A 56,239-nucleotide genomic window follows, 5' to 3' on the forward strand; every position below is an offset into this window, starting at 1 on the left:
AGATCGTCTACGAACTGGACGAGCTCAAGCGCTACCTGCGTGAGGCGGTACAGGTCTCCAACGACAGCCCGGTGCTGCTCGACCACTTCCTCAACTGCGCCATCGAGATGGACGTGGATGCGGTCTGCGACGGCACCGACGTGGTGATCGGCGCGATCATGCAGCACATCGAGCAGGCCGGCGTTCACTCCGGCGACTCGGCGTGCTCGCTGCCGCCTTATTCGCTGAGCCAGCAAGTGCAGGACGAAGTCCGCGTCCAGGTCAAGAAAATGGCCCTGGAGCTGGGCGTGGTCGGCCTGATGAACGTGCAGCTGGCCCTGCAGGGCGACAAGATCTACGTGATCGAGGTCAACCCGCGCGCCTCGCGTACCGTGCCGTTCGTCTCCAAGTGCATCGGCACCTCCCTGGCGATGATCGCGGCCCGCGTCATGGCCGGCAAGACCCTGAAAGAGCTGGGCTTCACCCAGGAAATCATCCCGAACTTCTACAGCGTCAAGGAAGCCGTCTTCCCGTTCGCCAAGTTCCCGGGGGTTGACCCGATCCTCGGCCCTGAGATGAAATCGACCGGTGAAGTCATGGGTGTCGGCGACAGCTTCGGCGAAGCCTTCGCCAAGGCCCAGATGGGCGCGAGCGAAGTGCTGCCGACCGGCGGTACCGCGTTCATCAGCGTGCGTGACGACGACAAGCCGCAAGTGGCTGGCGTTGCCCGCGACCTGATCGCCCTGGGCTTCGAAGTGGTCGCCACTGCCGGCACCGCCAAGGTAATCGAAGCGGCCGGCCTTAAAGTGCGTCGCGTGAACAAGGTGACCGAGGGGCGTCCGCACGTGGTCGACATGATCAAGAACGACGAAGTGTCGTTGATCATCAACACCACCGAAGGTCGCCAGTCGATCGCCGACTCCTACTCGATTCGTCGCAATGCGTTGCAGCACAAGATCTACTGCACCACCACCATTGCGGCCGGTGAAGCCATCTGCGAGGCGCTGAAATTCGGTCCGGAAAAGACCGTTCGTCGCCTGCAGGATCTGCATGCAGGACTCAAAGCATGAGCATTACCAAATACCCGATGACCGTCCAGGGCGCTCGCGCCCTGGAGGAAGAGCATCTGTTCCTGAGCAAGACCGAGCGCCCACGCCTGAGCCAGGCGATCGGCGAGGCTCGCGAGCTGGGCGATCTCAAGGAAAACGCCGAATACCACGCCGCCCGCGAGGAGCAGGGTATGGTCGAGGCGCGTATCCGCGATATCGAAGGCCGTCTGCAGAACTCGGTGGTGATCGACGTCACCACCATCGCCCACACCGGCAAGGTGATTTTCGGCACCACCGTGGTGCTGGCGAACACCGAGACCGATGAAGAGGTGACCTACCAGATCGTCGGCGAAGACGAAGCCGACGTGAAGCAGGGCAAGCTCTCCAGCGGTGCGCCGATCGCCCGCGCCATCATCGGCAAGGAAGAAGGTGATACTGTCGTCGTCAAGACGCCAAGTGGCACGGTCGAGTACGAGATTGTCGAAGTCAAGCACATCTGACCGGCGCCTGCGGGCGCCATCCCTCGAGGGGATCCTCTGGCAGCTGGCCCAGGTGTTCTGGGTCGGCGGCCTGTGGGTGTTCCACGTGGGGCTGGTGCCGGCGCTCAAGGTCAGTGGCCTGGCGCCTTTGCTGGTGCACGACGTGGCTGCGCAGATCGACCGCTGGTTGATTGGCGTGGCTATGCTCGGGTTGTTGACCCAGTTGGCAGTGCTGGCGAGGGTGGATGGCCTGGCGGCCTGGTGGCGGCAGTTCCGCGGCCAGATGCTGCTGCTCGGCTTCGGCGCCTGCGTCAGCTACTACACGCTGCGCTACGGGATCTCCGTGGGCGAGCGTTGGCAGATGTTCTGCTTCCTGGTGCTGGGCTTCTCCGGCATCGTGCTGGTGGCCCAGCCGGTCCCGGTCAGGGCGCGGCGGTAAGCGACTCAATATCGCTGGGGCCGCTTTGCGGCCCTTTCGCGACACAAGGCCGCTCCCACAGGGATTGCGCTGCGCCGTAGGTCGGTGCAATCCCTGTGGGAGCGGCCTTGTGTCGCGATGGGCTGCGCAGCAGCCCTGCTACCGTTACTTGTAACGGTGGATGTTGGACAGCTGCTTGTTCGGCTGTGGGTTCTTGCGGTAGATCAGCGCTTTCTTGCCGATGGTCTGCACCAGTTCGGCGCGGCCGGCCTTGCACAGTTCGGCGATGGTCTTGGCGCGTTCCTCGCGATCTTCCGAGCGAATCTCGACCTTGATCAGCTCATGGTCGACCAGGGCGCGCTCCAGTTCGGCGATCACGCCTTCATTCAAGCCGTTGCCAGCAACGATCAGGACCGGCTTCAGGTCGTGACCAATGGACTTGTATTGCTTCTTCTGCTCGTTATTGAGCGGCATAATCTGACCCTTTTCGTCTGATTCTGTAAAATTGACGGGCATTTTACCCGAGGGCCTGTGGCTCCGCCCAGTCAAACACGACGCATATCATCGAGGTGCCCCGTGGTACAACGTTCCAAAAGCAGCGCAAACTGGCTGCGTGAACATTTCAACGATCCTTTCGTCAAGCAGGCGCAGAAGGATGGCTACCGCTCGCGCGCGAGCTACAAGCTGCTGGAGATCCAGGAGAAAGACCGCCTGATCCGTCCCGGCATGAGCGTGATCGACCTCGGTGCGGCTCCCGGTGGCTGGTCGCAGGTGACCAGTCGTCTGATTGGCGGGCAGGGCCGTCTGATCGCCTCGGACATCCTGGAAATGGACTCGATCCCCGACGTTACCTTTATCCAAGGCGACTTCACCCAGGATGAAGTGTTGCAGCAGATCCTGCAGGCGGTCGGCGATTCGCACGTGGACCTTGTGATTTCCGATATGGCCCCCAATATGAGTGGTACGCCTGCGGTGGACATGCCGCGCGCCATGTTCCTCTGCGAACTGGCCCTGGATCTTGCGACCCGCGTGCTCAAGCCCGGCGGAGATTTCCTGATCAAGATCTTCCAGGGCGAAGGCTTCGACATGTACCTCAAGGACGTGCGTAGCAAGTTCGACAAGGTGCAGATGCGCAAACCGTCCTCCTCGCGAGACCGTTCCCGTGAACAGTACCTGCTGGGCAAGGGTTTCAAGGGCGCATGAAAGGCGTGTCGCGGGGTTGCCGATAGTTATTTCCAATCGGTCGCCCCGACTGGATCGTCCGAACTTCGTGTAGTCTAGCTTTCACAAAGGGTTACAGACGGTGCCTGCGGATGCGTGGGTAATGTAGTAAGTTAGGGCGATGAATATCATGCGAGGCACGGCTGCGTCGTGCGCCGGCCTCAGAGGGTAGCGAATTGAACGACATGGCAAAGAATCTGATCCTGTGGTTGATCATCGCCGCCGTCCTGGTGACGGTGATGAACAACTTCTCCAGCCCTAACGAGCCGCAGACCCTCAACTATTCCGACTTCATCCAGCAGGTCAAGGATGGCAAGGTCGAGCGCGTGACCGTCGACGGCTATATCATTACCGGCAAGCGCACTGACGGCGACAACTTCAAGACCGTACGCCCGGCGATTACCGACAACGGCTTGATCGGAGACCTGGTCGACAACCACGTCACCGTCGAAGGCAAGCAACCTGAACAGCAGAGCATCTGGACCCAGTTGCTGGTTGCCAGCTTCCCGATCCTGGTGATCATCGCCGTGTTCATGTTCTTCATGCGCCAGATGCAGGGCGGTGCCGGTGGCAAGGGCGGGCCAATGAGCTTCGGCAAGAGCAAGGCGCGCCTGCTGTCCGAAGACCAGGTGAAAACCACCCTGGCTGACGTCGCAGGCTGTGACGAGGCCAAGGAAGAGGTTGGCGAACTGGTCGAATTCCTGCGCGATCCGGGCAAGTTCCAGCGCCTGGGTGGCCGTATCCCTCGCGGCGTGCTGATGGTCGGCCCGCCGGGTACCGGTAAAACCCTGCTGGCCAAGGCCATTGCCGGTGAAGCCAAGGTGCCGTTCTTCACCATTTCCGGTTCCGACTTCGTCGAGATGTTCGTCGGCGTGGGCGCCAGCCGTGTTCGCGATATGTTCGAACAGGCCAAGAAGCACGCGCCGTGCATCATCTTCATCGACGAGATCGACGCCGTCGGTCGTCATCGTGGCGCCGGCATGGGGGGCGGTCACGATGAGCGCGAGCAGACCCTGAACCAGTTGCTGGTCGAGATGGACGGCTTCGAGATGAACGATGGCATCATCGTCATTGCCGCCACCAACCGTCCCGACGTGCTCGACCCGGCGCTGCTGCGCCCCGGTCGCTTCGACCGCCAGGTGGTGGTCGGCCTGCCGGACATCCGCGGTCGTGAACAGATCCTCAAGGTGCATATGCGCAAGGTCCCGGTTGGCGAGAACGTCAACGCGGCGGTCATCGCCCGTGGTACGCCGGGCTTCTCCGGTGCCGACCTGGCCAACCTGGTCAACGAGGCGTCGCTGTTCGCCGCCCGTGCCAGCAAGCGCCTGGTCGAGATGAAGGAATTCGAACTGGCCAAAGACAAGATCATGATGGGCGCCGAGCGCAAGACCATGGTCATGTCCGAGAAAGAGAAGCAGAACACCGCGTACCACGAGGCGGGCCACGCCATCGTCGGTCGCGTCGTTCCCGAGCACGACCCGGTCTACAAGGTGTCGATCATTCCTCGTGGTCGCGCGCTGGGCGTGACCATGTTCCTGCCGGAAGAAGACCGCTACAGCCTGTCCAAGCGTGCGCTGATCAGCCAGATCTGCTCGCTGTACGGTGGCCGTATCGCCGAAGAGATGACCCTTGGTTTCGACGGTGTTACCACCGGGGCCTCCAACGACATCATGCGCGCCAGCCAGATTGCCCGGAACATGGTCACCAAGTGGGGCTTGTCCGAGAAACTCGGCCCGCTGATGTACGCCGAAGAGGAGGGCGAGGTGTTCCTGGGTCGCAGCGCGGCGAGCCAGCATGCCAGCGTCTCGGGCGAAACCGCCAAGATGATCGACTCCGAGGTGCGCAGCATCATCGATCAGTGCTATGCCACGGCCAAGCAGATCCTTACCGACAACCGCGACAAGCTCGACGCCATGGCCGAGGCCTTGATGAAGTACGAAACCATCGATGCCGACCAGATCGACGACATCATGGCTGGCCGTACCCCGCGCGAGCCGCGTGACTGGGACAATGATTCCGGTACCTCCGGCAACCAGGCTTCCCAGGACGATCGTCCGGAGTCGCCGATCGGCGGTCCCGCGGCTCAACACTAAGGGTATCTATGAGCTTGACGCAGTACCCCACCCGGTTGCCTTGCGGCAACCGGGTTCTTGATTTGTCCCGTACCCATGTCATGGGTATCCTCAATGTCACCCCAGACTCGTTCTCCGATGGTGGGCGCTTCAGCCAGCGCGATGCGGCCTTGCGCCATGCCGAGGAAATGGTAGCGGCCGGTGCGACCCTGATCGACGTGGGGGGCGAATCTACCCGTCCTGGGGCTCGCGCCGTCTCGCCTATCGAGGAACTGGAGCGCGTGGCGCCAATTGTCGAGGTGATCAGCAGTCGGCTCGACGTGATCATCTCGGTCGATACCTCGACGCCCTCGGTCATGCGCGAGACGGCCCGCCTTGGTGCAGGGCTGATCAACGATGTGCGCGCCCTGGAGCGTGACGGCGCGCTCGATGCGGCGGCCGATACCGGTCTGCCGGTGTGCTTGATGCACATGCGTGGCGAGCCGGGCAACATGCAGGACAATCCGCAGTACGAGGATGTGACAGCCGATGTAACGCGCTATCTTGAGCAGCGTATGGCCGCCTGCGCGGCGGCCGGCATCGGGGCTGAGCGCATCATCCTCGACCCAGGGTTCGGCTTTGCCAAGACCCTTGAGCACAACCTGAGCCTTTTCAAACACATGGAAGCGCTCTATCGCCTGGGGCGCCCGCTGCTGGTGGGCGTTTCGCGCAAGAGCATGATCGGTCTCGCGCTGGGCCGTCCGGTCGGTGAGCGGCTCTATGGCAGTCTGGCCCTGGCCGCCCTGGCCATGACCAAGGGCGCGAGCATCCTGCGGGTACATGACGTCGCCGAAACCGTCGATGTCGTGCGCATGATCGCCGCGGTCCAGAGCGCCGAATAAGAACATTGGAGTCACTATGAGCAGAAAATACTTTGGTACCGATGGTATCCGCGGTCGCGTCGGCCAATTCCCCATCACCCCTGATTTCATGCTGAAACTCGGCTGGGCCGCCGGCATGGCCTTCCGCAAGCAGGGCAACTGCCGGGTACTGGTGGGCAAGGATACGCGGATCTCCGGCTACATGTTCGAATCCGCGCTCGAGGCGGGCCTGTCCGCCGCCGGTGCCGATGTGATGCTGCTCGGCCCGATGCCGACGCCGGCCATCGCCTACCTGACTCGCACTTTTCACGCCGAAGCCGGCATCGTCATCAGTGCTTCGCACAACCCCCATGACGACAACGGTATCAAGTTCTTCTCCGGTGCCGGCACCAAGTTGCCGGACGAAGTCGAACTGATGATCGAGGAGTTGCTCGACCAGCCGATGAATGTCGTCGAGTCCGGCAAGCTGGGCAAGGTCTCGCGCATCAACGACGCGGCGGGACGCTACATCGAGTTCTGCAAGAGCAGCGTGCCCAGCAGCACCAGCTTCGAAGGCTTGAAGATCGTCGTGGACTGCGCCCATGGCGCCACCTACAAGGTCGCGCCGAGCGTGTTCCGTGAGCTGGGGGCTGACGTCACCGTGCTGCACGCCGCCCCGGATGGCCTGAACATCAACGAGAACTGCGGTTCGACCCATATCGAGTCGCTGCAGGCGGCGGTCCTGGTTGGTCATGCGGATATCGGCATCGCCTTCGATGGCGACGGCGACCGCGTGCTGATGGTCGATCACACCGGCGCCATCGTCGACGGTGACGAACTGCTGTTCATCATCGGTCGCGACATGCAGGAGCGCGGCAAGCTTCAAGGCGGCGTGGTCGGCACCCTGATGAGCAACCTGGGCCTGGAGCTGGCGTTCAAGGAGCTGGATATCCCGTTCGTGCGGGCCAAGGTGGGCGACCGCTACGTCATGGCCGAACTGCTCGAGCGCGAGTGGTTGCTGGGTGGCGAAAACTCCGGTCATGTCGTCTGTGGCAGCCACACCACCACCGGTGATGCGATCATCGCCGCGCTGCAGGTGCTGATGGCGCTCAAGCGCCGTGGCGAAAACCTTGCCCAGGCCCGACAGGCCGTGCGCAAGTGTCCGCAGGTGCTGATCAACGTGCGCTTCGCGGCGGGCAAGAACGACCCGCTGGAAAACCCCCTGGTCAAGGAAGCCAGTGCCAAGGCCACCGAGGCCATGGCCGGTCGTGGGCGGGTGCTGCTGCGCAAGTCCGGTACCGAACCGCTGGTGCGGGTGATGGTCGAGGGCGACGATGAAAGCCAGGTACGTGGCCATGCCGAGGCCCTGGCCAAGCTGGTCGAAGAAGTTTGTGCCTGAAAGAGGCTTGCCAGCGCAGATCGGGTTGGGTAAGATCTGCGCCCACTTTGACCGACGAGGTAAAGCATGCGTCGCCCCATGGTAGCTGGTAACTGGAAGATGCACGGTACCCGCGCCAGCGTCGTAGAGCTGACCCAGGGCTTGGGCAAATTGTCCCTGCCGAGCGGAGTGGAAGTCGCGGTGTTTCCACCATCCCTGTTCATCAATCAAGTGATTGATGGCTTGGAGGGAAAAGGAATCAACGTAGGCGCACAGAATTCTGCGGTACAATCTGAGCAAGGCGCGCTGACCGGCGAAGTTGCACCGAGTCAGTTGGCTGAAGTCGGTTGCAAATATGTATTGATTGGGCATTCCGAGCGTCGCCAGATTATTGGTGAAAGCGATGAAGTGCTGAATCAGAAGTTTGCAGCCGCTCAGAAAAGTGGTTTGACGCCAGTGCTCTGTATAGGGGAAACTCTTGCAGAGCGCGAGGCAGGTGAGACGCTTGAAGTTGTAGGGCGTCAACTAAGCAGTGTTATCGACGTGTTCGGTATCAAGGCTTTCGCCAATGCAGTTATTGCCTATGAGCCTGTTTGGGCCATTGGTACTGGTTTGACGGCCTCGCCACAGCAAGCCCAGGATGTGCATGCAGCCATCCGCAAGCAGTTGGCGGCGAAGGACGCCGAAGTTGCAGAAAACGTGCAGCTTCTCTACGGCGGCAGCGTGAAGGCGGCCAATGCGGCTGAACTGTTCGGCATGCCGGATATCGATGGGGGGCTCATTGGTGGAGCTTCCCTGAACGCAGACGAATTCGGTGCAATTTGTCGCGCCGCAGGAAACTGAACAAATGCTGGAAACAGTCGTAGTTGTTTTTCATCTGTTGGCAGCGTTGGCACTGGTTGTAATGGTGCTGCTGCAACAGGGTAAAGGTGCGGAAGCAGGTGCATCTTTCGGCGCAGGTGCTTCAAATACTGTGTTCGGAAGCCAAGGTTCCGCTACCTTTTTGAGTAAAGTTACTGCTATACTTGCTGCCACTTTCTTTTTGACTGCACTTGGTTTAGGATACTTCGCCAAGCAGCAGGCTCACCAGCTGACTCAAGCTGGTCTGCCAGATCCAGCAGTGCTGGAAGTCAAAGAGCCAAAGCCGGCAGTCAATGATGATGTACCGGTGCTCCAGCAGCAGAAGAGCGAAACCACCAACTCTGGTGACGTACCTCCTCCAGCCAAAGAGCAGCAGTAACGGGTTTCAAGAAGTAGTATTGCCGAGGTGGTGGAATTGGTAGACACGCAACCTTGAGGTGGTTGTGCCCATAGGGTGTAGGGGTTCGAGTCCCCTTCTCGGTACCAATTGAAGCATGAGAGCCCGCTTTAGCGGGCTTTCTTGCAGGTGGAGGTCGGATTGACCCGGCAAAGGGTTCAGTCTTATACTTTCGCCCCAGCTTTGTCGCGGGGTGGAGCAGCTTGGTAGCTCGTCGGGCTCATAACCCGAAGGTCGTTGGTTCAAATCCAGCCCCCGCAACCAGCTTCAGCAGAGCCCCTTTTCAGGGGCTTTTTGCTAGCCGAACAGTTTTCGGCGCCGTTGTCCAACGGCGCTTTCAGGGATGGGCGCTTCGCCCATTTTTTATTTGCACAGCATGCACGAGGGGGTTCAGGTGTCGAGCAAGCTAGAACAGTTGCAGGCCTTGTTGGCCCCGGTTGTCGAGGGCCTGGGCTACCAATGCTGGGGGATCGAATACGTCTCCCAAGGCAAGCATTCGGTACTGCGTATCTACATCGACAAAGAAGACGGGATCCTGGTGGACGACTGCGAAGCCGTCAGCCGTCAGGCAAGCGCCATTCTCGATGTGGAAGATCCGATCAGCTCTGAATATACCCTCGAGGTGTCCTCTCCAGGCATGGACCGCCCGCTGTTCACTCTGGAACAGTTTGCTGCGCATGCCGGCGAGCAGGTGAAGATCAAGCTGCGTACGCCCTTCGAGGGCCGTCGTAACTTCCAGGGCCTTCTCCGCGGTGTGGAGGAGCAGGATGTGGTGGTCCAGGTGGACCAGCACGAGTTCCTGTTGCCGATCGACTCGATCGACAAGGCCAATATTATTCCCAGTTTTGACTGAGACGTGCCGGACCCGGCGAAACACCCGGGGCCAATGGCTTGCGCAAGGCGAGGCGTACGATGAGCAAAGAAGTACTGCTGGTTGTTGAATCGGTATCCAACGAAAAGGGTGTACCGCCCGGCGTCATTTTCGAAGCGCTGGAAGTGGCACTGGCCACTGCAACCAAGAAACGTTTTGAGGACGAAGTCGACCTGCGTGTGGAAATCAACCGCCACACCGGTAGCTACGAGACCTTCCGCCGCTGGACCGTGGTCGACGAGAACGATCTGGACGATCCGGCGATCGAGACCTGGCTGGAAAAGATCCAGGACACGCACCCGGACGCCAAGATCGGTGACGTGATCGAAGAGAAGATCGAGTCGATCGAATTCGGCCGCATCGCCGCCCAGACCGCCAAGCAGGTCATCGTGCAGAAGGTCCGCGAGGCCGAGCGTGCCCAGGTGGTCGACGCTTACCGCGAGCGCGTGGGCGAGATCATCTCCGGTACCGTGAAGAAGGTCACCCGCGACAACGTCATCGTCGACCTGGGCAACAACGCCGAGGCGCTGCTGGCCCGCGAAGACATCATTCCCCGTGAGACCTTCCGTGTCGGCGTGCGCCTGCGTGCGTTGCTCAAGGAAATCCGCACCGAGAACCGTGGTCCTCAGCTGATCCTGTCGCGCACTGCGCCACAGATGCTGATCGAGCTGTTCCGCATCGAAGTGCCGGAAATCGCCGAAGGCCTCATCGAAGTCATGGCCGCCTCCCGTGATCCGGGATCGCGCGCCAAGATCGCCGTCCGCTCCAAGGACAAGCGCATCGACCCGCAAGGCGCCTGCATCGGCATGCGTGGTTCGCGTGTCCAGGCCGTATCCGGCGAGCTGGGTGGCGAGCGTGTGGATATCGTCCTGTGGGACGAGAACCCGGCGCAGTTCGTCATCAACGCCATGTCGCCAGCAGAGGTTGCTGCGATCATCGTTGACGAGGACGCCCATGCGATGGATATCGCCGTGGCCGAGGACAACCTGGCTCAGGCCATCGGACGTGGCGGCCAGAACGTCCGTCTGGCCAGCCAGCTGACTGCATGGACCCTGAACGTGATGACCGAGAAGGACATCCAGGCCAAGCAACAGGCTGAGACAGGCGACATCCTGCGTAACTTCATCGAGGAACTGGAAGTCGACGAAGAGCTGGCACAGGTGCTGGTCGACGAAGGCTTCACCAGCCTCGAAGAAATTGCCTACGTACCGTTGGAAGAAATGCTCAACATCGATGGCTTTGACGAAGATATCGTCAATGAGCTGCGCGCTCGTGCCAAGGACCGTTTGTTGACCAAAGCCATCGCTACCGAAGAAAAACTGGCAGACGCCCATCCGGCCGACGACCTGCTCTCCCTTGAGGGCATGGACAAGGACCTGGCGGCGGAACTGGCGGTGCGCGGCGTGGTTAACCGCGAAGACCTGGCCGAGCAGTCGATTGACGACCTGCTCGACATCGACGGCATCGACGAAGAGCGTGCCGGCAAGTTGATCATGGCCGCCCGAGCCCACTGGTTCGAGTAATTAGGCGCGGCCTGAGGAGAGAAGTGCATGACGCAAGTCACGGTGAAAGAACTGGCCCAAGAGGTCGAGGCACCGGTAGAGCGCCTGCTGCAGCAGATGCGTGAGGCAGGTCTGCCGCACACCGACGCCGGTCAGGTAGTGACCGACAATGAGAAGCAGACCCTGCTGACTCATTTGAAGAGCAGCCACAAGAGCAAGGCGGAAGAGCCGCGCAAGATCACCTTGCAGCGCAAGACCACCAGCACTCTGCGTGTCGCCGGTAGCAAGAGCATCAGCGTAGAAGTACGCAAGAAGAAAGTATTCGTGCAGCGCAGCCCGGAGGAAATCCAGGCTGAGCAGAAGCGTGAGCAGGAAGAGCGCCGCGCCGCCGAAAACGCCGCGCGCGAAAAGGTTGAAGCCGAAGTGCGCCAGCGCAACGAGGAGCAGGCCCGCCGTCAGGCTGCCGAGGCTCCGGCCGCTGCGCCAGTGGCCAAGGCCGAGCCTGCACCTGTTGCCGCCCCGGTAATGGCCAGCGCGCCGGTGTCCGAAGACGCCGCCGCTCGTGCCGCCGAGCGCAAGAAGGACGAGACCCGTCGTAACGAAAGCCGTACCCGCGATGACGATCGTCGCGGTGGTGGCCCGGCTGCGGCCGGTCGTGGCGAAGCGCCGCGCATGTCGGTCAAGGTCAAGGTCAAGGAGAAGGAAAAGGCTCCGACTCCACGTGCAGCGCCACGCACCACCGACGAAGAGAGCGATGGTTTCCGTCGTGGTCGCGGCGGCAAGGGCAAAGGCAAGAAGCGCAACCAGCACGGCTTCCAGAACCCGACCGGTCCAGTCATTCGTGACGTGACCATCGGCGAGACCATCACCGTCTCGGAACTGGCGCAACAGATGTCGGTCAAGGCCGCTGAAGTCGTCAAGTTCATGTTCAAGCTGGGTACCCCGGTCACCATCAACCAGGTGCTCGATCAGGAGACCGCTCAGCTGGTCGCCGAAGAGCTGGGCCACAAGGTCACCCTGGTCAGCGACACGGCCCTGGAAGATTCCCTGGCCGAATCGCTGAAGTTCGAAGGCGAGACCACATCGCGTGCGCCGGTCGTGACCGTCATGGGTCACGTTGACCACGGTAAGACCTCGCTGCTCGACTATATCCGTCGTGCCAAGGTTGCCGCCGGCGAAGCCGGTGGTATTACCCAGCACATCGGTGCCTACCACGTCGAAACCGATCGTGGCATGGTCACCTTCCTCGACACCCCAGGCCACGCTGCGTTTACCCAGATGCGTGCACGGGGTGCCAAGGCGACCGACATCGTCATCCTGGTGGTGGCGGCGGACGACGGCGTGATGCCGCAGACCCGCGAAGCCGTTCAGCACGCGAAAGCGGCTGGCGTTCCGCTGGTTGTCGCCGTGAACAAGATCGACAAGCCGGGTGCCGACCTCGATCGCATCCGTAACGAGCTGTCGGTCGAAGGCGTGACCTCCGAGGACTGGGGTGGCGACACGCCGTTCGTCAAGGTTTCGGCGAAGATGGGTACCGGCGTCGACGAACTGCTCGAAGCGGTCCTGCTGCAGGCCGAGATCCTCGAACTCAAGGCTACTCCGACCGCTCCTGGTCGTGGTGTCGTGGTCGAGTCGCGTCTGGACAAGGGGCGCGGCCCGGTGGCCACCATCCTGGTTCAGGACGGTACCCTGCGTCAGGGCGACATGGTCCTGGTCGGCTCCAACTATGGCCGCGTACGTGCCATGCTCGACGAGAACGGCAAGCCTGTGAAGGAAGCCGGCCCGTCGATCCCGGTCGAGATCCTTGGCCTGGACGGCACGCCCGACGCTGGCGAAGAGATGTCGGTGGTTGCTGACGAGAAGAAAGCGCGTGAAGTTGCGCTGTTCCGTCAAGGCAAGTTCCGCGAGGTCAAGCTGGCCCGTGCTCACGCCGGCAAGCTGGAAAACATCTTCGAGACCATGGGTCAGGAAGAGAAGAAGACCCTCAACATCGTCCTCAAGACCGATGTGCGTGGTTCCCTCGAAGCGCTGCAGGGTTCGCTCGGCAGCCTGGGCAACGACGAAGTTCAGGTACGCGTCATTGGTGGCGGCGTCGGTGGTATCACCGAGAGCGACGCCAACCTGGCACTGGCCTCGAACGCGGTGCTGTTCGGCTTCAACGTGCGTGCCGATGCCGGTGCGCGCAAGATCGTCGAGCAGGAAGGTCTGGATATGCGTTACTACAACGTGATCTACGACATCATCGAAGACGTCAAGAAGGCCCTGACCGGCATGCTCGGCAGCGATGTTCGCGAGAACATCCTGGGTGTGGCCGAAGTGCGTGACGTGTTCCGTTCGCCGAAGTTCGGCGCCATCGCCGGCTGTATGGTCATCGAGGGTACCGTGTACCGCAACCGTCCGATCCGCGTACTGCGCGATGACGTGGTGATCTTCGAAGGCGAGCTGGAATCGCTGCGTCGCTTCAAGGACGATGCCTCCGAAGTGCGCAACGGCATGGAGTGTGGTATTGGCGTCAAGAGCTACAACGACGTCAAGGTCGGCGACAAGATCGAAGTCTTCGAGAAAGTCCAGGTGGCTCGCACCCTGTAAGGGTCGAGCCGGGTGCAGGCCCCGTCGCAAGGCGGCTGGCGGCGCCTCTGAAGGTAGCGCCCGGTCAGGCTTAAGCCTGACCGGGCGTTTGCCGCTTTACGTTACAGGTAGCAAGAATGGCAAAAGAATACAGCCGTACCCAACGTATCGGCGATCAGATGCAGCGTGAGCTGGCAGAGCTGATCCGCCGTGAAGTCAAAGACCCGCGTGTCGGCCTGGTGACCATCACCGCTGTCGACGTCAGCCGCGACCTGGGTCATGCCAAGGTTTTCATCACCGTCATGGGCGAAGAAACGCCCGATGCAGTGAAGCAGTCGCTCAAGGCGCTGAACAGCGCCGCCAGCTTCCTGCGCCTGCACTTGGGGCGCTCGATGCAACTGCGCAGCGTGCCACAGTTGCACTTCCACTTCGATGAAAGCGTCAGCCGTGGTGTCCACCTGTCTGCGCTGATCGAGCGTGCGGTGGCCGAAGACCGCCTGCACAAGGATGCCGACGAGCTGGACGCCAAGGAGTAAACGGTGGCCCAGGTCAAACGTATCCGCCGCAATGTCAGCGGCATCATCCTGCTCGACAAGCCGTTGGGATTCACCTCCAACGCCGCCCTGCAGAAGGTTCGTTGGTTGCTCAACGCGGAAAAGGCCGGCCACACCGGCAGCCTCGACCCGCTGGCCACCGGCGTGCTGCCACTGTGCTTTGGTGAGGCGACCAAGTTCTCCCAGTACCTGCTCGATTCCGACAAGGGCTACGAGACGGTCATGCAGCTAGGGCAGACCACCACCACCGCGGACGCCGAAGGCGAGGTCCTGCAGACCCGCGAAGTAACCGTTGGTCGCGCCGACATCGAGGCCGTGATTCCGCGTTTCAAGGGTGAAATCCTTCAGGTGCCGCCGATGTACTCGGCCCTCAAGCGCGATGGCCAGCCGCTCTACAAGCTGGCACGTGCAGGAGAGGTAGTGGAGCGCGAGGCGCGTTCTGTTACTATTGGCCGCTTGGAGTTGCTCGAGTGCGAAGGCACCCGTGCGCGCCTGTCGGTTGGATGCAGCAAAGGCACCTATATTCGCACCCTGGTGGAGGATATCGGTGAGGCGCTGGGCTGTGGTGCCTATGTCGCCGAACTGCGCCGTACGCAGGCGGGCCCCTTCGAGCTGGCACAAACGGTGACGCTCGAGGAACTCGAGCAAGCCCATGCCGAAGGCGGCAACGAAGCGCTTGATCGCTTCCTCATGCCTTCGGACAGCGGGCTGCAGGACTGGCCACTGGTGCTGCTGTCCGAGCACAGCGCGTTCTACTGGCTGCATGGCCAGGCGGTACGTGCGCCGGACGCGCCGCAGTTTGGCATGGTTCGGGTACAGGATCACAATGGTCGCTTCATCGGTATCGGTGAAGTGAGCGAAGACGGGCGCATCGCGCCGCGTCGGCTGATTCGGTCGGAATGACCGGAACCACGGGCAGAGGCTTCGGCTGAAACCGGTGGATACGAGGGTGGCTGTTATTAGGCACGGTCACACCTCTTCTTTTTAATACGGGGACTTGTCCCTGGCCTATTGGAGACCGTTCGCGGGATCCGTTTATCAGGAGAAGCCAAATGGCCCTCAGCGTCGAAGAAAAAGCTCAGATCGTTGCCGAATACCAGCAAGCCGCCGGCGATACCGGTAGCCCGGAAGTGCAGGTTGCTCTGCTGACCGCCAACATCAACAAGCTGCAAGGCCACTTCAAGGCCAACGATAAAGACCACCACTCCCGTCGTGGTCTGATCCGTATGGTCAACCAGCGTCGTAAGCTGCTGGACTACCTGAAGGGCAAAGACACCACCCGTTACAGCGCCCTGATCGGTCGCCTGGGTCTGCGTCGCTAATAGCGGCCTGGCCAGTGGTGTTGCATGGCGTGTCGCATGCATCGGCAGGGTTGCCCGGCAACCCTGGCGTTGGACACGCCACGCGATCTGCGAGGTTGGCAGCCTGGTCCGTCGTGCGGTTCATCCGCCCGGCGCCAGGCTCCCAGCCTCGTGTTGTATCTGGACGGTCAATGGGGCCGATTCCCCGTTCTGCCCAAGAATTCGCAAGAACCAGTTCCCCCAAGAGCCACTGAAAAAGGTAGGAAACCGTGAACCCGGTAATCAAGAAATTCCAGTTCGGTCAATCGACCGTAACCCTCGAAACGGGCCGCATTGCCCGTCAGGCCACCGGCGCCGTGCTGGTCACCGTCGACAACGATGTCACCGTACTGGTGACCGTGGTCGGTGCCAAGCAGGCTGATCCGGGCAAGGGCTTCTTCCCGCTGTCCGTGCACTACCAGGAAAAGACCTACGCCGCCGGCAAGATCCCAGGTGGTTTCTTCAAGCGTGAAGGCCGTCCTTCCGAGAAGGAAACCCTGACCTCGCGCCTGATCGACCGTCCGATCCGCCCGCTGTTCCCTGAAGGCTTCATGAACGAAGTCCAGGTCGTCTGCACCGTGGTTTCCACCAGCAAGAAGACCGATCCGGACATCGCCGCGATGATCGGTACCTCGGCTGCCCTGGCCATCTCCGGCATTCCGTTCGAAGGCCCGATCGGCGCCGCCCGTGTCGCCTTCCACGAAAGCACCGGCTACCTGCTGAACCCGACCTACGAGCAACTGGCTGCCTCGAGCCTGGACATGGTCGTTGCCGGTACCGAGTCCGCCGTGCTGATGGTCGAGTCCGAAGCCCAGGAGCTGACCGAAGACCAGATGCTGGGCGCCGTGCTGTTCGCCCACGACGAATTCCAGGCCGTGATCAAGGCGGTCAAGGAGCTGGCTGCCGAAGCTGCCAAGCCAACCTGGGACTGGAAACCTGCCGTTGCCAACACCGAGCTGTTCAACGCCATCCGTGCTGAATTCGGCGAAGCCGTTTCCCAGGGCTACACCATCACCGTCAAGGCCGACCGCTATGCGCGCCTGGGCGAGCTGCGTGACCAGGCGATTGCCAAGTTCTCCGGCGAAGAAGGCCAACCGTCGGCCGGCGAAGTCAAAGAGATCTTCGGCGAAATCGAATACCGCACCGTTCGCGAAAACATCGTCAACGGCAAGCCGCGTATCGACGGTCGCGACACCAAGACCGTTCGTCCGCTGAACATCGAAGTCGGCGTTCTGCCGAAGACCCACGGTTCGGCGCTGTTCACCCGCGGCGAAACCCAGGCCCTGGTCGTCGCGACCCTGGGTACTGCCCGTGACGCCCAGCTGCTGGACACCCTCGAAGGCGAGAAGAAAGACCCCTTCATGCTGCACTACAACTTCCCGCCGTTCTCGGTGGGCGAGTGTGGCCGCATGGGCGGCGCCGGTCGTCGCGAAATCGGCCACGGCCGTCTGGCCCGTCGTTCGGTGCAGGCCATGCTGCCGGCCGCCGACGTGTTCCCGTACACCATCCGCGTGGTGTCGGAAATCACCGAGTCCAACGGTTCGAGCTCCATGGCTTCGGTCTGCGGCGCCTCGCTGGCCCTGATGGACGCCGGCGTGCCGATGAAAGCACCGGTTGCCGGTATCGCCATGGGCCTGGTCAAGGAAGGTGACAAGTTCGCCGTCCTGACCGATATCCTGGGTGACGAAGACCACCTGGGCGACATGGACTTCAAGGTAGCGGGTACCGCCAAAGGCGTCACCGCGCTGCAGATGGACATCAAGATCAACGGCATCACCGAAGAGATCATGGAAATCGCCCTGGGCCAGGCCCTGGAAGCGCGCCTGAACATCCTCGGCCAGATGAACCAGATCATCGGCGAGTCGCGTACCGAGCTGTCGGCCAACGCCCCGACCATGATCGCGATGAAGATCGATACCGACAAGATCCGTGACGTCATCGGCAAGGGCGGCGCCACCATCCGCGCCATCTGCGAAGAGACCAAGGCTTCGATCGATATCGAAGACGATGGCTCGATCAAGATCTTTGGCGAGACCAAGGAAGCCGCGGACGCTGCCAAGCAGCGCATCCTGGGCATCACCGCCGAGGCCGAGATCGGCAAGATCTACGTCGGCAAGGTCGAGCGCATTGTCGACTTCGGCGCCTTCGTCAACATTCTGCCGGGCAAGGACGGCCTGGTGCACATCTCCATGCTGAGCGATGCTCGCGTCGAGAAAGTCACCGACGTGCTGAAGGAAGGCCAGGAAGTCGAAGTGCTGGTACTGGACGTGGACAACCGCGGCCGTATCAAGCTGTCGATCAAGGACGTTGCCGCTGCCAAGGCATCGGGCGTCTAAGCCTTCCCAGGCTGAAAGGAAGGACCCTTCGGGGTCCTTTTTTTATGCCTGCGGCTTTGTCTTGTGGACTTGCATCTTGCATGCAGGATTTTGCCCGGGCTTGCAAAATGCACGACCAGCTATCTATTGGTGAATTGTTAACTTATTGATTTAAAAGATAAAAAACAAAATCAAAAAGCTGGCATACGCCCTGCAACATCACTTCTACCTGACGCCAGGAATCACGGCGCAGACCTTTCGAAAAAACAGGAGTGACCCACATGAAGAAGTTCGCCATTGCTGCCGCTACTGCAACCGCTCTGACCCTGACCATGGCTAACGCGGCATTCGCCCAACAGTCCACCCAGGCCCCGATGACGCTGGCGGCTGGTGAGGTGACCAAAGCCAAGGAAGCGACCTCGGACACCTGGATCACCACCAAGGTGAAATCGGACCTGCTGACCGAGAAGGGCATTCCAGGCAGCGACATCAAGGTCGAGACCAACAAAGGTGTCGTATCCCTGTCGTCGACCACTGCCATTACCGAATCGCAGAAGAAAATGGCGATTGATATCACCAAGAAGATCAAAGGCGTGAAGGCCGTTTCCGCTGATGGCCTTAAAGCCGAATAAGGAATGTCCCGTCGGCCAAACGGACTTGGCCACCTTCACCGATAAAGCCCCGGCCTCTGCCGGGGCTTTTTCATGGGCGCTTAGTACACCGGATTGCGGGCGATCACGTCACCCTCGAAGCATTCCTGTTCGACGATCAGCGGCTCGACCAACGGGCGGCTGTCGCGAAAGTGAGCTGTTTGGGTATGCGCTTCGTACGCCTCATCGTCGCGGTAGATCTCGTACAGGTAGATAACATCAGGGTCGACCCTGTCCAGGGAGACGTCGAACACCAGGCAGCCGGGCTCGGTAGCCACGGAGGCCGCGGCATTGACCTTGATGGCGGTGAGGAAATCGTCGGCGCAACCGGGTTTGACACGGGTCTTGATGAACAGGCTATACACAGGGCGATCCTTTTGTTTTAAATTCTATTCTGAATTGTATACAAAAATGGAGTCGCGCCAATGTCCGAATTACCTGCTCGTCCCGGCCGCCTGAATGGCCTGCGCCATATTGCCCTGCTGGTGCCCAACCTGGAGGAGTGCGAGCGTTTCTATGTCGAGGTGATGGGCATGGAGGTGCTGAACCGGGCCAACGAGGACCTGGTCTACCTGACCTGCGGTAACGACAACCTGTCGCTGGGCCGTGGGGCAGGGGCGGCCAATGGCCTGCAGACCCTCGACCATTACGGGTTCATCGTAGATAGCGTGGAGGAGTTGGAGGCCTGGTACCAGTACTTCAAGGCGCGTGGCGTGACCTTGCTCGACAAACCGTTCAACCATGGGGATGGTGCGCGCAGCTTCCACCTCCTGGACCCAGCCGGGAACAAGGTGCAGCCGCTGTATCACCCGGCGGTGTCGTGGCAACGGCTGGCCTGATGGTATCGATCGCCAGCGCTACCCTCATCGCCGGCAAGCCGTCGATGAGGGCGATTGGGTCGAGATGGTTTACTCGGCATCCAGGTGCATCGGCGTCACCACGCGGCCATCGCTCTCGGCCTGGCCGAGGTTGGTGTCGATGAAGTACACCCGGTCATCTTCCAGCTGGCCCTTGTCCACGAGGTAGTCCTTGATGCTGCTGGCCCGCTCCTGGCCCAGGTTGCGCAGCAGCACGGTACTTTCCGCCCAGGACTTGATCACCGCCTCGCGCAGCTTGGCGCTACGCTCGTCACGGCTCAGGTCCTGCCATTCAGCCGGGGGCTGCTGTTTCAAGCGGGTACGGTAGATGCCTTCGAGCATCGCCGGCTTGTCGCTGTCGTCCACCACCAGCAGCGAGGCGTTGGCCGGTACCTTGTCGCCGCGGCGCTGGAGGATCTTGTACCAGGTGGCCTGGTACTCGCGCTCCAGGCGCTGCTGGGCGATCAGCGGGCCGTCGCTGCTCTGGGCGGCGGTGCCTTCGATCTCCAGGCGCAGTTCGGGGCGTGCCTTGAGGGCTGAGGCGAGCTTGTCGAGGGAGGCCTGCACATCAGGGGTCAGGTCGCTGGAGCCCGCCGCGAAAGAGACGTTGCCCAGGTCTTGGGCGCCGCCGCCGGAGACCAGCCCGCCGAGCAGCTTGAACGGCGCCTGGGCCGCGCGCAGCACCAGGTTGCGCAGGGTCTGCCAGACGATCGGCATCACGCTGAATTGCGGGTTGTTGAGGTCGCCCGACACAGGCAGCTCGATAGAGATCCTGCCTTCGGTGTCCTTGAGCAGCGCCACCGCCAGGCGGATCGGCAGGTCCACCGCGTCGGGGCTGTCGACTTTTTCACCCAGCTGCAGCTGTTCGACCACCACTTTGTTCTCGGCCTTGAGCTGGCCGTTGGTGATCAGGTAATGCAGGTCGAGGTTCAGGCGGCCCTTGCGGATCCGGAAGCCGGCGAACTTGCCGGAGTAAGGCGTCAAGGTGGTCAGTTCGACGCGCTTGAAGCTGGTGGCGATATCCAGGCTGGCCAGCGGGTTGAACGGGTTGAGCGCGCCCTTGATGGTGACCGGCGCATAGCGGTCCACCTTGCCCTTGATGTCCACTTTGGCCGGCAGCGGCTTGCGGTTGTCGATGGTGCCGATCTGGCCATTGAGCTGCTGCACGGCGGTGGCGAAGTTGGGTGTAAGGGTCAGGTCGGCGAAGTTGGCCGAACCGTCATTGATGCTGATCTGGCCGATACGAATACCCAGTTCCTTGCCGCTGCCGGACGCCGCCGGCTTGCTCGGCGCCGCAGCGGGTTTGTCCGCAGGTTGCGGGATCAGCAGGTCGTCGACGTTGGTGGTGCGGTCTTCGTTGATGATGAAGCGCGCATAGGGTTGCAGCAGGGTGACCTTGTCGATCGACAGGGCATCACCGTGCACGTAGGACAGGCCATCGACGTTGACCTGCTGCCATTTGACGAAGTCGCGGTTCTTGATGGTGTCCAGGGTGTGCAGCTGGTTGGCCTGGGCCTTGCCGGTGATGCTGAAGGCCAGTGGCTCGGTGCTCTTGAGGTCGACCTTGAGGTCGCTGGAGAGCATGCCGCTGCGCAGCTCCAGGCGGATGAACGGGCTGATGTAGGCCTGGGCGACGCGCAGGTCGATGTCGCGGGTGGCTACATCGAGTTTTGCCGTGACCGGCGCCAGGTTGACCTGGCCGGCGGCCTGCAGCTTGCCCTGCTTGCCCACGCCGGTGTCGAGCTTGAGGGTGAAGGGCGACTGGTTGAGGCTGTCGAAGTTTTGCAGGTCGAGGTTGAGTGGGCCGACATCCAGGGCCACGGGCTCCTTCTGGCTACGGTCGGCCAGGTGGACCAGGTAGTTGCGCGCCTGCACATCCTTGAGCAGGACCTGCCAGGGCTTGCTCGGTTCCTTTGCGGCCTGCTCTTCAGGGGTCGGCTCGGCGGCGGCGGGCTCGGCCTTTTCCTTCGGCGTGGCCTTGGCTGGCTGGCTGGCGAACAGCTTCTGCCAGTCGAGCTGGCCGTCCTTCTCCAGCGCCGCCCAGGTCTCCAGCTTCTCGCTGCGGATCTTGCCGACGGTGACCAGCTGTTTGACCAGGTCGATGGAGGTCTCGCTGACCTCCAGGCTGGCCAGGCGCGCCAGTGGGCGACCATCCGGGGCCTTGATGGCAAAGGGCGCGACCCGTACCGAGGCGTTGTCGAGCAGCAGCTCGGTTTCCTTGGCGAGGTTGAGCTTGTAGTGGGTGTCGAGGCTGACCATGCCGTCTTCCAGCACCAGCGGCACGGCGTCACGCACATAAGGCCAGAACAGCTTCATCTTGCCGTCGGTGACCTTGAGGGTGCCTTCGGAGGCGATCGGCGTCAGACTCAGGGTGCCGCTCCAGTCGATGCGCCCACCTGACGGGCCGTTGGCTACCAGGGTCATGTCGGCGTTGTCGTCGGGCAGGGTGCTGAGGTTCTTCAGCTCCAGGTTCATCGAGTCGTAGAGGAACTCGATCGGCTCGCTCGGGCGCAGGTCCTGGAAGTGCAGGTAACCGTCGCTGAGCTTGATACTGGCGATGCGCAGCGGGAACGGATCGCTGGGCGGCTCGTCCGGCTTGGGCTCGCTCGGCGGAATCTTGAACAGCTGGGTCAGGTTGAGGCTGCCGTCCTTGGCGAACAGCAGCTCGGTGCGCGGCTTGTCCAGCTCCACGGCGTCCAGGCGCAGGGCCTTGGTCCACAGGCTGTCGAAGGCGAGGTTGGCATAAAGGCGTTCGAAGCCGACCTGCTCCTTGCCGGGCTCGCCGATCTGCAGACCCCAGAGCGTCAGCTCAAGGCTGAACGGGTTGAGCTCGATGCGCTGCAGGTGCGCCGGCACCGTGGCGTATTGCGCCAGTTGCTGGTTGGCAATGCGCAGGGCGACACCAGGAAGAATGAAAAAGCCGAGCAGGCCGTACAGGGCCACGAGGGCCAGCAGTGCGCCGATAGCGCGGGTCAATCCTTTGGGCATGTGTCGCATCGTCTGTATCAGGCTGGAGTGCTTGGAGTATGGCACGTTAAATCGGTTCCGATGAACGGAGCAAAATACCTCATTCGAGGCCCATGCGCCGTCGTGCTCGGTGCGCCGAACCGTCGCGCATGGCCCAGCGCAGTACCGGGGCGGTGTTGTCCAGGCCCAGGCGGATCATGCGCCGTTCGACCGCGCCCAAGTGCAGGCCGAGCATGGCGCAAGCCCACTCTGGCAGCAGGTCGATGCCGGCCTTGAGCATCAGCTTGCCTACCGGTTCTGCCATCCGGCTGGGCGCCGGGGCCTTGAGCAGGATGTCCACCACCTCCAGGCTGCGTGCGTCGCACTGCAGTTGCGGGCGCATGCGTCGCAGGTACTCGTCGACCTCGGCGCAGGAGCGTGGCACGTCACGTGCGCCGAGGCGTTCGGCGATCAGTGCGATCTCGTCGTAGTAGGCGTCCTGCTCGGCGCGCGGCAGGTGGGGGTTGCGATAACGCAGGTGGGCGGCGAGGAAACTGCTGACTTCGGCCACATGCACCCAGGTCAGCAGGTCGGGGTCGCTGGCCGCATAGGGACGGCCGTCGGGCGCGGTGCCGGTGACCTTGAGGTGGATGGTGCGGACCTTGTCGATCAGCCAATCGGCGTCACGGGTCGAGCCGAAGGTGGTGCCGGAGATGAACTGGCTGGTGCGGCGCAGGCGTCCTAACAGGTCCTGACGGAAATTCGAATGATCCCACACCCCGGCCAATGCCAGCGGGTGCAGCAGTTGCAGCATCAACGCGCTGATCCCGCCCACCAGCATGCTGGGGAAGTCGCCATGTACCCGCCAGCTGATGCTCTGCGGGCCGAACAGGCCGGGATCGCCTTTGGGCGATTCCAGGTCGAGCTGGCCGAGGGCCAGCCCGGTGAGGCTCATGACCTGGGTTTCGATGCGACGACGTAGGACTTCCATGGCGACCTGTGCTGGCCGCCATGGCGGCCGTCTATGAATTGAGGCGTATGTCCATTGGCCGGGATTCTCCCGGGCCGGTGGGGGCGTGCGTCTCGAGCGCGCCTGCCTGGACATGATAAACCGTGGGCTCCTCGGAAAAATACGGCGACAGGTGGGCCATGAAGACCTGGTGGTCTTCACTGGCCTCGAAGCCAGGCGTGTGATCCTCGAGGGATTGCCACTGGACGATCAGGTGGAATTGATGGGGTGCTTCGATCCCTTGCGCGAGCAGGTGGCTGATGTGCCCTTTGGCCCGGCTGAGCAGAGGGGCGACTTCGGCGAAGGCGTGCCTGAAGCTGTCGAGATGTGCCGGTTGGATGGGAAGTATGGCGATTTCGTAGATCATGGCGGTTCTCGTTGGGTGATGGGGGCGTCAAACGCTGGCTGGGGTGTTCGCAGGCACGACCGCAATGGCGATCTTTCCTTGCAGGCCATTGTTGGGGCTTTGCAGCCGGGCATGGGCCAGCGCAACGTCGGCCAGGGGGTAGACGGCGCCCACATGTGGCCGCAGTTGGCCGCGTTCGACCAGCACGCTCAGCTCATCGAGCTTGCCGCGCTGCTGGCGGGTAAAGACAAAGTGATAGCTCGCGTTCTTGCCCCAGGCCTGGAGGAGGTTCTGTGGTTGCGCAATGTCCACGATCGACACCACGCGGCCCAACTGGGCCAGGGCGTCCGGGCTGCGAGACAGCGCATCGCCGCCGATGGTGTCGAATACCACATCGACGCCATGGCCTGCGGTTTCCTTGAGGATGACGTCGACATAGTCCTGGCGCTCGTGGTCGATGACCACATCGGCGCCCATGCGCCGCACGAACTCGGCGTTCGCTTCGCGCGCCGTGGTAAAGACCCTGGCGCCCATGGCCTTGGCCAGCTGGATCGCCACATGACCGACGCCGCCGGCACCGCCATGCACCAGGATGCTCTCGCCCACCCTGAGCGCCGCGCGGACCACCAGCGCCTCCCAGGCCGTGCCGCCGACCAGGCTCAGGCTTGCCGCCTCGAGATGGCTCAGCGACGGCGGCTTCAGGCCGACGATGCCTTCGGCGGCGACGTGGTATTCGGCATAGCTGCCGGCGCCTTCGAAGATCTGCGGGGTGTACCACACTTCGTCACCGGGGCTGAACGCCGTCACCCCAGGCCCGACGGCTTCGACGACGCCGGAGACGTCGTGCCCGGTGATGGCCGGCAGCGGTACCAGGTCGGGATAGTCGCCGCGGCGGACCTGGTAGTCCAGCGGGTTGACGGAGGTGGCATGCACCCGGACCAGCACCTGCCCGGCCTTTGGCACCGGTCTGGCGGTGTCACGATAGACGAACGCATCCGGGCCGCCGAAGGCATCCAGTATCAACGCTTTCATGGTGTTTCCTCGCTTCGATAAAAAGGGATATCGAGAAATATCGATATAATAAGGGAGATCAAACTGCCTTTCTGGTTCAGGGCGCCTGGCAGGCACCTCGGTGATTGCTCCTTGGTTTCGTTAAAACGGGATATCGGGAAATTCCGATATATTGAAATTAAAGCAAACCCTACAGTTCGCTCCCGATCAGCTCGGCGAGCGCGCTAATGGCCGCTTCGTTGCGCTTGTAGTAGGTCCACTGGCCAATGCGGCGGACCTCGACCAAGCCTGCACGCTGCAGGGTGGCCAGGTAGTCGGACACCGTTGACTGCGACAACCCCACGCCTTCCTGGATACTGCTCACACAGACACCCACGGTGTGAACGTCACCTTCGTCCTGCGGAGGAAAGTGTTTCACCGGGTCTTTCAGGCCTTTGAGGATCTCGAGGCGTGTGCGGTTCGAGAGTGCCTTGAATACGTCGAGCAGTTCCATGACGCGATAATATCGAGATTTACCGATATGTCAAATCGCCCCAGGGCGGCCGGCAGAGACCGCCCTGTGAAGCTGCTTACTGATTCAGGCGTTTGTCGATCAGCCCCTGGACCACACTCGGGTCGGCGAGGGTGGACGTGTCACCCAGGTTGTCCAGTTCGTTGCAGGCGATCTTGCGCAGGATGCGCCGCATGATCTTGCCCGAACGGGTTTTGGGCAGTGCGGGCGCCCACTGGATCAGTTCAGGCTTGGCGAAGCTGCCGATCTCCTTGCTGACCAGGGCCAGCAGTTCGGCCTTGAGCGCGTCGTCCGGCACGACGCCGTTCATGGGGGTGACGAAGGCGTATACCCCCTGGCCCTTGAGGTCATGGGGGTAACCGACCACGGCGGCCTCGGCGACGCTGTCGTGCAGCACCAGGGCGCTCTCCACCTCGGCGGTGCCGATACGGTGGCCGGAGACATTGATCACGTCGTCGATGCGCCCGGTGATCCAGTAGTCGCCATCGGCGTCGCGGCGGGCCCCGTCGCCGGTGAAGTAGTAGCCGGGCAACGGCTTGAAGTAGGTGTCGACCATGCGCTGGTGGTCGCCGTAGACACTGCGGATCTGCCCGGGCCAGCTGGCCTTGATCGCCAGCAGTCCGGCGCCGGGGCCTTCGATCAGCTTGCCTTTGTCGTCCAGCAGCACCGGTTGCACGCCGAACATCGGCTGGGTGGCGCAGCCCGGCTTGAGCCGTGGCGTGCCGGGGAGGGGGGTGAGCATGATGCCGCCGGTCTCGGTCTGCCACCAGGTGTCGACGATGGGGCAGCGTTTCTGTCCGACGGCCTCGAAGTACCATTCCCAGGCTTCCGGGTTGATCGGCTCGCCGACACTGCCGAGCAGGCGCAGGGTTTGGCGCGAGGTGCTTTGCAAGGGACCGGGGCCTTCGCGCATCAACGCGCGCAGGGCGGTGGGCGCGGTGTAGAAGATGTTCACCCGGTGCTTGTCGATCACCTGCCAGAAGCGCGAGGTGTCGGGGTAGTTGGGCACGCCTTCGAACATCAGCGAGATCGCGCCGTTGGCCAGCGGGCCGTAGACGATATAGCTGTGGCCGGTGACCCAGCCGACGTCGGCGGTGCACCAGAACACCTCGCCGTCACGGTAGTCGAACACGATCTTGAAGGTCATGGTCGCCTGCAGCAGGTAGCCGGCGGTGGTGTGCAGCACACCCTTGGGCTTGCCGGTGCTGCCAGAGGTGTAGAGGATGAACAGCGGATCCTCGGCGTTCATCGGTTCGGCGTGGCAGTCGTCACCGGCCTTTTCCGTCACCTCGTGGTACCAGAGGTCGCGGCCTTCGCTCCAGGCCACGTCAGCGCCGGTGCGCTTGATCACGAATACGCTGCTCACCGCCGGGCAACTGGCCAGGGCCTTGTCGACGTTCTGCTTGAGGGGGATGCGCTTGCCGCCACGCACGCCTTCGTCGGCGGTGATCACTGTACGGCAGTCGGCGTCGAGGATACGGTCGCGCAGTGCGTCAGGGGAGAAACCGCCGAACACCACCGAGTGGATGGCGCCGATGCGCGTGCAGGCGAGCATGGCGTAGGCGGCTTCGGGGATCATCGGCATGTAGATGCAAACCCGGTCGCCTTTTTTCACGCCACGGGCTTTCAGGGCGTTGGCCAGGCGGCAGACCTGGCGGTGCAGTTCGCGGTAGCTGATGACCTTGCTGTCCGCGGGATCGTCGCCCTCCCAGAGCAGGGCGGTCTGCTCGCCGCGCTGGGCCAGGTGGCGATCGATGCAGTTAAGGCTGACATTCAGCTGGGCGCCGTCGAACCAGCGGGCGCTGCCAGTGTTCAGGTCGCATTGCTGCACTCTCGACCAGGGCTTGATCCAGTCCAGGCGCCTGGCCTGTTCGGCCCAGAAGGTGTCGGGGGCATCCACCGACTGGCGGTATAGGCGGCGGTACTCGTCGTCGCTGAGGGTGGCGGACTGGCTCACGGCCAGGGCCTGGGGATAGTCGCGGAGATCGAACATGGCGGGTGGTCCTGCTCTTGTTAGGGGCGAGGGACTGCAACGGCTTATTCGATGGACAGTGTAGAAGGTGGGGGTGTTCCCGGGTGGAAAGCATCGCGGGGCAAGTCGCATCGGCGCACCGATGCGACTTGCCCCGCGATTGGTCTTGCTGGTCGATCAGCCGCGGTGACGGCCGCGGAAGTAGTTGATCAGGCCCTGGGTCGAACCATCCTCGGCGTTGTCCTCTTGGGCGCCGACCAGGCGCTGGTAGACACCCTTGCCCAGTTCCTTGCCCAGCTCGACGCCCCACTGGTCGAAGGCGTTGATGCCCCAGACCACGCTCTGCACGAACACCTTGTGCTCATACATCGCCACCAGCGCGCCAAGACGGCGCGGGCTGATGCGCTCGACCACCAGGGTGTTGCTCGGACGGTTGCCCGGGATCACCTTGTGCGGTGCCAGCTTGGCGATATCGGCCTCGTTCAGGCCCTTGGCGCGCAGCTCGGTCTCGGCTTCCTCGCGGGTCTTGCCGAGCATCAGCGCCTGGCTCTGCGACAGGCAGTTGGCGTACAGCCACTGATGGTGGTCCGCCACCGGGTTGAAGCTCACCACCGGAACGATGAAGTCGGCCGGGATCAGCTGGGTGCCCTGGTGCAGCAACTGGTGGTAGGCGTGCTGGCCGTTGCAGCCGACGCCGCCCCAGATCACCGGGCCAGTGTCGGTCTTCACCGGGCTGCCGTCCTGCAGAACGCTCTTGCCGTTGGATTCCATGTCCAGCTGCTGCAGGTGCTTGGTGATGTTGCGCAGGTAGTGGTCGTACGGCAGGATCGCATGGGCCTGGGCACCCCAGAAATTGCCGTACCACACGCCCAGCAGGGCCAGCAGCACCGGCATGTTCTTTTCGAACGGCGCGGTCTGGAAGTGCTGGTCCATGGTGTAGGCGCCGGACAGCAGCTCCTTGAAGTTGGCGGTGCCGATGGCCAGGGCGATTGGCAGGCCAATGGCCGACCACAGCGAGTAGCGGCCGCCGACCCAGTCCCACATCGGGAAGATGTTCTCTTCGCGGATGCCGAAGGCCACGGCCGCGGCCTTGTTGCTCGACACGGCGATGAAGTGACGGTACAGCTCTGCCTCCGAACCGCCCTGGGCGAGGTACCAGGTGCGCGCGGCCTGGGCGTTCTTCAGGGTTTCCAGGGTGTTGAACGACTTCGACGAGACGATGAACAGGGTGGTCTCGGCGCGCAGGTTGGCCGACAGCTCGTGGAACTCGCTGCCGTCGATGTTCGCCAGGTAGTGGCAGCGCACGCCGCGCTGGGCGTAGGGCAGCAGCGCCTCGGAGACCAGCTCGGGGCCGAGGAACGAGCCACCGATGCCAATATTGACCACGTCGGTGATCGGTTTTTCGCTGTAGCCGCGCCACAGGCCGTCGTGGATGCGGCCGACCAGTTCGGTGATCTGGTTCAGTACCTTGTGCACTTCCGGCATCACGTTGACGCCGTTCACGCTGAGCTTGTCGCCGACCGGGCGGCGCAGGGCGGTATGCAGCACCGGGCGGCCTTCGGAGGCATTGATGATCTCACCGCTGAACATCGACTTGATGGCCGCTTCCAGGTCGACGTCCTTGGCCAGGTTCACCAGCAGGTCACGGGTCTGCTCGGTGATCAGGTTCTTCGAGTAGTCGAGGAACAGGCCGCAGCTGCTCAAGGAGAACTGCTCGAAGCGCTTGCCGTCGGCGGCGAAGGCTTCGCGCATGCTGAAGCCCTGCATGGCGTCGCGGTGTTGCTGAAGCGCCTGCCAGGCGGGCAGCGCCGTCACATCGTGGGGGGTACGGTAATACGCCATTGCGGGTGGTTTCCTTGGTGCATGGTCAGGCTTGGACAGCGGCATTCGTTGCCGGTTGCAAGCTGGACATTATAGGCATTGGCGCCAAGGCGGGAATGGGGGGAGGCAAACGGTGTGGATTAAAAATTGTCACCGGCTGGATACCTGGCGTGCGTGGGGCGACGGTTCGCCGCGCCCACGCGCGGGCGTCAGGCGGTCTGCTCTTCCAGGTGCAGGTAGATGTTGTCGATCAGACGGGTATTACCCAGGTACGCCGCCGCGATCACCACGAGGTCACGGTCGTCGATCATCGCCGGGCGCAGCGTCAGGGCGTGGCGCACTTCCAGGTAGTCCTTGCGCAGGCCTGCCGCTTCCAGTTGCGCCTGGCCCTCGGCGATCAGCGCCGCGAAATCGCGCTGGCCATGGCGCAGGGCCTCGGCGATGCCGTTCAGGGTGCGGTACAGCACCGGGGCGGTGGCTCGCTGTTCTGGCGTCAGGTAGCCATTGCGCGACGACAGCGCCAGGCCGTCCTCGGCGCGCACGGTCGGCTCGCCGATGATCTGGATCGGCATGTTCAGGTCACGCACCATGGCGCGGATCACCGCCAGTTGCTGGAAGTCCTTTTCGCCGAACACGGCCAAGTCCGGCTGGACCATGTTGAACAGCTTGCTGACCACCGTCGCCACGCCCTCGAAGTGGCCGGGGCGGCTGGCGCCGCACAGGCCTTCGGAGAGTTGCGGCACGCTCACCCGGGTCTGCACCGCCATGCCGTCGGGATACATCTCCTCGACGGTGGGGGCGAACAGCAGGTGGCAGCCGGCCTGGAGCAGTGTTTCCTGGTCGGCGGCGAGGGTGCGGGGGTACTTGTCCAGGTCCTCGCCGGCGCCGAACTGCAGCGGGTTGACGAAGATGCTGGCGACTACGAAGTCGGCGCGCTGGGCGGCCTTGGTCACCAGGGCGGCGTGGCCGCTGTGCAGGTTGCCCATGGTCGGCACGAAGGCGATGCGCTTGCCTTCGCCACGGGCGCGGGCCACGGCGGCGCGCAGTTCACGGACGGTCTTGACGGTATTCATGCGCTGAACCCATGTTCGCTGCCTGGAAAACTGACTTCCTTGACCGCGCGGACATAGGCGGCCAGGGCACTCTGGATGTCCGGCTGGCCGACCATGAAGTTCTTCACGAACTTCGGCACGCGGCCGCTGAGCGACAGCCCGAGCATGTCATGCAGGACCAGCACCTGGCCATCGGTGGCGCTGCCGGCGCCGATGCCGATCACCGGAATGCTTACCGCCTGGGTGATCTCCGCCGCCAGTTCGCTGGGCACGCACTCGAGCAGCAGCATGGCCGCGCCGGCCTGCTCCAGGGCGATGGCGTCGGCGCGCATCTGGCGGGCCTGGGCTTCCTGGCGACCCTGGACCTTGTAGCCGCCCAGCACATTGACTGTCTGAGGAGTCAGGCCCATGTGCGCGCACACCGGCACGCCGCGCTCGGCCAGCAGGCGGATGGTCTCGGCCAGCCAGGCGGCGCCTTCGATCTTGAGCATGTGGGCGCCGGCGCGCATCAGTTCGGCGGCGTTGACAAAGGCCTGTTCGGGGGTGGCATGGGCCATGAACGGCAGGTCGGCGAGGATCAGCGCGCCATCATTGCCGCGTTTGACGCACGCCGTGTGGTAGGCCATGTCGCGGTTGGTGACGGGCAGGGTGCTGTCATGGCCCTGCAGGACCATCCCCAGGGAGTCGCCCACCAGCAGGACTTCCACGCCGGCCTGGCTGGCGACCTTGGCGAAGGTCGCGTCGTAGCAGGTCAGCATGGTGATTTTTTCGCCCTTGGCCTTCAGGCCGTGCAGGGTGGTCAGGGTTACTTCAGGCATGTAGGGGAATCCTCGTTCAGGCGCTGTGAACAACAACTGCGTACAACGCGTGTATTCATCTTCCGGAGCGGCACATCATCGTCTGTGATGTTCGGGCACAGGTCCGTCCGGGCCTAAATGGGTGATTGCGGCAGAGTGGCGCCGCGGGACGCCTATAGTCGTGAGCGAGGTGGGGGAAGTCAACCAGGCGTGTTACCGCATTGTTACGGCACCGGTGTTACTGGCGTTACCGCGGTCGGAAACGCCCGAACTACAGGCGTTCCAGGCCGACGAACGGACAATCTTCGAGCAGCTGCGCCAGTGCGCGACCGTCGGCGAGGCGGAATTCGGCGGGCACCAGCTCGGCGAGCGGGTACAGCACAAAGGGGCGGGCGTGCATGTGGTAGTGCGGCACCTGCAGGCGCGGCACGTCGATGACCTGGTCACCGAACAGCAGCACGTCGAGGTCGAGGGTGCGTGGGCCCCAGCGCTCCTGGCGCACGCGGCCCTGGTCGTTCTCGATGGCTTGCAGCGCGTCGAGCAGCTCCAGCGGCGCCAAGGCCGTGTCGATGGCCGCCACGGCATTGGTGTAGCGCGGCTGGCCGGGCAGCAGCGAGTCGCTGGTGTAGAGCGCCGAGGCCGCCGCCAGGCGGGTGTCGGCGATCAGGTCCAGCGCCTGCAGGGCGCTGCGCAGCTGCTCGGCGGGCTCATCCAGGTTGCTGCCCAAGCCGATGAACGCACGGGTGTTCATGCTCAGTCCCAGGCCTGCTCGTCGTCGCGCTTGCGTTTGCCGCCGCTGCGCTTGCGCTTGCGTGGGCCGGCAGTGCCGCCGGCACCGTCGTCGCGGCTGCCTAGCTCGCGGATCATGTCGCGGCGCTGGCTGTCGTTGGCGTCCTGGTAGTCGGTCCACCATTCGCCCAGGCCGTCGGTTTCCTCGCCGGCGCTTTCACGCAGCAGCAGGAAGTCGTAGCCGGCGCGGAAGCGCGGGTTGTCCAGTAGCATGTCGGCGCGCTTGCCGCTGCGCCGTGGCAGGCGCTCCTGCATGTCCCAGATCTCGCGGATCGGCAGGGTGAAGCGCTTGGGAATGGCAATGCGCGCGCACTGCTCGGCGATCAGGTCGTGGGCCGCGCCGTTCATGGCCGGGATCGGCGGCACGCCTTGGCTCTGCAGGTACAGCGCACGTCCCGGCAGGGCCGGCCAGAGCAGGGCGGCGAAGAGGAACGCCGGGGTCACCGGCTTGCCCTGTTTGACGCGCAGGTCGGTGTTGCTCAGGGCCTGGCTGATCAGGGTGTGGGTGTAGGTCGGGCGCTCTTCCAGGGCCTGGCTGCTGGCCGGGAACAGCGGCTCGAACAGTTGCAGGTCGACCAGCATCTCGAAGGTGATCGCGCCCTGGCCGTTGAGGAACAGCTTGAGGCTTTCCTCGAACAGGCGTGCCGGCGGAATGTCACGCAGCATGGGTGCCAGCTCGCGGATCGGCTGCACGGTGTGCTTCTCGATGCCGAAGTCCAGCTTGGCGGCAAAGCGTACGGCGCGCAGCATGCGTACCGGGTCTTCCTGGTAGCGGTGCGTGGGGTCACCGATCAGGCGCAGCAGACGGTTACGGATGTCATGGACACCGTTGGCGTAGTCGAGGATGCGCTCGCTGACCGGATCGTAGTACAGGGCGTTGATGGTGAAGTCGCGGCGTTGCGCGTCTTCTTCCAGGGTGCCGTATACGTTGTCGCGCAGGATGCGGCCGCTGGCGTTGTGCGATGAGCGGTGGCTATCGGACTGGTCCTCATCCGAGTGCGGGGCACGGAAGGTGGCGACCTCGATGATGTCACGGCCGAAATGCACGTGGACCAGCTTGAAGCGCCGGCCAATGATACGGGCGTTGCGGAACTCCGCGCGGACCTGCTCGGGCGTGGCGCTGGTGGCGACGTCGAAGTCCTTGGGCGTGATGCCCAGCAGCAGGTCGCGGACACAGCCACCGACCAGGTAGGCCTGGTAACCGGCTGCCTGCAGACGCTCGACGATGCTCACGGCATGGCGGCTGAACTGGCTGCGCTGCAGCGAGTGCTGGCTCTTGTTGATCACTTCAGGCGTGGTGCGCCTGTGGTGCTGGCCACGAACGGGCGGGCGGAACGACTGGAACAGCTTCTTCAGCATGGGATGCACTGTTTGAAGGAATGATCGGCCAAGGATAGGAGAATGGCCGCATGATGGGCGGGGATTCTAGCATTTACTGGGGGAATGGTGTAGGCGGTGTCGCAGGGGGATGATGCTAAGGGGAGAAACGACATGGGGAGCCGAAGCTCCCCATCAAGTCGTTGCGTGCTCTTATTGTTTTTTTTACGGGCTTCTTGTTTTTGTTGAATGCCCTGTCCACAAATCTGAAAGCTTGTGGACGACCCCCAAACCAGGGGTGAAGAGCAAACGGATTGCTTTGGTCGCCGAGTTGATGCTGATCTGTCGATCCAATCAGTTCAGGTGCTGCTTTTGAGTGCAGTTTTTGTTGTTCTCTGCCTGATCGTGGGGCAAGCCCCAAACACAACGCCTCTCCAAAAGAATCAGTTAGCTGCGCCTCCGCCGTCTTGTTCTTGTTGTGCGTGAGTCGTTTCGTCTTGTTCTTATTCTGAGTTGCAGTGCTTGTTATTGTTCTTGTACCAGACATATAGCAGGTGCCGTGCCAACTTTTGAAAACCCAATGAAATCGGGGGTTTCAGTGATTCAGGCAGGTTTTGGGGCGGGGCAAATGTAGAAATTTCGTTACCTTACGCCTCGGTGATGTTACGCCTGACAGGGTGGGGTAACAGATTTTTGCGGGAACTGATGTGTTACCGCGCAAACGCATCGCGGGGCAAGCCCGCTCCCACGTCACCCTTGCCAGGTGCGTGGGAGCGGGCTTGCCCCGCGATCGGATTACACAGAATCAGTTGTCGCTGGTGGCGTTGCTCTTGCGCCGCGGGATGCCCAGGCGCTGGCGGCGCTCCCACAGGCATTTGCGGCTGACGCCCAGCTTGCGCGCCAGTTCGGTCTCGGTCATGTGGTCCTGGTGCTCGAGAACGAAGTGCTGGAAGTAGTCCTCCAGCGACAGGTCCTCGGTCGGCTCGTGGCTGGCGTTGTTGGCGCTGGCCAGGCTCGGCAGGTTGTCCAGTACGTCGTCGTCTTCCAGGTCGCTCAGCTCGATGTCGATGCCCAGCAGGTCGGCAGAAATTTCTGCGCTCTCGCTGAGGATCACCGCGCGCTCCACTGCGTTCTCCAGCTCGCGCACGTTGCCCGGCCAGCTGTAGTGACGGATGGCCTGCTCGGCCTCGTGGGAGAAGTGCAGGTCGTCGCGGCCGATGCGCGCGCTCTGGCGGGCGAGGAAGGCATTGGCGATCTCGTTGACGTCGCTGCCGCGCTCGCGCAGGGCCGGCAGCTTCAAGGCGATGACGTGCAGGCGGTAGTACAGGTCTTCGCGGAACTGCCCGGCCTTGGCCAGGTTCTTCAGGTCGCGGTGGGTCGCGGCGATCAGGCGCACATCGACCTTCTGCGACTGCACCGAACCGACCCGGCGGATCTCGCCTTCCTGCAGCACGCGCAGCAGGCGGGCCTGGGCCTCAAGGGGCAATTCGCCGATCTCGTCGAGGAACAGGGTGCCGCCGTCGGCGGCCTCGACCAGGCCCGCGCGCCCGGCGCTGGCTCCGGTGAATGCGCCCTTCTCGTGGCCGAACAGTTCCGACTCGATGAGCGTTTCCGGAATCGCCGCGCAGTTCACCGAGATCATCGGTGCCTTGGCCCGGCGCGAGAGGTTGTGCAAGGCACGAGCGACCAGCTCCTTGCCGGTGCCCGACTCGCCCTGGATCAGCACATTGGAGTCGGTCGGGGCGACCTTGCGAATCTTGACGTACATGTCCTGCATCGGCGGGCACGAGCCGATGATGCCGATCTCGCCGTTGGCGGCCGCGCTACCTGCCTTGTCACTGGCTGCCTTGCCGTTGCTGGCGCGAGGCTCGGCGGCAGGCGCCGCGGCCGGGGCGTTGTGCCGGTCGCGCAGGATGCGGGCCACGGCCTGGAGCATCTCGTCGTGGTCGAAGGGCTTGGCGATGTAGTCCACCGCGCCCATCTTCATCGAGTCCACCGCCGAGCGCAGGCTGGCGTAGCTGGTCATGATCAGCACCGGGGTGCCCTGGCCGAGCTTGATCAGCTCGGTGCCCGGGGCGCCCGGCAGGCGCAGGTCGCTGACGATCAGGTCGAAGGTGGCAATGCTGAAGCGTTCCTGGGCTTCCTGCACCGAGCCGGCTTCGCTGACCTGGTACTGGTTCCGTTCAAGCAGGCGACGCAGGGCCGAACGGATGATGGTTTCGTCTTCGACGATCAGAATGTGCGGCATTGATTCAATTCTCTCGACGGTCTCGAATTTCAGGGGACGTCGCTACGACATGCCGGGGCAGGGTCACGCGGATCCGGGTACCACGTTGGCGCTCGATGTCGGCCGGGCTGTCGATGGTGATTTGCCCATAATGCTCTTCCACGATGGAATAGACCAGAGCGAGCCCCAGTCCGGTTCCTTCGCCCGGGTCCTTGGTGGTGAAGAAGGGTTCGAAGAGGCGGTCCATGATGCTTTTCGGGATGCCGCTGCCTTCGTCCTCGACGATCAGGTCGACGGTGTGTTCGTTCACTTCGCTGCGCACGCGCACGGCGCTGCCGGGAGGGGAGGCGTCGCGGGCGTTGGAAAGCAGGTTGATCAGCACCTGGGCCAGGCGCTGCGGGTCGCCCTCGACCCAGTGCTGCGGGTCGCAGAGGTTGAAGAACTGTACTTCGAAATTGCGCCGGTTCAACGCCAGCAGACCAATGGCGTCCTGCGCGACTTCGGCCAGGCACACGGGCTCCTCGCTGTTCTGCTGGCTGCCGCCGGCATGGGCGAAGCTCATCAGCGACTGGACGATGCGTGACACGCGCTTGGTCTGCTCGAGGATCTGGCTGGACAGCTCGATGATCTCGCCGTCGCCCTCGCGCTCCTCGCGCAGGTTTTGCGCAAGGCAGGCGATGCCGGTGATCGGGTTGCCGATCTCGTGGGCCACCCCTGCGGCCAGGCGACCGATGCTGGCCAGGCGCTCGGAGTGCACCAGCTTGTCTTCCAGCGCCTGGGTCTCGGTGAGGTCCTCGACCAGCAGCACCAGGCCGCTGTTGCCCGGGGCCAGCGGCTCGTCGATGGCCGCCTTGTGCAGGTTGAGCCAGCGCGGCTGGCCATCGAGTGCCAGCCGCTGCTTGTGCAGGTGCTCGTCGGGCACGTTGATGAAGCCTTGCAGCAGGCCGCGCCAGGGCTCGCCGATGGTCACCAGGCGCGAACCGACCACGTGCTTGGCGGCGATCCCGGTGAGCTCCTCCATGGCCTTGTTCCACATCAGGATCTCCTGGTCCTTGGCCAGCGAGCACACGCCCATGGGCAGTTCCTGCAGGGTCTGGCGGTGGTAGCGGCGCAGGGCGTCGAGTTCGGCGGCAAGGCCGGTCAGGCGCGAGTGGTAGTCCTCGAGGCGGCTCTCGATGAAGTGGATGTCCTCGGTGACGTAGTTCTCGTTGCCGGACTTGTAGGGCAGGAAGGTCTCGACCATGTCCTGGGCCACGCTCGGGCCCATCAGGCCGGAGAGGTTGGCCTCGATGCGATCGCGCAGGCGGCGCAGGGCGTAGGGACGGCGCTCATCGAAGGGCAGGTAGAGGTCGCGCAGGGCCTGTTCCACCTCTTTCTGCGCGGCCTTGGCGCCCAGCGGCTTGGCCAGCTGGGTGGCGAACTCCTGGGGTGAGGCAGCGTGCAGCTCGCGGCGCTGCGGGCGACGCACGTTGTCCACCGCACAGGCCTCGGCGGCGCTGACCTCTTCGCTGCTGGCGTTGGTGAACAGCGAGATCAGGGTGAACAGCAGGACGTTGGCCGCCAGCGAGGCGATGGCCGCCATGTGCCAGCTGGTGTCGTCCAGCACGTAGATCATGTCCAGCAGCGGGATGTAGAAGCCCTGCAGGTTGCCCAGCAGCGGCAGCAGCATGGTCACCATCCACACCAGCATGCCGGCCAGCAGCCCGGCGATGAAGCCGCGGCGATTGGCGGTGGGCCAGTACAGCACCGAAAGCACGCCGGGCAGGAACTGGAGGGTGGCGACGAAGGCGACGATGCCCAGGTTGGCCAGGCTCTGGTGGGTGTTCTGGGTCAGGTAGAAGACGAAGCCGGCAGTGATGATGGCGACGATCAGCGCCCGACGGGTCCATTTCAGCCAGCGGTAGATGTTGCCTTCGGCTGGCGGCTGGTACAGCGGCAGCACCAGGTGGTTCAGGGCCATGCCCGACAGCGCCAGGGTGGTGACGATGATCAGCCCGCTGGCGGCCGACAGCCCGCCGACATAGGCCAGTAGCGCCAGCGCTTCGTTGTTGGCGGCGATGCCCAGGCCCAGGGTGAAGTACTCGGGGTTGGTGCTGGCACCCAGGCGCAGGCCGGCCCACAGCACCAGCGGCACGGCCAGGCTCATCAGCAGCAGGAACAGCGGCAGGCCCCAGCTGGCGCTGACCAGTGAGCGTGGGCTCAGGTTCTCGGTGAAGGCCATGTGGTACATTTGCGGCATGACGATCGCCGAGGCGAAGAACACCAGCAGCAGGGTACGCCACGGCCCTTCCTGCAACGGCGTGTGCAGGGCGGCGAGGGCCGTTTGGTTCTGCAGCAGCCAGACTTCCAGGCCGTGTGGCCCGCCGAACACACCATACAGCGCATAGAGGCCGACGCCGCCCAGGGCCAGCAGCTTGATCACCGATTCGAAGGCGATGGCGAACACCAGGCCTTCATGCTTCTCGCGGGTGGCGATATGGCGCGAGCCAAAGAAGATGGTGAACAGCACGATCAGCACGCAGAAGGCGAACGCCACCCGCGCCTTGACCGGCTCGCCGGTGAGGATGCTGATCGAGTCGGCCACCGCCTGGATCTGCAGGGCCAGCAGCGGCAGCACGCCGATCAGCATGAAGATGGTGGTCAGCGCGCCGGCCCAGGTGCTGCGAAAGCGAAATGCCAGCAGGTCGGCCAGTGACGACAGCTGGTAGGTGCGGGTGATCTTGAGGATCGGATAGAGCAGCACCGGGGCCAGCAGGAACGCCCCGGAGACCCCCAGGTAACAGGCGAGGAAGCCGTAGCCGTACTGGTAGGCCAGGCCGACCGAGCCATAGAAGGCCCAGGCACTGGCGTAAACACCTAGCGACAGGGTGTAGGTCAGGGGGTGGCGGATGACTGCGCGCGGGATCAGTCCGCGTTCGCTGATCCAGGCCACGCTAAACAGCACCAGCAGGTAGGCGGCGCTGATCAGGATCATCTGGGTCAGGCTAAAGCTCATCGGCATCTCGTTGGCTCTGCAGGATGAAGGTGACGACGATCAGGATCAGCCAGAGCAGGTAGGGGCGGTACCAGGCTCCGGTCGGCTCGATCCACCAGTCCATGATGGCCGGGGAGAACAGGTAGATCCCCACGACCAGAAGCAGGACCAAACGATAGATGTACATGCTGGCCTCGATGGGTTGGGCGCTGCGGGCTTGGACTTATTATTGGCGCAAATGGCTGGGGCGATGCTAGCGGGAATCGGTAGGGTTCGCCAAGGGTTTGAATTTGTTGGGCTTTTGATTTTGGTATTGCGTGTTCTGGCCCTATCGCGGGGGGCCCCCCCCCCCCCCCCCCCCCCGGGGGTGGGGGGGGGGGGGGGGGGGGGGGGCCCCCCGCGATAGGGCCGGTACTGCTTTAGCGCAATTCCGCCTCGGGCACCGTCATCTGTCGCGCAATTTGCTCCGGCCGCCACTGCTGCCGCGCCACCGCCAGCACCTCGGCCGGGCTGGCCCCCGCCAGTGCCGGATCGCCCTGCTGCCCCAATGCCCGCAGGGCGCGCAGGAGCAACGGCGTCGCCTGGTCCGCCTCCAGTGGTGGCGAGCGGTACGACTTGCCCAGCTTGTGCCCGTCCGGCTGCACGATCAATGGAATGTGCAGGTAGCGCGGCTGCGAGAACCCCAGCAACTCCTGCAGGTACAGCTGGCGCGGCGTGTTGTCCAGCAGGTCGGCGCCGCGCACGATGTCGGTGACACCCTGCCAGGCATCGTCCAGCACCACCGCCAGTTGATAGGCATACAGCCCATCGCGACGCTGGATGACGAAGTCGCCCACCTCGCGGCCCAGGTGTTGCTCGAACGTGCCCTGGACCCGGTCGCTGAAGCGGTAGGTCAGCTCCGGCACCCGCAGACGGATCGCCGCGCCTTCGCGGGCGTGCCCGGCGTTGCGGCAAAAGCCCGGGTAGATGCCGTTGTGCCCTGCCAGCTGCTTGCGCGAGCAGGTGCAGGCATAGGCCAGGCCCATGTTGAACAGGCGGTCGACCACCGCGGCGTAGGCATCGTGGCGCTGGCTCTGGAACACCACCTCGCCGTCCCACTCCAGCCCGTAACGTTCCAGTGTCTGCAGGATCGCGTCACGGGCGCCGGGCATCTCCCGGGGCGGGTCGGTGTCTTCCATGCGCAGCAGCCAGCGACCGTTCACGGCGCGGGCGTCGAGCCAGGAGGCGAGGGCGGCGACCAGCGAGCCGAAGTGCAGGAAGCCGCTGGGGGTGGGGGCGAAGCGGCCGATGTAGCGGGAGTCGTTCATGGATTGCACAGCTATATAAATGAAGACGGGGCGTACCCGTCGTAGAGCGCGGGCAAGCCCGCTTCTACAACCGATACGCCCCGTCTGCGAGGGTCCGGGATCAGCCTTTACCGACAGTCTTTTCCTTCTTCTCTGCAATTTCCTTGCAGTCGAAGCACAGGTCGGCGGTCGGACGGGCCTCGAGGCGGCGCAGGCCGATCTCGATGCCGCAGGAGTCGCACCAGCCGTACTCGTCGGCCTTGATCTTGTCGAGGGTCTTGTCGATCTTCTTGATCAGCTTGCGCTCGCGATCGCGGTTGCGCAGCTCCAGGGCGAATTCTTCTTCCTGGCTGGCACGGTCCGCCGGGTCGGGGAAGTTGGCTGCTTCGTCCTTCATGTGGTCCACGGTGCGATCCACGCTGACCATCAGCTCGCCTTTCCAGGCGTTGAGGAGCTTGGTGAAGTGCTTCTTCATGGGCTCGCCCATGTACTCCTCACCCTTGGTCTCTACGTAGGGTTCGACACCGTACATGGTCTGGACTTTTTGCTTTTCTACGGTGGACATGAATAGACCGCCTCTCACTCATCTGATCCAATGCGCAGGCTGCTTCCATCTCCGGCGCCCGCCGGCCCTGCGACTGCGAGCCGCCGAACTTACCAGATAGATCCGGGGTGCGCTACCCCGCCCTATGCCTGCTTTTGACAGCGGCATGACCGGCGCGTTCGTTGGCGTGCACAGGTAGAATCACCAGTTTAGACCCAATTGAGAGAAGGCCCATGGCTCAGCCACACAGTGCGCGCAGTCGCGCCATCGAACCCTTCCACGTCATGGCCCTGCTGGCCCGTGCCAACGAGCTGCAGGCCGCGGGCCACGACGTGATTCACCTCGAGATCGGCGAGCCGGACTTCACCACCGCCGCGCCGATCGTCGCCGCCGGCCAGGCCGCCCTGGCCGCCGGGCATACCCGCTACACGGCGGCCCGTGGCCTGCCGCAGCTGCGCGAGGCGATCGCCGGGTTCTATGGCCAGCGCTACGGTGTGGACCTCGATCCAGAGCGCGTGCTCATCACCCCGGGTGGTTCCGGCGCGCTGCTGCTGGCCAGCAGCCTGCTGGTCGATCCGGGCAAGCACTGGCTGCTGGCCGACCCGGGTTATCCGTGCAATCGGCATTTCCTGCGCCTGGTAGAAGGCGGCGCGCAACTGGTGCCGGTAGGGCCGGACGTCAATTACCAGTTGACCGCCGGTCTGGTCGATCGCCATTGGGACAAGGACACCGTCGGCGCCCTGGTCGCCTCGCCGGCCAATCCGACTGGCACGGTGCTCGACCGCGACGAGCTGGCCAGCCTTTCCAGGGCCACCCGCGAGCGTCATGGGCATCTGGTAGTGGACGAGATCTACCACGGTCTCACCTACGGCATGGATGCGCCGAGCGTGCTGGAAGTGGACGATGAGGCATTCGTCCTCAACAGTTTTTCCAAATATTTCGGCATGACCGGCTGGCGCCTGGGATGGCTGGTGGCACCGCCGTCGGCGGTGGGCGACCTGGAAAAGCTGGCGCAGAACCTCTACATCAGTGCCCCGAGCATGGCCCAGCACGCCGCGCTGGCTTGCTTCGAGCCGCAAGCCCTGGCCATCCTCGAGGCGCGTCGCGCCGAGTTCGCCCGTCGCCGCGACTACCTGCTGCCGGCTTTGCGCGGGCTGGGTTTCGGCATTGCCGTGGAACCCCAAGGGGCCTTCTATCTGTATGCCGATATCAGCGCGTTCGGCGGTGATGCCTTCGCGTTCTGCCGGCATTTCCTGGAAACCGAACACCTGGCGTTTACCCCGGGCCTGGACTTCGGCCGGCACCAGGCCGGTCATCATGTGCGTTTCGCCTACACCCAGAGCCTGCCGCGCCTGGAAGAGGCGGTACAGCGCATCGCCCGTGGCCTGCAAAGCTGGCAGGGCTGATCGATGCAGTTTCCGCCCCTGGAACAGGCGCGCCTGCTGCGCCGCTACAAACGCTTCCTGGCCGACATCGAGTTGGCCAGTGGCGAGCAGATCACCATCCACTGCCCCAACACCGGCTCCATGCTCAATTGCATGCACGAGGGCGGGCAGGTGTGGTTCAGCCGCTCCAACGACCCCAAGCGCAAGTTGCCGGGTACCTGGGAAATCAGCGAAACGCCCCAGGGCCGTCTGGCCTGCGTCAACACCGGGCGCGCCAACGCCGTGGTGGAGGAGGCCCTGCGCGCCGGTGTGGTCAGTGAGCTGGCCGGCTTCACCATGCTCAAGCGTGAGGTGGCCTATGGCGAGGAGCGCAGCCGGATCGACTTCTACCTGGAGTATGCCGACGGCACCAAGGCCTATGTCGAGGTCAAGAGTGTGACCCTGGGTTACCCCGACACGCCGGTGGCGGCTTTCCCCGACGCCGTCACCCAGCGCGGTGCCAAGCACCTGCGCGAGCTGGCCACCCTGGCGCGCCAGGGGATCCGCGCGGTTCAGCTGTATTGCGTGAACCTGACCGGCATCGAGGCCGTGCGCCCTGCCGAGGAGATCGACGCCGCCTATGCCCAGGCCCTGCGCGCCGCCGTGGCGCAAGGGGTCGAGGTACTGGCCTACGGCACCCGCCTGGATGCGCAGCAACTGGTCATCGACCGTCCGCTGCCGGTGCTGCTCACTCCGTGAGCCAGATGCCCTGGCTGTCTTCCCGGCAGTCCAGGGCCTCCAGCCACTCGCCCGCGCAGGGGCCAGTGATGCATTCGCCGCTTTCTATGAGGAACTGGGCCCCGTGATGGGCGCACTGGATCAGGCTCGCGCTGTCGTCGAGAAAGCTGTCCGCTGCCCAGTTCAGCGGGATGCCCCGGTGCGGGCAGCGGTTGCGGTAGAGGTGGACCTTGCCCTGGCGGCGCACGCCGAACAGTGGCACGCCAGCTACGCTGAAGGCGCGGCTGCGGCCCTCGGCGAGGTCGTTGGAGGCGCAGAGAAAATGCATTGCAGCGGAGCTTCCGGTTAAGCCGTGTGACAAAGGGATGGCTTGACGCTTCAATGCGAATAATTATCAAATTGCCCGCATTCGCCGCGCCAGGCTGTCTATGGTGCGCACTTGTGCCGCCCGTCACAAGGTGTGTTGCCCGCCCTCTGCAAAGGAATTCGATGATGCGCCGTCCCGCTGCCTTGATTGCCCTGTGCGCCGGTCTTGCCCTGTCCGCCCAAACCATGGCCGCCGAGCTGCCGCAGCGCTGGGTCAGCGCCGGTGGCGCCCTGAGCGAGTGGATCAGCGCCCTGGGCGGCGAGCAGCGGCTGGTCGGTGTCGACACCACCAGCCAGCACCCCGAGTCGCTCAAGGCGCTGCCCAGCATCGGCTACCAGCGCCAGTTGTCGGCCGAAGGCATCCTCAGTTTGCGCCCCGATGTGCTGGTGGGTACCGAGGAGATGGGGCCGCCGCCAGTATTGGCGCAGATCCGCAAGGCCGGGGTACGAGTCGAGTTGTTCTCCAGCAAGGCTGAGCTTGATGCGGTGGACGAAAACCTCAAGCACCTGGGGGCGTTGCTGGGTGGCGAGCAGAAGGCAGAGGCCTTGGCTGCGGACTATCGCCGGCAACTGGAGGCGCTGCACAAGCAGGTCGAACAGGCTCAGGCCGGGCACAAGGCGCCCGGCGTCCTGCTGCTGGTCGGCCATGCCGGCGCCAAGCCGATGATCGCGGGACAGGGTACCGCCGGGGACTGGGTGCTGCGCCAGGCGGGAGGACGCAACCTCGCCGATCACCAGGGCTACAAGAATTTCTCGGTGGAGGCCCTCGCCGCACTGAATCCGGACGTGGTGGTGTTCTCCGACCGGGCCCTCAGCGGCGAGCAGGCCCTGCAGGCGCTGATCAAGGAAAACCCGGCCCTGGCGGCTTCGCGCGCGGCGCGCGACAAGCGCCTGCTGTCGCTCGACCCGACGCTGCTGGTCGGCGGCCTGGGCCCGCGCCTGCCGGCCACCCTGCATGAGCTGGCCGCCAGCTTCTATCCTGCCGCCAAGGCCAGCTTCAACCCATGAGGCAGCGGGTTCGACCACGTACGTTGTTCATTACCCTGGCGTTGCTGTGCCTGCTCGCGGTCTGGCTGTCGCTGGCGCTGGGCCCGGTCAGCCTGCCGTTGCTCGACACCCTGCGCGCTGGCCTGCGCCTGGTCGGCTTGCCGGTGGCCGGCGAGGGCCTGGAGCAGGCCGAGATGATCCTCGGCCAGATCCGCCTGCCGCGCACCCTGCTGGGGCTGGCGGTCGGTGCCGTGCTGGCGTTGTCCGGGGTGGCGATGCAGGGGCTGTTTCGCAACCCGCTGGCCGACCCGGGGCTGGTCGGCGTCGCCAGCGGCGCCGCCCTGGGCGCGGCGGTGGCGATCGTCGGCGGCAGTTGGCTGGGGGGCATTGCCGACTGGTTCGCGCCTTACCTGCTGTCGCTCTGCGCCTTCGTCGGCGGCCTGGGCGTGACGGCGATGGTCTACCGCCTGGGGCGGCGTGACGGCCAGACCAACGTGGCCACCATGCTCCTGGCCGGTATCGCCATGACCGCGCTCGGCGGCTCGGCGGTGGGCCTGTTCACCTACCTGGCCGACGACGCGACCCTGCGCACCCTGACGTTCTGGAACCTGGGCAGCCTCAATGGTGCCAGCTACGAGCGGCTATGGCCCTTGCTGCTGGTGGCTGCCGCCGTGGCCCTGTGGCTGCCGCGTCGGGCACAGGCACTCAACGCGTTGCTATTGGGCGAGTCGGAAGCCCGTCACCTGGGCATCGAGGTCGAAGCGCTCAAGCGCGAACTGGTGTTCTGCACGGCGCTGGGCGTGGGGGCGGCAGTCGCCGCCGCCGGCCTGATCGGCTTCATCGGCCTGGTGGTGCCGCACCTGGTGCGGCTGGTGGCGGGACCGGACCACCGGGTGCTGTTACCGGCCTCGTTGCTGGCGGGCGGTACCCTGCTGCTGTTCGCCGACTTGATCGCGCGCCTGGCCCTGGCCCCGGCGGAATTGCCTATCGGCATTGTCACCGCGTTCATCGGGGCGCCATTCTTCCTGTTCCTGCTGGTGAAGGTGCGCAGCTGATGCTCGACGTCCGAGGGCTCTCTCTCAAGCGCGGTGGCAGCCAAGTGCTGCACGATATCAACCTGACGCTGCGGCCCGGGCAGGTCCTCGGCGTGCTCGGGCCTAACGGTGCTGGCAAAAGCAGCCTGCTCGGCGCCCTGTGTGGCGAACTGGCGCCCAGCGCCGGGCAGGTCCACCTCGATGGTCGCGGTCTGGAGGGCTGGCCGGGCCAGGAGCGGGCCCGCCGGTTGGCGGTGTTACCGCAGGTGTCCAGCCTGGGCTTTGCGTTCAGTGTAGAGGAGGTGGTCGGCTTAGGTCGACTGCCCCATGCCAGCGGCCGTCAGCGTGACCGGGAGATCGTCGATGCGGCGCTGGCGGCGGCGGATGCGGGGTATCTGGTCGAGCGCAGCTACCTGGCGCTGTCCGGCGGCGAACGTCAGCGTGTGCACTTGGCGCGGGTACTGGCCCAGCTGTGGCCCGGCGAGCCCGGCACCACGCTGCTGCTCGACGAGCCCACCTCTGCGCTCGACCCGCTGCACCAGCACACCACGCTGCAGGCGGTGCGCAGCTTCGCCGACCGTGGCGCGGCGGTGCTGGTCATCCTGCATGACCTGAACCTGGCGGCGCGCTACTGTGACCATATCCTGTTGCTGGAGCAGGGTCGCTGCCATGCCCTGGACACGCCGCAACAGGTACTGACGCCAGCGGCGCTGCGGGCAGTGTTCGGTATCGATGTCCTGGTCCAGCCGCACCCGGAGCGCGGCCATCCGCTGATCATCACTCGCTAAGAGGCTTGCACCATGCGCCATCCCCTGCTCTCCGGCCTGTCCATCTGTCTGGTGCTGGCTTTGGGTGGTTGCCAGGCGAGCCTGCCACCCGTGCCGGCCTGGCAGGCTACCGAGGGGCGTGACAACGCCCAGTTGGGCCGGATCATCGAATTGTCCAGCGGCCAGGCATTGAGCCCCGTGCAGTTGGTCCAGCGCTTGGCCGATGCGCCACGGGTACTGGTGGGTGAAAAGCACGACAACCCCGACCACCACCGCCTGCAGCTCTGGTTGCTGCGTGCCCTGGAGAGCCGCCGGCCACAGGGCAGCCTGCTGCTGGAAATGCTCGAGCCGCAGCAACAGGCCCTGGTTGATGCGCAGAAGGGCAAGGTGTCGCCGGCAGCCGACCTGCCTAAGGCCCTCGACTGGCAAGCCGGCTGGGACTGGGCGCTGTACGGGCCGATCGTCCGCGAGGCCCTGGCCCAACCATACCCGCTGCTGGCCGCGAACCTGTCGCCTGAGGAAGTCCGCCAGGCCTATCGACAGCCTGCTTCACCGCTGGGCGAGCGCTCCAATGCGCCGGCTGTGGTGCAAGCGCTGCTGGCACAGGTGCGCGCCGGCCACTGCAACCTGCTGCCGGAAAGCCAACTGCCGGCAATGCTGGCGGTGCAGCAGCAGCGTGACCGACGCATCGCCGATCGGCTGCTGGCCGCGCCGCAACCGGCACTGCTGCTCACCGGCAGCTACCATGCGCGCAAGGACCTGGGCGTGCCCCTGCACCTGGCCGATCTCGACGCCAAGGCCGAGGGCAAGGTGCTGTTGCTGGTGGAAGTGGGGGAGGCGGTCGAGCCAGCCATGGCTGACTTCGTCTGGTACACCCCGGCGACGCCGGAGCAGGACTACTGCGCCCAGCTGCGCAAGGCGCGTTGAATCGCGGGCAAAAAAAGACCCGGCAAAGTGCCGGGTCAATAACCGTGATTAGCCTGATGAGGAGATAATCTGAGCGTCCGAACCAGGGAGCATTCAGGTTACCCAACCGGTCTCGCGACCAGTTGTGATAATCATAACGATTCTCATTTATAGGTCAATGCCATTTGCGAATTATTTTTCGTTTTTCTGTGCCGGGCACTTTGCGTCGAGCTGCTGGTTCAGCGCTTGCTTGCGTTCGGCCGGCAGGTCGTTCCAGTGCATGTCCAGCAGGGCCCCCTCGATGGCGTACAACAACACCTTCGAAGCCCGGAATCCTCGCGTTCTCACGGCTTGATAGGCACCCACCGCGCCGAGCCGGCGCAGGTCCGAAGCACTGTGGATACCGACGGCGTGCAGCCATTGCGCGGAGGTCTTGCCAAGGTTTTTCAGATGCTGCAATTCATCGTTCATCGAGCCTCCTTGCGATGGCTGAACGGGTCGTGGGGATAAATCGCGAGCAGGGCAATGAGGAGTGTAGCGGGGGGTTGTGAATAACGCGGCCTTTTGCCATCGGGGCCGACGGGATGCAGTCGTTTCGATGGACGCAACCTTATATGGGGCCGAGGCGTGGGAACGGGCCAAGCCCGCTCCCACAGGTCTCTTATTTTGGGTGAGCACTGCGATAACGCATCCGCGTCCCGAACTTCACCGACATCAGGATCTCGTCGGCGCTGAGCTCGGCCGGGAAGTAGGTCCCGGAGATCTGCGCATGGGCGAGGCTGGCGCCCTCCAGGCCGTTTTCGCGCAGGTCGAGCCCACGCAGGTCGGCGGCGCGAAAGTACGCGTCGGTGAAGTCGATGCCGCGCACGTCCAGGTCGCGCAGGTCCAGGCCGCGGAAATCACCGCCTCGAAAGTCGATAGTCGAATCGCTGGGCTTCTCGCGGTTGAACGCCGCGATCTTCTCGTCGCGGATCATCGAGTACAGGACGTTGTCCAGCTGACGGGGCTGATTCATGGCGGCGCCTCCTCCGTGGGGTGTGATGATATTGTAATGACATCACTGGAGGGGCGCCTGACTTCAGGCGCGAACTGTCGACTGCTTCACGCCTTGTGGCTCAAAGGCCGGGCAGGTGCTGGCGGATCTGCTCGATCAGCTGGTCCATGCTCGCGCTTTCCTGGGTGTTCACGCGCTTGCTGTGCTTCTGCTCCTCGGCATCCAGCGGGTCGCGGCTGGCCTGCTGCGCCTGGATCACTTCCAGGGTGGCGTCCGACGGGTCGATGGCTTCGGCCTGGCGCTGGGCCAGCCAGCTGGCGATCACCGCGTCGGGGGCCTGGCAGTCGAGAATCAGGAACGGCACGCCGGTCTCGCTGGCGACGTCCGCTGCCGCCTTGCGCTGGTCATGCTTGAGGTAGGTGGCATCGAGCACCACCGGGAAACCGGCGTGCAGGATGATCGCCGCCAGCTCATGCAGGCGCTGGTAGGTGGCGATGCTGGCTTCCTTGTCGTAGATGCCCGCCTCGAGCTGGCCGGCGTCGGCTGACGACTGCTTGCCGAACAGGCGCTTGCGCTCCACGTCCGAACGCACGCGCACCGCGCCCAAGGCCTCGACCAGGCGCATCGCCACGTGGCTCTTGCCCACGGCCGAGACGCCCTGGGTGACGGCCAGCAGGCGCGAAGGGATGGCGCTGTAGCTTTCGGCCAGGTTGGCGTAGTTGCGGTAGGTGCGCAGGGTGGTGGCGCGCTGCACGCCGTCGGCGTCGGGCGACAGGCTGAACAGTGCGACCTTGGCCCGCACCAGGGCGCGGTAGGCCTTGTAGAAGTTCAGCAGTTCCAAGCCTTCGTAGTCACCGGTCAGTTCCAGGTACTGGCTGATGAAGCGTCGCGACAGGCACTTCAGGCCGCGGTCCTCAAGGTCCATGGCCAGGAAGCCGACGTCGGCGTAGACGTCGGTCAGGCGGAACGGCTCGTTGAACTCGATGCAGTCGAAGATCACCACCTTGCCGTCGATCAGGGTGGCGTTGCCCAGGTGGATGTCGCCGTGGCACTCACGGATGAAACCATTGGCCTTGCGCGCCTCGAGCAGGCCGTGCAGGCGCTTGAAGCTGTCCTGGGCCCAGGCCTGCAGGTTGTCCAGTTGCTGCAGGTCGGCCTTGTCGGTCAGGAACGGGCGGATCTGCTCGAAGTTCTGTTCCACCGGCGCCATGACCGCGTCCGGGGTGCCCAACGGATGGTCGACCGGCACTTTCGGCGCCCGCAGGTGGAACTCGGCGATCTGCCGGGCCATCTGGTCGATGTGGCCGGCGTTCAGCTCGCCGTTGGCCTGCAGGGTGCTGAGCATCTGGTTCTGGGGGAACTGGCGCATCTTCAGCGCGTACTCGATCGCCGGGCCTTCGCCGCCGATCTGCGGGGCCTCGACGCTGCCGGTGATAGGCAGCACTTCCAGGTACAGGCCTTCGGTCAGGCGCTGGTTCAGCCTCAGCTCTTCGTTACAAAAATGCCCGCGCTGGTCCAGGCCGGTGAAGTCGAGGAAGCCGAAGTTCATGGGCTTCTTGATCTTGTAGGCGTACTCGCCGGTGAGCAAAACCCAGGAGATGTGCGTCTCGATGAGCTGGAAGCCCGCAACCGGGTGCGGATAGAGGGCGGGGTTCTGCAGCGCGCTGATCAGGGCTTGGCTCACGGATCATCCTTCAGGAGTCAGGGAATTCGAATCGGACATTATGGTCAATGGTGCCGTCCCTGCAAACCGCCGAGGGGCGTCTGCCCCCCTTTTCCAAAGTGCGTATAATCCGCCGCCATGACACGTACCCGAAATTCCCGCACCCCTAAAAAACGCCCGACCGGCCGCGCCCGCGCCTGGCTGGGCTGGGCACTCAAGCTCAGCCTGGTCGGCCTGGTGGTGATCGCCGGCTTCGCGGTCTACCTCGATGCCACCGTCCAGGAGAAGTTCTCCGGCAAGCGCTGGACCATCCCGGCCAAGGTGTATGCCCGGCCGCTGGAGCTGTTCGTTGGCCAGAAGCTGAGCAAGAACGACTTCCTCACCGAACTCGATGCCCTGGGCTATCGCCGCGAAGGCGTGGCCAATGGCCCGGGCGCCGCGTCGGTCAACGGCAACAACGTCGACCTCAACACCCGTGGCTTCCAGTTCTATGAGGGCATGGAGCCGGCGCAGTTCGTGCGTGTGCGCTTTTCCGGCGACTATGTCGCGGGCTTGAGCGGCGCCAATGGCGGCAAGCTCGACGTGGTACGCCTGGAGCCGCTGATGATCGGCGGCATCTACCCGAAGAACCTTGAAGACCGCATCCTGATCAAGATCGACCAGGTCCCGCCCTACCTGGTGGAAACCCTGATCGCCACCGAAGACCGCGACTTCTACAGCCACTTCGGCGTGTCACCCAAGTCCATTGCCCGGGCGGTGTGGGTCAACACCTCCTCCGGCGCCATGCGCCAGGGCGGCAGTACCCTGACCCAGCAGTTGGTGAAGAATTTCTTCCTGACCAACGAGCGCAGCCTCAGCCGCAAGCTGACCGAGGCGATGATGTCGCTGCTTCTGGAACTGCACTATGACAAGCGCGAGATCCTCGAGGCCTACCTGAACGAAGTGTTCATCGGCCAGGACGGCCAGCGCGCGGTGCACGGCTTCGGTCTGGCCAGCCAGTTCTTCTTCAGCCAGCCGCTGCAGGAGCTCAAGCTGCACCAGATCGCCCTGCTGGTGGGCATGGTCAAGGGCCCGTCCTACTACAACCCGCGCCGCTACCCCGAGCGCGCCCTGCAACGGCGCAACCTGGTGCTCGACCTGCTCGCCGAGCAGGGCGTGGCCACGCAGGAGGTGGTCGACGCGGCGAAGAAGATGCCGCTGGGCGTGACCAAGCGCGGCAGCCTGGCCGACAGCTCGTTCCCGGCCTTCCTCGACCTGGTCAAGCGTCAGCTGCGCCAGGACTACCGCGATGAAGACCTCACCGAAGAAGGCCTGCGCATTTTCACCAGTTTCGACCCGATCCTGCAGATGAAGGCCGAGACCGCCATGAGCGAGACCTTCAAGCGCCTTGCCGGGCGCAAGGGTGCCGACGAAGTGGAATCGGCCATGGTCGTCACCAACCCCGAGACCGGTGAAGTGCAGGCATTGATCGGCAGCCGCCAGTCGGGTTTCGCCGGTTTCAACCGCGCCATCGACGCCGTGCGGCCGATTGGCTCGCTGGTCAAGCCGGCGGTCTACCTGACCGCGCTGGAGCAACCGAGCAAGTTCACCCTGACCAGCTGGGTGCAGGACGAGCCGTTCTCGGTCAAGGGCGCCGACGGCCAGGTGTGGCGTCCGCAGAACTACGATCGCCGCCCTCACGGCACCATCTACCTGTACCAGGGCCTGGCTAATTCCTACAACCTGTCGACCGCCAAGCTCGGCCTTGAAGTCGGCGTGCCCAACGTGATCAAGACCATCGGTCGGCTTGGCGTGCAGGTCGACTGGCCGGCGTTCCCATCGATGCTGCTGGGCGCCGGCGGCATGTCGCCGATGCAGGTGGCGACCATGTACCAGACCATCGCCAACGGTGGCTTCAACACGCCGATGCGCGGTATCCGCAGCGTACTCACCGCCGAAGGCGAGCCGCTCAAGCGCTATCCGTTCCAGATCCAGCAGACCTTCGATCCGGGTTCGATCTACCTGGTGCAGAACGCCATGCAGCGGGTGATGCGCGAAGGCACCGGTCGCTCGGTCTACAGCGTGCTGCCGAGCTCGCTGACCCTGGCGGGCAAGACCGGTACCAGCAACGACTCGCGTGACAGCTGGTTCTCCGGCTTCAGCCAGGACCTGCTGGCGGTGGTCTGGCTGGGCCGCGACGACAACGGCAAGACGCCGTTCACTGGTGCCACCGGCGCGCTGCAGGTGTGGACCAGCTTCATGAAGAAGGCCGACCCGCTGCCGCTGGACATGCCGCAGCCGGACAACGTGGTGCAGGCCTGGATCGATCCGTACAGCGGCCAGGGTTCCGACGGCAGCTGTCCGGGAGCGGTGCAGATGCCGTATATTCGTGGCAGTGAACCACCCGCTGGCGCCACCTGTGGTGGCGAGCAGAACCCGGCCGAAGAGGTGATGGACTGGGTCAAGGGCTGGATGAATTGAGCGCGAGCTTCTGAAGAGGGTGTGAAGTGAACAAGTGGTGGATTCCTGCCGTGGCGGCAGTGACCGTGCTGCACGGCTGTGCCAGCGTCCCGCGTGGCAACATTCCGGTGGTCGATTCGAGCACCCGGGTCTCCAACAGCGAGCGCGTCTCGGCCAACCGTACGTCGGCCTATCCGACCAGCGGTGGCAGCAGCCAGGCCCAGTCATTGCCGGAAGACTCCGGCGTCACCGTGATGATCCCGCAAGGGACCGGCGGCGCGCCGATCCAGTCGTTCCCCGCAGGCACCGGGCCGGCGCCGATCAGCACCGGCCCGATCACCCCGGGCCCGGTCAGCAGCGGGCCGATCACGACCAACCCCAACCCGATTGCCGACGAACCGTTCGACATCGCCTCGATGAGCAACCCGGCGCCGGTGACCAGTGCCCCGACCGGTATCCCGCGTGGCAACACGTCCGGCGGCGGCCTGTCCGCCGACGAACAGCTCGACGGCCCGGTGCTGGCGCTGCTGACCACCGCCCAGCAGCAGCAGGGCAGTGGCGACTTCAATGGCGCCGCGTCGAGCCTGGAGCGTGCCCAGCGCATCGCCCCGCGTGAGCCGCAGGTGCTGTTCCGCCTGGCCCAGGTGCGCCTGTCCCAGGGCGATGCGGCGCAGTCCGAGCAACTGGCACGCCGTGCCCTGACCTACGCCAACGGTCGCCCCGATCTGCAGGCCCAGCTGTGGAACACCATCGCCCAGGCCCGCGAGAAGCAGGGTGACAGCGCAGGTGCCGCCCTGGCGCGGCAGAAGGCGCGGGTCAACCTGTGATGGAGCAGCGCATCCTCGATATCGCCGACCACCTGCTGCTGATCGAGCGCGAGCTCAAGGTCCAGGGCTGGTGGAGCGATGCCACGCCCAGCGCCGAGGCGCTGGCCAGCGTGGTGCCGTTCGCCGTCGACAGCATGGCCTTCGAGCAGTGGCTGCAGTGGATCTTCCTGCCGCGGATGAAACTGATTCTCGAGCACGGTCACCCGCTGCCCAATGCCTCGGGCATCCTGGTCATGGCCGAGACGGTGTTTGTCGACCGTCCGGAACAAAGCCGCGAGCTACGGCGCCTGTTGGCAGCATTCGACCAATTGATCAGCCCCTCCGCCTGATTTCTTCTCTTTTTCCATCAAGGGCCGCAGATTGTGGCCCTTTTTTATGAAAATCTTCTTAAATCTGCTGCTGCTGGCCTTTTTAGTGGTGGTGGAGATTCATCTTGCAGAAATATTGGCAATAATTTCTCTTGACTTGTGCGCGCCGAATCACAAGAATCCAGATTCCGCTGTAGAGGGACTGCCAGAAGCAGACCCGCTAAGCAGATCATGAGGCGCACACCCGCGCCGACTTGTAACACCCCGCAACGCGTTACCTCGCGCTGGGTGGGAAGGCCCGCAACACACCAGGGCACTCCCAATACTTGCTCAGTCAGTGCTGACGTTCGCTCATGCTCTGCTTGGCAGTAAACCTATTAAGACCCGCTCAGTGAGGGCGGTATTCTGGCGTTTTAGAGGTGAACAACGTGGAGCTTTTATCTGGCGCTGAGATGGTCGTCCGCTTCTTGCGTGACGAAGGCGTTAAGCACATCTACGGGTACCCTGGCGGTGCTCTCCTTCATGTTTACGATGCCCTGTTCAAGGAACCGGAAGTCCAGCACATCCTGGTCCGTCACGAACAGGCTGCCACCCATATGGCGGACGGTTACGCCCGTGCCACCGGCAAGGCCGGCGTGGTACTGGTGACTTCCGGCCCCGGCGCGACCAATGCCATCACCGGTATTGCCACCGCCTACATGGATTCCATTCCGATGGTCATCCTGTCTGGCCAGGTGCCCAGCACCATGGTCGGCACCGACGCGTTCCAGGAAACCGACATGATCGGTATCTCCCGGCCGATCGTGAAGCACAGCTTCATGATCAAGCACGCCTCGGAAATCCCCGAAGTCCTGAAAAAAGCCTTCTATCTTGCGCAGTCCGGCCGTCCCGGCCCGGTGGTGGTCGATATTCCAAAAGATATGACCAACCCGGCCGAGAAGTTCGAGTACATCTACCCGAAAAAGGTCAAGTTGCGTTCGTATAGCCCGGCTGTTCGTGGTCACTCCGGGCAGATCCGCAAGGCGGCCGAGATGCTCCTGGCGGCCAAGCGCCCGATCGTCTACTCCGGCGGTGGCGTGATCCTCGGCGGCGGCTCCGAAGCCCTCACCGAAATCGCCAAGTCGCTGAACCTGCCGGTCACCAACACCTTGATGGGCCTCGGCGGCTTCCCAGGCACCGATCGCCAGTTCCTCGGCATGCTCGGCATGCACGGCAGCTACACCGCCAACATGGCCATGCACCACGCCGACGTGATCTTCGCCGTCGGCGCGCGGTTCGACGACCGCGTGGTCAACGGCCCGGCCAAGTTCTGCCCGAACGCCAAGATCATCCACATCGACATCGACCCGGCGTCGATCTCCAAGATGATCAAGGCCGATGTGCCGATCGTCGGCCCGGTCGAGAGCGTGTTGAGCGAGATGCTCACCATCCTCAAGGAGATCGGCGAGCAACCCGACAAGGCGGCGCTGGATGCCTGGTGGAAGCAGATCGACGAATGGCGCGGCGACGGTGCGCTGTTCCCCTACGACAAGGGCGACGGCAACCTCATCAAGCCGCAGCAGGTGATCGAGACCCTGTGCGAAGTGACAAAAGGCGATGCCTTCGTCACCTCCGACGTGGGCCAGCACCAGATGTTCGCGGCGCAGTACTACCGCTTCAACAAACCCAACCGCTGGATCAACTCCGGTGGCCTGGGCACCATGGGCTTCGGTTTCCCGGCGGCCATGGGCATCAAGCTCAACTTCCCTGACCAGGACGTGGCCTGCGTTACCGGTGAAGGCAGCATCCAGATGAACATCCAGGAGCTGTCCACCTGCATGCAGTACGGCCTGCCGGTGAAGATCGTCAACCTGAACAACGGTGTGCTGGGCATGGTCCGCCAATGGCAGGACATGGCCTACAACGGTCGCCACTCGCACTCCTACGTCGAGTCGCTGCCGGACTTCGTCAAGCTGGCCGAGGCCTATGGCCATGTGGGCATCCGCATCACCAGCCTGAAGGACCTCAAGCCGAAGCTGGAAGAGGCTTTCGCGATGAAGGACCGCCTGGTGTTCATCGACATCGCGGTCGACCGGACCGAGCACGTCTATCCGATGCAGATCAAGGACGGCTCGATGCGTGACATGTGGCTGAGCAAGACGGAGCGTACCTGATATGCGGCACATCATCTCCCTGCTGCTGGAAAACGAACCCGGTGCCTTGTCTCGCGTGGTCGGTCTATTCTCCCAGCGCAACTACAACATTGAAAGCCTGACCGTGGCACCGACCGAAGACCCGACTCTGTCGCGTCTGACGCTGACCACCGTTGGCCATGACGAGGTGATCGAGCAGATCACCAAGAACCTGAACAAGCTGGTCGAAGTGGTCAAGCTTGTGGACCTGTCGGAAAGCGCCCACATCGAGCGCGAACTGATGCTGGTCAAGGTCAAGGCCACCGGTGCCCAGCGCGCCGAAATCAAGCGCACCACGGATATCTTCCGTGGCCAGATCGTCGACGTGACCGCCAGCGTGTACACCGTGCAGCTGAGCGGCACCAGCGACAAGCTGGACAGCTTCATCCAGGCCATCGGCACCGCATCGATTCTCGAAACCGTGCGCAGTGGCGTCACCGGCATTGCCCGTGGCGACAAAGTGCTCAGCATCTAACTTCAAAAACTAGCGATGGCTCCGCTGGGGCCGAGATATAACAGGGGTATTTTCATGAAAGTTTTCTACGACAAAGACTGCGACCTTTCCATCATCCAGGGTAAGAAAGTCGCCATCATCGGTTACGGTTCGCAAGGTCACGCCCAGGCGTGCAACCTGAAGGACTCCGGTGTGGACGTTACCGTCGGTCTGCGTAAAGGGTCGGCCACCGTTGCCAAGGCAGAAGCCCACGGCCTGAAAGTGGCTGACGTGGCTACCGCCGTCGCCGCTGCCGACCTGGTCATGATCCTCACCCCGGACGAATTCCAGGGCCAGCTGTACAAGAACGAGATCGAGCCGAACATCAAGAAGGGCGCCACCCTGGCCTTCTCCCACGGCTTCTCGATCCACTACAACCAGGTCGTTCCGCGTGCCGACCTCGACGTGATCATGATCGCGCCGAAGGCCCCGGGCCACACCGTGCGCTCCGAGTTCGTCAAGGGCGGCGGCATCCCTGACCTGATCGCTGTCTACCAGGACGCCTCGGGCAACGCCAAGAACGTCGCCCTGTCCTACGCCGCTGGTGTCGGTGGCGGCCGTACCGGCATCATCGAAACCACCTTCAAGGACGAGACCGAAACCGACCTGTTCGGTGAGCAGGCCGTTCTGTGCGGCGGTACCGTCGAACTGGTCAAGGCCGGTTTCGAGACCCTGGTCGAAGCGGGCTACGCCCCGGAAATGGCTTACTTCGAGTGCCTGCACGAGCTGAAGCTGATCGTCGACCTCATGTACGAAGGCGGTATCGCCAACATGAACTACTCGATCTCCAACAACGCCGAGTACGGTGAGTACGTCACCGGCCCTGAAGTCATCAACGAAGAATCCCGCAAGGCCATGCGCAATGCCCTCAAGCGCATCCAGGACGGCGAGTACGCGAAGATGTTCATCAGCGAAGGCGCCACCAACTATCCTTCGATGACCGCCAAGCGTCGCAACAACGCCGCCCACGGCATCGAAATCATCGGCGAGCAACTGCGTTCGATGATGCCTTGGATCTCGGCCAACAAGATCGTCGACAAGACCAAGAACTGAGTCTTGCGTCGATAAATGAAAAACGCGGCTTCGGCCGCGTTTTTTCGTTTGCGCGGTCAGCTTCTGGTATAAAGCGACCAGTGGCTCGCTGTTAGAACGGTTTTGCCGAGCCCATGTCGAACATATTCCACCCTGTTGCAAGGTACTTTTCATGAGCGAACGTCCCGAAGAGCCGAA

The 56,239-nt window shown here is 63.7% G+C and carries 53 protein-coding genes and 2 tRNA genes (2 of these 55 cut by a window edge); 33 read left to right on the forward strand and 22 right to left on the reverse strand.

The genetic code is table 11. The features are described 5' to 3' along the window. The 3 genes in view from carB to ACVWZ5_RS16300 are tightly spaced (each overlapping or abutting the next) and all read left to right on the forward strand, a layout consistent with a single transcriptional unit that may run on beyond the window. A protein-coding gene (gene carB / locus ACVWZ5_RS16290) for a carbamoyl-phosphate synthase large subunit (RefSeq protein ID WP_062572731.1) crosses the window boundary here: on the forward strand, positions 1-1,049 show its final stretch. 2,173 nt of this gene lie to the left of the window's left edge; only the last 1,049 of its 3,222 coding nucleotides appear in the window; the start codon falls outside the window, past its left edge; the stop codon is at positions 1,047-1,049. Continuing rightward, positions 1,046-1,528: a transcription elongation factor GreA gene (gene greA / locus ACVWZ5_RS16295; protein WP_011532131.1), complete on the forward strand. Its 483-nt coding sequence runs from the start codon at positions 1,046-1,048 to the stop codon at positions 1,526-1,528. Before carB ends, greA begins: the two co-directional genes overlap by 4 nt. Beyond that, complete coding sequence (locus ACVWZ5_RS16300) at positions 1,506-1,946, forward strand: hypothetical protein (RefSeq protein ID WP_011532132.1); 441 nt, start codon at positions 1,506-1,508, stop codon at positions 1,944-1,946. The genes greA and ACVWZ5_RS16300 overlap by 23 nt, the downstream gene beginning before the upstream one ends. Before the next feature lie 144 nt (positions 1,947-2,090). On the opposite strand, the gene yhbY is transcribed toward ACVWZ5_RS16300, so the two are convergent. Next, a complete protein-coding gene (gene yhbY, locus ACVWZ5_RS16305; protein WP_054573641.1) occupies positions 2,091-2,399 on the reverse strand; it encodes a ribosome assembly RNA-binding protein YhbY in 309 nt (102 codons plus the stop codon). Between the two features lie 102 nt (positions 2,400-2,501). Here yhbY and rlmE point away from each other — a divergent pair, with 102 nt between their 5' ends. The 16 genes from rlmE to ACVWZ5_RS16385 all read left to right on the forward strand — a co-directional run bounded on the left by rlmE (position 2,502) and on the right by ACVWZ5_RS16385 (position 18,475). Further along, the gene (gene rlmE / locus ACVWZ5_RS16310) at positions 2,502-3,128 is read left to right on the forward strand and encodes a 23S rRNA (uridine(2552)-2'-O)-methyltransferase RlmE (protein WP_011532133.1); all 627 of its coding nucleotides are present in this window, start codon (positions 2,502-2,504) and stop codon (positions 3,126-3,128) included. Positions 3,129-3,331: 203 nt separating this feature from the next. Further along, the gene (gene ftsH / locus ACVWZ5_RS16315) at positions 3,332-5,239 is read left to right on the forward strand and encodes an ATP-dependent zinc metalloprotease FtsH (RefSeq protein WP_028691259.1); all 1,908 of its coding nucleotides are present in this window, start codon (positions 3,332-3,334) and stop codon (positions 5,237-5,239) included. Between the two features lie 8 nt (positions 5,240-5,247). After that, a complete protein-coding gene (folP, locus tag ACVWZ5_RS16320; RefSeq protein ID WP_084942452.1) occupies positions 5,248-6,099 on the forward strand; it encodes a dihydropteroate synthase in 852 nt (283 codons plus the stop codon). A gap of 16 nt (positions 6,100-6,115) precedes the next feature. Beyond that, entirely contained in the window at positions 6,116-7,456 is a 1,341-nt protein-coding gene (glmM, locus tag ACVWZ5_RS16325) for a phosphoglucosamine mutase (protein ID WP_084942453.1), read from the forward strand. Between the two features lie 66 nt (positions 7,457-7,522). Then, the gene (tpiA, locus tag ACVWZ5_RS16330; RefSeq protein ID WP_062572734.1) at positions 7,523-8,278 is read left to right on the forward strand and encodes a triose-phosphate isomerase; all 756 of its coding nucleotides are present in this window, start codon (positions 7,523-7,525) and stop codon (positions 8,276-8,278) included. A gap of 4 nt (positions 8,279-8,282) precedes the next feature. Beyond that, entirely contained in the window at positions 8,283-8,675 is a 393-nt protein-coding gene (gene secG, locus ACVWZ5_RS16335; protein ID WP_028691255.1) for a preprotein translocase subunit SecG, read from the forward strand. A gap of 21 nt (positions 8,676-8,696) precedes the next feature. After that, a tRNA-Leu gene (locus ACVWZ5_RS16340) sits at positions 8,697-8,782 on the forward strand. Positions 8,783-8,880: 98 nt separating this feature from the next. Then, positions 8,881-8,957, forward strand: a tRNA-Met gene (locus ACVWZ5_RS16345). 130 nt (positions 8,958-9,087) lie between these two features. Then, on the forward strand, positions 9,088-9,546 hold the full coding sequence (gene rimP, locus ACVWZ5_RS16350) for a ribosome maturation factor RimP (protein WP_036986186.1): 459 nt from the start codon (positions 9,088-9,090) through the stop codon (positions 9,544-9,546). A gap of 59 nt (positions 9,547-9,605) precedes the next feature. Further along, on the forward strand, positions 9,606-11,087 hold the full coding sequence (nusA, locus tag ACVWZ5_RS16355; RefSeq protein ID WP_028691253.1) for a transcription termination factor NusA: 1,482 nt from the start codon (positions 9,606-9,608) through the stop codon (positions 11,085-11,087). 27 nt (positions 11,088-11,114) lie between these two features. Further along, positions 11,115-13,655 (forward strand): translation initiation factor IF-2, encoded by a 2,541-nt coding sequence (gene infB / locus ACVWZ5_RS16360; protein WP_062572735.1) that lies wholly within the window; start codon positions 11,115-11,117, stop codon positions 13,653-13,655. A gap of 116 nt (positions 13,656-13,771) precedes the next feature. Beyond that, positions 13,772-14,170 (forward strand): 30S ribosome-binding factor RbfA, encoded by a 399-nt coding sequence (gene rbfA / locus ACVWZ5_RS16365; protein ID WP_028691251.1) that lies wholly within the window; start codon positions 13,772-13,774, stop codon positions 14,168-14,170. Between the two features lie 3 nt (positions 14,171-14,173). Then, positions 14,174-15,091 (forward strand): tRNA pseudouridine(55) synthase TruB, encoded by a 918-nt coding sequence (gene truB, locus ACVWZ5_RS16370; RefSeq protein ID WP_062360905.1) that lies wholly within the window; start codon positions 14,174-14,176, stop codon positions 15,089-15,091. Positions 15,092-15,240: 149 nt separating this feature from the next. Beyond that, positions 15,241-15,510, forward strand: a complete 270-nt coding sequence (rpsO, locus tag ACVWZ5_RS16375) for a 30S ribosomal protein S15 (protein ID WP_003249971.1) — start codon at positions 15,241-15,243, stop codon at positions 15,508-15,510. Positions 15,511-15,758: 248 nt separating this feature from the next. Next, positions 15,759-17,864: a polyribonucleotide nucleotidyltransferase gene (pnp, locus tag ACVWZ5_RS16380; RefSeq protein ID WP_028691249.1), complete on the forward strand. Its 2,106-nt coding sequence runs from the start codon at positions 15,759-15,761 to the stop codon at positions 17,862-17,864. 260 nt (positions 17,865-18,124) lie between these two features. Beyond that, complete coding sequence (locus tag ACVWZ5_RS16385; RefSeq protein WP_062572736.1) at positions 18,125-18,475, forward strand: BON domain-containing protein; 351 nt, start codon at positions 18,125-18,127, stop codon at positions 18,473-18,475. An 80-nt stretch (positions 18,476-18,555) separates the two neighbouring features. Here the strand turns inward: ACVWZ5_RS16385 and ACVWZ5_RS16390 are convergent, their stop codons facing one another. After that, complete coding sequence (locus ACVWZ5_RS16390; protein ID WP_062572737.1) at positions 18,556-18,858, reverse strand: putative quinol monooxygenase; 303 nt, start codon at positions 18,856-18,858, stop codon at positions 18,556-18,558. Positions 18,859-18,918: 60 nt separating this feature from the next. On the opposite strand from ACVWZ5_RS16390, the gene ACVWZ5_RS16395 reads away from it, so the two are divergent. Next, the gene (locus tag ACVWZ5_RS16395; protein WP_457340731.1) at positions 18,919-19,332 is read left to right on the forward strand and encodes a VOC family protein; all 414 of its coding nucleotides are present in this window, start codon (positions 18,919-18,921) and stop codon (positions 19,330-19,332) included. Between the two features lie 69 nt (positions 19,333-19,401). Here ACVWZ5_RS16395 and ACVWZ5_RS16400 read toward each other — a convergent pair whose 3' ends face one another. The 16 genes from ACVWZ5_RS16400 to dksA form a co-directional block, all read right to left on the reverse strand. Next, on the reverse strand, positions 19,402-22,338 hold the full coding sequence (locus ACVWZ5_RS16400) for a DUF748 domain-containing protein (protein ID WP_084942455.1): 2,937 nt from the start codon (positions 22,336-22,338) through the stop codon (positions 19,402-19,404). A gap of 79 nt (positions 22,339-22,417) precedes the next feature. Beyond that, the gene (locus tag ACVWZ5_RS16405) at positions 22,418-23,287 is read right to left on the reverse strand and encodes an oxygenase MpaB family protein (RefSeq protein WP_084942456.1); all 870 of its coding nucleotides are present in this window, start codon (positions 23,285-23,287) and stop codon (positions 22,418-22,420) included. A 31-nt stretch (positions 23,288-23,318) separates the two neighbouring features. After that, positions 23,319-23,672, reverse strand: a complete 354-nt coding sequence (locus tag ACVWZ5_RS16410) for an antibiotic biosynthesis monooxygenase family protein (protein WP_084942457.1) — start codon at positions 23,670-23,672, stop codon at positions 23,319-23,321. A gap of 27 nt (positions 23,673-23,699) precedes the next feature. After that, positions 23,700-24,683, reverse strand: a complete 984-nt coding sequence (locus tag ACVWZ5_RS16415; RefSeq protein WP_084942458.1) for a zinc-dependent alcohol dehydrogenase family protein — start codon at positions 24,681-24,683, stop codon at positions 23,700-23,702. Between the two features lie 169 nt (positions 24,684-24,852). Continuing rightward, positions 24,853-25,155, reverse strand: coding sequence for an ArsR/SmtB family transcription factor (locus tag ACVWZ5_RS16420; protein ID WP_050706976.1), 303 nt, complete (start codon positions 25,153-25,155; stop codon positions 24,853-24,855). Between the two features lie 76 nt (positions 25,156-25,231). Then, positions 25,232-27,166, reverse strand: a complete 1,935-nt coding sequence (gene acs / locus ACVWZ5_RS16425) for an acetate--CoA ligase (RefSeq protein WP_062572742.1) — start codon at positions 27,164-27,166, stop codon at positions 25,232-25,234. A 156-nt stretch (positions 27,167-27,322) separates the two neighbouring features. Continuing rightward, positions 27,323-28,987 carry a glucose-6-phosphate isomerase gene (pgi, locus tag ACVWZ5_RS16430; RefSeq protein WP_062572743.1) on the reverse strand — a complete coding sequence of 555 codons (1,665 nt, stop codon included), beginning with the start codon at positions 28,985-28,987 and terminating at the stop codon, positions 27,323-27,325. Between the two features lie 188 nt (positions 28,988-29,175). Further along, on the reverse strand, positions 29,176-30,039 hold the full coding sequence (gene panC, locus ACVWZ5_RS16435; RefSeq protein WP_062572744.1) for a pantoate--beta-alanine ligase: 864 nt from the start codon (positions 30,037-30,039) through the stop codon (positions 29,176-29,178). After that, positions 30,036-30,836, reverse strand: a complete 801-nt coding sequence (gene panB, locus ACVWZ5_RS16440; RefSeq protein WP_084942460.1) for a 3-methyl-2-oxobutanoate hydroxymethyltransferase — start codon at positions 30,834-30,836, stop codon at positions 30,036-30,038. The genes panC and panB overlap by 4 nt, the downstream gene beginning before the upstream one ends. Before the next feature lie 250 nt (positions 30,837-31,086). Next, positions 31,087-31,566: a 2-amino-4-hydroxy-6-hydroxymethyldihydropteridine diphosphokinase gene (folK, locus tag ACVWZ5_RS16445; protein WP_028691236.1), complete on the reverse strand. Its 480-nt coding sequence runs from the start codon at positions 31,564-31,566 to the stop codon at positions 31,087-31,089. 2 nt (positions 31,567-31,568) lie between these two features. Continuing rightward, positions 31,569-32,963: a polynucleotide adenylyltransferase PcnB gene (locus ACVWZ5_RS16450; RefSeq protein WP_028691235.1), complete on the reverse strand. Its 1,395-nt coding sequence runs from the start codon at positions 32,961-32,963 to the stop codon at positions 31,569-31,571. A 763-nt stretch (positions 32,964-33,726) separates the two neighbouring features. After that, positions 33,727-35,169 carry a sigma-54-dependent transcriptional regulator gene (locus ACVWZ5_RS16455; protein WP_084942461.1) on the reverse strand — a complete coding sequence of 481 codons (1,443 nt, stop codon included), beginning with the start codon at positions 35,167-35,169 and terminating at the stop codon, positions 33,727-33,729. 4 nt (positions 35,170-35,173) lie between these two features. Next, a complete protein-coding gene (locus tag ACVWZ5_RS16460; protein WP_457340732.1) occupies positions 35,174-38,149 on the reverse strand; it encodes a sensor histidine kinase in 2,976 nt (991 codons plus the stop codon). After that, positions 38,133-38,309, reverse strand: coding sequence for a hypothetical protein (locus ACVWZ5_RS16465; protein WP_003250005.1), 177 nt, complete (start codon positions 38,307-38,309; stop codon positions 38,133-38,135). The genes ACVWZ5_RS16460 and ACVWZ5_RS16465 overlap by 17 nt, the downstream gene beginning before the upstream one ends. Positions 38,310-38,541: 232 nt before the next feature. After that, the gene (gene gluQRS, locus ACVWZ5_RS16470; protein WP_084942463.1) at positions 38,542-39,429 is read right to left on the reverse strand and encodes a tRNA glutamyl-Q(34) synthetase GluQRS; all 888 of its coding nucleotides are present in this window, start codon (positions 39,427-39,429) and stop codon (positions 38,542-38,544) included. Positions 39,430-39,529: 100 nt separating this feature from the next. Continuing rightward, positions 39,530-39,973, reverse strand: a complete 444-nt coding sequence (gene dksA, locus ACVWZ5_RS16475; RefSeq protein WP_050706966.1) for an RNA polymerase-binding protein DksA — start codon at positions 39,971-39,973, stop codon at positions 39,530-39,532. A gap of 212 nt (positions 39,974-40,185) precedes the next feature. Between dksA and ACVWZ5_RS16480 the strand changes: the two genes are divergently transcribed. After that, positions 40,186-41,358 carry a pyridoxal phosphate-dependent aminotransferase gene (locus tag ACVWZ5_RS16480; RefSeq protein WP_457340733.1) on the forward strand — a complete coding sequence of 391 codons (1,173 nt, stop codon included), beginning with the start codon at positions 40,186-40,188 and terminating at the stop codon, positions 41,356-41,358. 3 nt (positions 41,359-41,361) lie between these two features. Further along, on the forward strand, positions 41,362-42,075 hold the full coding sequence (sfsA, locus tag ACVWZ5_RS16485) for a DNA/RNA nuclease SfsA (RefSeq protein WP_084942464.1): 714 nt from the start codon (positions 41,362-41,364) through the stop codon (positions 42,073-42,075). Here the strand turns inward: sfsA and ACVWZ5_RS16490 are convergent. Next, complete coding sequence (locus ACVWZ5_RS16490; protein ID WP_062572751.1) at positions 42,065-42,382, reverse strand: Rieske (2Fe-2S) protein; 318 nt, start codon at positions 42,380-42,382, stop codon at positions 42,065-42,067. The genes sfsA and ACVWZ5_RS16490 overlap by 11 nt on opposite strands. A 161-nt stretch (positions 42,383-42,543) precedes the next feature. Between ACVWZ5_RS16490 and ACVWZ5_RS16495 the strand changes: the two genes are divergently transcribed. The 4 genes from ACVWZ5_RS16495 to ACVWZ5_RS16510 are packed head-to-tail and all read left to right on the forward strand — an operon-like array spanning position 42,544 to position 46,135. Then, positions 42,544-43,428 carry a heme/hemin ABC transporter substrate-binding protein gene (locus ACVWZ5_RS16495; RefSeq protein ID WP_062572752.1) on the forward strand — a complete coding sequence of 295 codons (885 nt, stop codon included), beginning with the start codon at positions 42,544-42,546 and terminating at the stop codon, positions 43,426-43,428. A gap of 50 nt (positions 43,429-43,478) precedes the next feature. Further along, entirely contained in the window at positions 43,479-44,462 is a 984-nt protein-coding gene (locus tag ACVWZ5_RS16500; RefSeq protein ID WP_172402422.1) for a FecCD family ABC transporter permease, read from the forward strand. After that, positions 44,462-45,229: a heme ABC transporter ATP-binding protein gene (locus ACVWZ5_RS16505; RefSeq protein WP_062572754.1), complete on the forward strand. Its 768-nt coding sequence runs from the start codon at positions 44,462-44,464 to the stop codon at positions 45,227-45,229. Before ACVWZ5_RS16500 ends, ACVWZ5_RS16505 begins: the two co-directional genes overlap by 1 nt. Positions 45,230-45,241: 12 nt before the next feature. Further along, positions 45,242-46,135, forward strand: coding sequence for a ChaN family lipoprotein (locus tag ACVWZ5_RS16510; RefSeq protein ID WP_084942465.1), 894 nt, complete (start codon positions 45,242-45,244; stop codon positions 46,133-46,135). A 171-nt stretch (positions 46,136-46,306) separates the two neighbouring features. Here ACVWZ5_RS16510 and ACVWZ5_RS16515 read toward each other — a convergent pair whose 3' ends face one another. The 3 genes from ACVWZ5_RS16515 to ACVWZ5_RS16525 all read right to left on the reverse strand — a co-directional run bounded on the left by ACVWZ5_RS16515 (position 46,307) and on the right by ACVWZ5_RS16525 (position 48,792). After that, the gene (locus tag ACVWZ5_RS16515; RefSeq protein ID WP_028691223.1) at positions 46,307-46,585 is read right to left on the reverse strand and encodes a TfoX/Sxy family protein; all 279 of its coding nucleotides are present in this window, start codon (positions 46,583-46,585) and stop codon (positions 46,307-46,309) included. Between the two features lie 190 nt (positions 46,586-46,775). Beyond that, complete coding sequence (locus tag ACVWZ5_RS16520) at positions 46,776-47,129, reverse strand: pentapeptide repeat-containing protein (RefSeq protein WP_084942466.1); 354 nt, start codon at positions 47,127-47,129, stop codon at positions 46,776-46,778. 100 nt (positions 47,130-47,229) lie between these two features. Beyond that, entirely contained in the window at positions 47,230-48,792 is a 1,563-nt protein-coding gene (locus tag ACVWZ5_RS16525) for a bifunctional aminoglycoside phosphotransferase/ATP-binding protein (protein ID WP_062572759.1), read from the reverse strand. A 117-nt stretch (positions 48,793-48,909) separates the two neighbouring features. On the opposite strand from ACVWZ5_RS16525, the gene mrcB reads away from it, so the two are divergent. The 7 genes from mrcB to pssA form a co-directional block, all read left to right on the forward strand. After that, the gene (mrcB, locus tag ACVWZ5_RS16530; RefSeq protein ID WP_028691220.1) at positions 48,910-51,231 is read left to right on the forward strand and encodes a penicillin-binding protein 1B; all 2,322 of its coding nucleotides are present in this window, start codon (positions 48,910-48,912) and stop codon (positions 51,229-51,231) included. A 26-nt stretch (positions 51,232-51,257) separates the two neighbouring features. After that, positions 51,258-52,037 carry a tetratricopeptide repeat protein gene (locus ACVWZ5_RS16535; protein WP_028691219.1) on the forward strand — a complete coding sequence of 260 codons (780 nt, stop codon included), beginning with the start codon at positions 51,258-51,260 and terminating at the stop codon, positions 52,035-52,037. Next, positions 52,034-52,366 carry a YqcC family protein gene (locus tag ACVWZ5_RS16540; RefSeq protein ID WP_062572760.1) on the forward strand — a complete coding sequence of 111 codons (333 nt, stop codon included), beginning with the start codon at positions 52,034-52,036 and terminating at the stop codon, positions 52,364-52,366. Before ACVWZ5_RS16535 ends, ACVWZ5_RS16540 begins: the two co-directional genes overlap by 4 nt. Before the next feature lie 407 nt (positions 52,367-52,773). Beyond that, positions 52,774-54,498, forward strand: coding sequence for an acetolactate synthase 3 large subunit (locus ACVWZ5_RS16545; RefSeq protein ID WP_028691217.1), 1,725 nt, complete (start codon positions 52,774-52,776; stop codon positions 54,496-54,498). 1 nt (position 54,499) lies between these two features. After that, positions 54,500-54,991, forward strand: coding sequence for an acetolactate synthase small subunit (gene ilvN / locus ACVWZ5_RS16550; RefSeq protein WP_003250040.1), 492 nt, complete (start codon positions 54,500-54,502; stop codon positions 54,989-54,991). Positions 54,992-55,045: 54 nt separating this feature from the next. Continuing rightward, positions 55,046-56,062, forward strand: coding sequence for a ketol-acid reductoisomerase (ilvC, locus tag ACVWZ5_RS16555; RefSeq protein WP_028691216.1), 1,017 nt, complete (start codon positions 55,046-55,048; stop codon positions 56,060-56,062). A gap of 151 nt (positions 56,063-56,213) precedes the next feature. Further along, a protein-coding gene (gene pssA / locus ACVWZ5_RS16560; protein WP_028691215.1) for a CDP-diacylglycerol--serine O-phosphatidyltransferase crosses the window boundary here: on the forward strand, positions 56,214-56,239 show its start. It continues 826 nt past the right edge of the window; only the first 26 of its 852 coding nucleotides appear in the window; its start codon is at positions 56,214-56,216; the stop codon falls past the right edge of the window.

This window comes from Pseudomonas sp. TE6283 (assembly GCF_054060555.1).

Excerpts from the sequence above, each read along its gene's own strand:
- gluQRS (WP_084942463.1), bottom strand. The coding sequence starts at position 39,429 with ATGAACGACTCCCGCTACATCGGCCGCTTCGCCCCCACCCCCAGCGGC.
- pgi (WP_062572743.1), bottom strand. The coding sequence starts at position 28,987 with ATGGCGTATTACCGTACCCCCCACGATGTGACGGCGCTGCCCGCCTGG.
- ftsH (WP_028691259.1), top strand. The coding sequence starts at position 3,332 with ATGGCAAAGAATCTGATCCTGTGGTTGATCATCGCCGCCGTCCTGGTG.
- ACVWZ5_RS16495 (WP_062572752.1), top strand. The coding sequence starts at position 42,544 with ATGATGCGCCGTCCCGCTGCCTTGATTGCCCTGTGCGCCGGTCTTGCC.
- yhbY (WP_054573641.1), bottom strand. The coding sequence starts at position 2,399 with ATGCCGCTCAATAACGAGCAGAAGAAGCAATACAAGTCCATTGGTCAC.
- sfsA (WP_084942464.1), top strand. The coding sequence starts at position 41,362 with ATGCAGTTTCCGCCCCTGGAACAGGCGCGCCTGCTGCGCCGCTACAAA.
- ACVWZ5_RS16455 (WP_084942461.1), bottom strand. The coding sequence starts at position 35,169 with ATGCCGCACATTCTGATCGTCGAAGACGAAACCATCATCCGTTCGGCC.
- ACVWZ5_RS16450 (WP_028691235.1), bottom strand. The coding sequence starts at position 32,963 with ATGCTGAAGAAGCTGTTCCAGTCGTTCCGCCCGCCCGTTCGTGGCCAG.
- acs (WP_062572742.1), bottom strand. The coding sequence starts at position 27,166 with ATGTTCGATCTCCGCGACTATCCCCAGGCCCTGGCCGTGAGCCAGTCC.
- ACVWZ5_RS16405 (WP_084942456.1), bottom strand. The coding sequence starts at position 23,287 with ATGGAAGTCCTACGTCGTCGCATCGAAACCCAGGTCATGAGCCTCACC.
- rpsO (WP_003249971.1), top strand. The coding sequence starts at position 15,241 with ATGGCCCTCAGCGTCGAAGAAAAAGCTCAGATCGTTGCCGAATACCAG.
- ACVWZ5_RS16385 (WP_062572736.1), top strand. The coding sequence starts at position 18,125 with ATGAAGAAGTTCGCCATTGCTGCCGCTACTGCAACCGCTCTGACCCTG.
- greA (WP_011532131.1), top strand. The coding sequence starts at position 1,046 with ATGAGCATTACCAAATACCCGATGACCGTCCAGGGCGCTCGCGCCCTG.
- ilvC (WP_028691216.1), top strand. The coding sequence starts at position 55,046 with ATGAAAGTTTTCTACGACAAAGACTGCGACCTTTCCATCATCCAGGGT.
- tpiA (WP_062572734.1), top strand. The coding sequence starts at position 7,523 with ATGCGTCGCCCCATGGTAGCTGGTAACTGGAAGATGCACGGTACCCGC.
- mrcB (WP_028691220.1), top strand. The coding sequence starts at position 48,910 with ATGACACGTACCCGAAATTCCCGCACCCCTAAAAAACGCCCGACCGGC.
- ACVWZ5_RS16415 (WP_084942458.1), bottom strand. The coding sequence starts at position 24,683 with ATGAAAGCGTTGATACTGGATGCCTTCGGCGGCCCGGATGCGTTCGTC.
- infB (WP_062572735.1), top strand. The coding sequence starts at position 11,115 with ATGACGCAAGTCACGGTGAAAGAACTGGCCCAAGAGGTCGAGGCACCG.
- folK (WP_028691236.1), bottom strand. The coding sequence starts at position 31,566 with ATGAACACCCGTGCGTTCATCGGCTTGGGCAGCAACCTGGATGAGCCC.
- ACVWZ5_RS16400 (WP_084942455.1), bottom strand. The coding sequence starts at position 22,338 with ATGCCCAAAGGATTGACCCGCGCTATCGGCGCACTGCTGGCCCTCGTG.
- ACVWZ5_RS16510 (WP_084942465.1), top strand. The coding sequence starts at position 45,242 with ATGCGCCATCCCCTGCTCTCCGGCCTGTCCATCTGTCTGGTGCTGGCT.
- panC (WP_062572744.1), bottom strand. The coding sequence starts at position 30,039 with ATGAATACCGTCAAGACCGTCCGTGAACTGCGCGCCGCCGTGGCCCGC.
- ACVWZ5_RS16490 (WP_062572751.1), bottom strand. The coding sequence starts at position 42,382 with ATGCATTTTCTCTGCGCCTCCAACGACCTCGCCGAGGGCCGCAGCCGC.
- ACVWZ5_RS16480 (WP_457340733.1), top strand. The coding sequence starts at position 40,186 with ATGGCTCAGCCACACAGTGCGCGCAGTCGCGCCATCGAACCCTTCCAC.
- ACVWZ5_RS16505 (WP_062572754.1), top strand. The coding sequence starts at position 44,462 with ATGCTCGACGTCCGAGGGCTCTCTCTCAAGCGCGGTGGCAGCCAAGTG.
- ACVWZ5_RS16460 (WP_457340732.1), bottom strand. The coding sequence starts at position 38,149 with ATGCCGATGAGCTTTAGCCTGACCCAGATGATCCTGATCAGCGCCGCC.
- panB (WP_084942460.1), bottom strand. The coding sequence starts at position 30,836 with ATGCCTGAAGTAACCCTGACCACCCTGCACGGCCTGAAGGCCAAGGGC.
- ilvN (WP_003250040.1), top strand. The coding sequence starts at position 54,500 with ATGCGGCACATCATCTCCCTGCTGCTGGAAAACGAACCCGGTGCCTTG.
- ACVWZ5_RS16395 (WP_457340731.1), top strand. The coding sequence starts at position 18,919 with ATGTCCGAATTACCTGCTCGTCCCGGCCGCCTGAATGGCCTGCGCCAT.
- ACVWZ5_RS16520 (WP_084942466.1), bottom strand. The coding sequence starts at position 47,129 with ATGAATCAGCCCCGTCAGCTGGACAACGTCCTGTACTCGATGATCCGC.
- ACVWZ5_RS16465 (WP_003250005.1), bottom strand. The coding sequence starts at position 38,309 with ATGTACATCTATCGTTTGGTCCTGCTTCTGGTCGTGGGGATCTACCTG.
- secG (WP_028691255.1), top strand. The coding sequence starts at position 8,283 with ATGCTGGAAACAGTCGTAGTTGTTTTTCATCTGTTGGCAGCGTTGGCA.
- folP (WP_084942452.1), top strand. The coding sequence starts at position 5,248 with ATGAGCTTGACGCAGTACCCCACCCGGTTGCCTTGCGGCAACCGGGTT.
- ACVWZ5_RS16410 (WP_084942457.1), bottom strand. The coding sequence starts at position 23,672 with ATGATCTACGAAATCGCCATACTTCCCATCCAACCGGCACATCTCGAC.
- ACVWZ5_RS16420 (WP_050706976.1), bottom strand. The coding sequence starts at position 25,155 with ATGGAACTGCTCGACGTATTCAAGGCACTCTCGAACCGCACACGCCTC.
- rbfA (WP_028691251.1), top strand. The coding sequence starts at position 13,772 with ATGGCAAAAGAATACAGCCGTACCCAACGTATCGGCGATCAGATGCAG.
- glmM (WP_084942453.1), top strand. The coding sequence starts at position 6,116 with ATGAGCAGAAAATACTTTGGTACCGATGGTATCCGCGGTCGCGTCGGC.
- ACVWZ5_RS16515 (WP_028691223.1), bottom strand. The coding sequence starts at position 46,585 with ATGAACGATGAATTGCAGCATCTGAAAAACCTTGGCAAGACCTCCGCG.
- nusA (WP_028691253.1), top strand. The coding sequence starts at position 9,606 with ATGAGCAAAGAAGTACTGCTGGTTGTTGAATCGGTATCCAACGAAAAG.
- dksA (WP_050706966.1), bottom strand. The coding sequence starts at position 39,973 with ATGTCCACCGTAGAAAAGCAAAAAGTCCAGACCATGTACGGTGTCGAA.